Here is a 57,671-nt window from a genome sequence, read left to right as displayed (position 1 = left end):
ATTATCTGGGTCAACTCATAGAAACCGATATGAGCTGGACCTTTCCCGGTCAAATGCAGGTAGCTGCCAGCTTTTCCAATGCAGAGGTATCGCTGGAAGGGAAGCTGTCGGATCGTGGTCTCTGGGAATTTCAGGGAGCCCATTTTATCGACATCCCGACAGTTGCCATATTCACCATGCCTGATGTCCCTCTTAAGCGGCACTTTGAGACACTCCTGGCAAAAGGTTCTTTCAGGTTGACCCTGCCGGATGTTCTCTTTTCCGCACCATGGACGCTGGAGGTTGAAAATAACGTTCTGGGCAAAATCGTTGAGCCGCAGATGACAATAGAGGGAGAACAAAAGGTGATCTTGAATGGTACGCGTGCCCCCGAACACTTTAAGCTTTCGCCTCCGACGCTGAATGTGCAACTAGCCCCAGGCTCTCTTCAGGAATGGCTGCAAGTTATTCAGCAAGGGGCGAATTTTCTGCCTGCTGAGTCTATCGCGAAACGATGGCAGCTGGCCCTAAACAGAGGATTCGACTGTGATTTACCTGTTTCTGAAGAATGTTGGCAGACGCTACCACTGAAGCTTTCTTCGCTGGGAAATCGGGGCACGTTGGCTGCAGAAGCGGATGCGACTGTGAAACTATCGGAGGGCGAAAGCTTTTTGCAGCTTGAACTGGCGATTACTCAGTCCGAGAGTCGGCCTCTGGCGCGGTTTCCGAAAACGGCCAGTATAAGCGGCAAGGTTCGCCTGGATCACATCTCCGATACACAGGTATCTGGAGTAGGGCCTGTAACCTTCAACTGGGGAGCCTGGGAATTTCCGCTATCAGATGATCATCCTAATCGTTCGCCTCTGCGGTCCGATGGGACCCTGTCGCTGAAGAAATTCTCCATCAATTTGGCAGATTCCGGTGGGATGAATCTGAGCAGCGATGTGACACTGGATGCTTCTCTAACCCACAAACAGCAATCTCTTCCTTTGAAACTTGAGGCACCTCTCAATGTCCAGCCAGGGAAAGTGATATTGGGACGGGGCACATTGAATAGTCTGGGGCTGCGACAGACGATTGAGGCGAATTACGATCTGGCACAACAGAAAGGCTGGTTGTCACTCCAGGGAGATGGCACATTCAAAAATCTGGCCTGGATTCAATCCTGGGTTCCTGCATGGAAAAAAGAGCTGAAAGTCAGTCCGGGAAGCCTGAATCATGTCAGTTTTATCAATATCGATCTGCAGCGGTCTCCTATGATTCAAGGGCGAACCCAGGGGCAATTGGAGAAATGGGGAGTTGAGATGGATCCCCGCTATGTGAGAAATATCGCCGCCCGTGCCGATGTTCAGTTCACTGAAAATGATCTGCGATTCGTTTCGCCTCTGGAGCTTTCTGCCGATAATGCATTGGCTTCGGTTCCACTGATCAATCTATCGTCGAATCTCAAGGGAAGTATCCGCTGGGCAGAAGGACTGCATTGTGATCTGCAGTTGATGTCAGCAGGGCTGGAGACTTTCGGTGGGAGTCTGACGTTACTGAAAGAAGCGCCCATTGATTGCCCTCTGACGACCTTCTTGCCGATTCAGCTGAAGGATCTGGATCTGGGACAACTTGTGGCGGTTGAGAATGAAAATGTCCAGGCCACCGGTAAAATTGCCGGTTTTCTGCCTATCAACATTCATCAGGGGCAGTTCTCTATTAGTGGCGGTCAGGTGGCTGCTCAGGCGCCGGGGACTGTCAAGTTACTGGATGTTCCCCAGTGGCGTCAGATGGCTGGAGAAAACCAGGCTGTGATGTTCGCTGTGGATGCGTTGCAAAACTTTCACTATCAATCGCTGACCAGCAGTGTGGACTATGCACCAGAAGGCAAGTTAATGCTGGGAGTGGCCATGAAGGGATCTAATCCTGATTTTCGCAATGGTACGCCAGTCAACTACAACCTGAACGTTGAAAGTAATATTATTTCTCTGTTGAGGAGTCTGGAAATTCCTGATGACTTGATAAAGAGACTGGAAGAACGTTACATGCAATAGTCTGTTACGTTGAATTCCTTAGAAACAGGCTCTCTTCAGGCTGCGTCTGTATGCTCCATGTAATTTGGGCAGAAAGGCCGATTCAGCTTGTATTCATACAGATGAGCTATGGTATAAGGGCATGGAAAATTATAAGGGTCGGTCGAATCGACACCTTTTTCTAAACAGGCTAGTTTTTGAAAGCTAGTATTTGTTAAAGAGAAGTTTTAGAAAAACAGTCAGTCGTCAGAGCAAATGCTGGCAGTCTAGAAATGCAGCCGCAAGCACAGGCTGATGAACCAGGGATTAATTGAATATGCAAAAAGTATTTTCGGGCGTCGTGATTCTGCTTTTACTTTCGGCTTGCACGCCGAGGGTGGAGGTGGCAGTTCCTGATAAGCCTATCACCATAAATCTCAACGTCAAAATCGAGCATGAGGTCAAGGTGAAAGTGGAGAAAGACCTGGAAGATCTGTTTGATGAAGAAGACGCGATCTTTTAACCGGTGGGACTTTTGAAAGCTGGTATTTGAAGGCTAAGGTCGAGAATTGAAGGTGAGAGCTATGAACGGATTTGAGAAAACCATGATGAAATTTAAAGCCCTGTTACTTGTTGTGACCCTGTTATTTGCCGGGGGCGCTCTGGCATTGGAACTGGATGAGGCCAAAGCCAAAGGTTTGGTCGGTGAGCAGGCTGACGGCTATGTTGGTGCGGTGAAGCCATCTCCTGAGGTTAATGCATTAGTCGCGGATATCAACGGCAAACGTGCAAAAGCCTATGCCCGAATCGGCCAGAAGAACGGTGTGGCAGTGGACAAAGTTGGGGAGTTGGCCGCCAAGAAACTGATCAACAAAGCCGGTCCGAATGAATACGTTAAGACCCCGTCCGGTACCTGGGTGTTGAAGAAAGAAATTAAATAATCCCTGATTGATCCCATTGATAACGATGTGTCTGGAAAGTATTGACTTGTTATCAATGGGACTCGTTTATTTTCCTGTCACCTGAACAATGTCCCTGAATTCCGGGTCATTGATGCTGTAAGCGGCGCCAAAGCCTTTAACAAACCTTCCTGATCTGAAAACTAGCCGGAGCAGACTGAAGTCCGGTAAACTCCGCAGTATTCCAACAGTATTTCCAAGCCTGTTCTCCATAACTTCCAATATCTCAGCATATTCCTCTGCGTCAGCCGGGACCGATTCCACTCCGGCGTCAATCATCAGACGGGTACGTGCAAACAGATTTCGGGCCTGGGCTTCATCCTCAATCAGCATGATGCCGCACTGTTTCCGCTCGATCAGGTTGCGCGTGTGGGGCGCGAGTGCGCTGACGAAAATATAGAAGCACGAAGATTGATAGACAAATGGGGTGTAGCTGGCTTCAGGCTGGCCTGTAGCGTTGAGTGTGGCCATCTGAAGAGATTTTAGCCGGTCAATCAGAGTAAGTATTTCTTCCCTTATTTCTGGATTGCCTGGCTGGTGTGGATTCTCTGGCATGGAGGATTCCGTATTATTGGTCGAAAGTGCCGATACGTTAACCCCAGTCCCGATATCTCACAAGTCCTGTATATGACTGTTTTCGTCAGTCGTTATGACTGTTTTCACCATTGGCTAAAATATAGGTTGAGAGGACACTAGAAGTCGTATTGCCCAATATAATAAAAGCGAGGTGCACTTTATGATGTCACGGCCATTATTTGATTCGGATACGGAAGGTTTTCGCGACGCATTCAGAAAATTCCTGGAACAGGAAGCGGTTCCGCACCACAGTGAATGGGAGAAGAACGGACAGATAGACCGTGCTCTATGGACCAAAGCTGGTGAAATGGGATTTTTGTGCCCTGATATGCCTGAGCAATACGGAGGAGCAGAGACAGACTTCCGCTTTAACACTGTGGTGGCGGAGGAAATTGCAAGATACGGGCTGTCAGGGATTGGCTTCAGTCTTCATTCAGACATTGTGGCGCCCTATATCCTGCATTATGGTTCCGAGGCTCAGAAAGAGAAGTATCTGCCAAGGCTGGCCAAGGGAGAAATGGTTGGCGCCATTGCTATGACCGAACCTGGTGCTGGATCGGATTTGCAGGGGGTGAAGAGTACTGCGATCAAGCAGGGAGATCATTATATCCTGAATGGTTCGAAGACCTTCATCACCAACGGGCAACTTGCGGATCTGGTGATAGTGGTTGCCAAAACGGATCCGAAAGAAGGCGCGAAGGGAACCAGTCTGTTTCTGGTGGAAACTGCCTGGGAAGGTTTCAGCAAAGGGAAAAACCTGGAAAAGGTGGGGATGAAGGCACAGGATACTTCCGAGCTGTTTTTTCAGGATATCAAAGTACCCGCAGAGAACCTGCTGGGGGCGGAAAACAGTGGATTTGCGGCGCTTATGAACGAACTGCCTCAGGAAAGGCTTCTGGTGGGAATCTCGGCGATTGCCGGTTGCGAGGCGGCCCTGGATTGGACAATCGGGTATTGCAAGGAGCGACAGGCCTTCGGCAAACCGGTGATGGCGTTCCAGAACACCCGGTTCAAACTGGCCGAACTGAAAGCGGAAATTACCGCAGGCCGCTGCTTTCTGGATCGTTGTCTGGAGCTGCATATGGAAAAGAAACTGGATATTCCTACGGCGGCTATGCTCAAGCAGTGGACAACGGACCTGCAATGTAAAGTAATGGATGAATGTGTGCAGCTACATGGCGGTTATGGGTATATGTGGGAATATCCGATCGCTAGGGCCTGGGCGGATTCCAGGGTGCAGAGAATCTATGCGGGAACCAATGAAATCATGAAAGAGATCGTAGCTCGCTCGCTTTAAGGTGGGTTTCGATATTCCGGGGCGGGTCAGAGAACCAGCCCCAGAATCAGCAGGCTGTACTTTTCTCCATCGATCTCAGCCACATCCGGTAATTCGCCCCACTTCACAAAGCCGTATTTCTGGAACAGGCTGATACTTGGTTCGTTGTGCGCGAATATGAATGCCACCAGTCTGTTGAGACCAATCTGCAGAGCGCTGTTGATTGCATGGCGCAGCAGACAATCCCCATGGCCGGCCCCCCGACTGTCCTCATGCATGTAAATGCTGATTTCGGCAGTCCCCGAATAAGCCGGACGACCGTAAAAGTCCTCGAAGCTTAACCATCCGATAACCTTGCTTTCCTGTTCCATGACAAAAAGTGGCCGCTTTTTGCTGTGTCGGTGATACCAGTTTCTGCGACTTTCAACTGAGACGGGTTCGATATCTGCTGTGACCTTACGGGATCCCACCGTAGAGTTGTAGATATCAACGATTGTAGGCAGGTCTTGTTCGGTGGCGATGCGGATCTTTACTTCCATACTGTCCTGTCAGTGACTGATGTGTTTGGGATGAGTTTGGTTCTGGATTTTGATTGATGAGGTAAGTGTAGTCCTTAAATCTCATGCTGACATAGTGTAGCTGATTCATATTCGGCCGGCTGTTTAACGTTCTTTTACATAAATTAAAACACATGTTTGAAACGTTTGTATTAAACTTGTGTTTCAATGTTGGCAGTTCCATGAATTGCGGGATTGATGAATGAACCGCAATGTCCTGGTATCAAGCCCTGGAAGTGCAGAAAGAGCTTCTAAGTGCAAATAGATCCTGGAAGTTGAAAGAGAGGGCTACGTGAAAGAGCAACGTTGGATGATCATCATCGCAATATTACTGGCAATTCTTTTATCTTATGAGGCATTTGCCAAGGAACGATTTTCGGTGGATCAGGATACGGCAGAGGCCTTTACCGGCAGTTATCTGGTAGATGGTAATAAAATCCGTTTTCAAAGCAGTCTGATCGATTCTGACAAAGTGCTGTTCTCTGTTGATATCAACGGCAGTCTGCGTGAAGCCACACTGCATCTGGATCAATGTGGTCAGTCCTACAGCGGGCGCTACCAGAGCTGCGCAAGGAATATTGAATTCAGTCAGGCGGCTGTCATGCCTTTGTCCATGGAGCAACAGGTGCTGATGTACGATACCATGAATACCGTATCTGAATACTTTGTGACCCAGCCGAGAGAGTTGCACTCACCGGCATTGGTACTGGTGAGCGCAATGGGATACTGGTCCTTACGTTAAGCTTGCTCCGTCAGATGTCATTCAGTTCTGTGCCAGTTGTTGACTATGGCCGTTCAGCCAGTTACCTACATGAGACGCCGCATTCAGCAGAATCGATAAGTGCGTTTCGTTCTTCAGTAATTCGTTCTTCTGTAACCAGGGATCGCGGCCATTTCTTTTGATAAACATTTTGGTGCGGCCTCCCTGTACCAACTCATCCTTAGATCCGGTAAAGACCACAAAAGGTTTACGAATTTTCCGGATCTGTAGAGCTGTATTTTCTGGTGTCATGGCCTGCAGAGTCGTCTGGCTTAGTTCAGTGACCACTCCGGGATAGTTGACCTTCAAAGAGTGGGGATAATTCAGAGACAGGGCCACACAATGCTTGCAGGCGAGGCCAAATGTCGCCTTGTTGTATATCCCGGTGGTCGCGTCCCCTTCCATAAATGCGGGATCTGTTCTGCGGTTCAGATTGGCGTCATTACCAAAATTGGGAGACAGGAACACCATACCATCGACCGGTACTTTGGGATTTTCGCTAATGTAGTTAAGAACGAGTGCTGCACCAGTCGCGTGTCCACCAAGATAAATGGGTAAATCGTGGTGTTCAAAATGGAGATATTCCAGCATGGTGTCAATGTCTTCCCAGAACATATCCACGGAAGGAGAATCACCACGATCACCGGAAGATTCGCCATGCCCCCTGAGATCTGCCATATAAACAGCCATGCGGTGATTTCGGGCAAGCTCGTAGGCCAGGCTGGGGTACCCGATAGCGCTGTGAAGGCCGGCGCTGTGATAAAACAGTAGTACGCCCTGAGGATCACGAGGCTGGTAAAGACGAAATGCCAACCTGGCGCCGTCTGATGCACTGATAAACTGCACTTCTGCAAGAGGGGCTGCACTGGGTTTCAGTACTTTGTGGTCGATGGGGGAAGAGCCTGCCAAGCTGAGATTTGAGAATGCGAGCAAAGTGGTACTCATGGCAGTCAAAAGCAAAGCTCTGAACACATTACTTGATGAAGGCATATCCACGCCTCTATTTTATTTGTTATGAGGTTGTTGTCCGGAACCGCTTCAGGTCCGTTCTATCATTTTTTTGCGGCATCTGGTGTGCGCTTTTTTGGGTAGACTAGCCTAATTTGCCCTCAGAAAGATTGATCTATTCGGCATTCATGCAGAAAACTGTTGTCCGTCATGAAATTGCGCAGAGCATGTGTTCTAGAAGAGTATGTGTTGCAGAAAAAGCCGATCATCCTTGATCGACTTTAGGAGCTAGGACTGCAGGGGCAGTATCTGTGGCTGATGCCTCCGGTGCAGGGTTGTCACTAGTCTGTTGTTTCAGGGTTTCAAGTTCCTGGTTTAAGGTATCCACCTGCTGTTTTTGCTGATCGATATCCCGTTGCTTGCTGGTTAACTGATCTTTCAGGGATTTGTTTTGCTGGTCCAGTTCTGAAAGTCTGGTTTTCAGCTCATTCAGTTCAATCCGGGTAGAGGACAGATCTGAATTCAGCTCTTTAATCTGATCGTCTCTGGCTGTCAGCTGATTGTTGAGCCCATCAATATCGACCAGCTTTTCCTGGGCCAGGGTCATGCTTTTCTTAAGATCCATTATCTCATCGGACTGGGCTGAGATAATGGAGTTCAGATCCTCTCTTGCACTTTCCAGCTCACCAATGGTGGTCGTCTGGCGATTGATGGTCTCAGTCTGTTCCGAGACGGTCTGATAACTTTGTTCAAGATCGGCGGTGAGTGTGGTGACCTCTTGCGTCAGAGACTCGAGCTGGCCATTCTGCTCTTCCAGTTTTATACGAAGGCTTTCTGCCTCGGAGCTGCCATCACTAATCTGCTGCTCTAGTTTGGACTGATTTGCTGAAAGTTCTTCAATTCTGGCGGTCTGTTCTTCCAATTTTTGCTTTGATTGGTCCAGCTCACTACGTGTGTTATTGAGTGACGTCAGGGCTTTGTCCAACTGACTTTTGGTGTCGGCAAGAGACTGACTTAAAGTCGTGTTCTGTTGTTGGCTGCGTTGTAGTTCCTCACCAGTATCCGTCACACGCTGTTTACTTGTGTCCAGTTGTTCAATGAGTTGCTGGTTTTTCTGGCTGGAGTCTTCCAATGCATCTGACAGCTTCCGAGCCTGGGCTAACATGTCGACCAACTCGTTGCGGATACTTTCCTGGTGTTGATTCGTGGAGTAGTAAAAATAAGCTGCCAACCCAATGACAAAGAGCGTAGTGGCGACCAGCGTGAAATGAAACCCCTGGCCTTTCTTGCGGGCTTCAGCCTCGGCCTGTTGGACTGACTGGCGGTTTTCCAAATCACGCAAACGAGTTTCCATATCTCGTTGTTGACGCTGCAGGTCAGTTTCCTGTTTGCGTAAATCCTGCTCTTTTTCCCTAAGCTGCTGAAGTTTTTCGTCGTTGGACTTCTGTTTTTGTTTAAACTGCTCTTCCTGGCGTGTCAGATTCTGTTCCTTGCGCTTGATGGATTGCTCTCGCATATCCAAAGCACGTTGCTGGCGGTCAGCATTCCGATCGTCGAAAGGGGGCATCCGATGAACTCCTGGATCAGCTTTAGTTATTTTATCAGCTCAAGTGATATTAATAGTGTAGCCAATCTTCGGAATTCTTCCCCGGGTTCGGGCGGATGCGGTGCGATCGTTTTCCGTTATGCCGGTCAGGGCGCCAAAGTTTTCCAGGCGGCCTCACAGAAAAGCTCAATGTAATCCCTCAATGGTTTCTTTTGGCGACCGGAAAGCCAATGTTTGGCATAGTCCTGTGCAGGTCCTACCAACAACGAGTGGTAGATGGAAAATGGATAGTCCTTCAGTTCACCGGCATCCAGGTAAGGGCGGAACCAATCCTGTAGATAAGTGAAGTGAGCCTTATTGTCCTGGCGTAACTTCTGTTCCTGTTCTTCGGAAAGCGCCTCTCCCCGGGAGCCAAAAATAAATCGCGCCCAATCGGGATTCTCGCTGATCCATTCACAGTAGGTTTTGACAATCGCCTTCACGCCCTGTTCGGCAGAATGACAGTCATTCAGAGCCGTGCGCAAACGCAGGAAGTGATCTTCCATGCCTTGCATATATAAGGCAGAAGCAATGGCTTCTTTACTGCCAAAATGATGATACAGGCTACCGACACTGGCACCTGACTCGCTTCGAATCAAGTCGATGGTTGTGGCTGCTATCCCATGAGCGGTAAAGCAGCGTAAGGCCGCTTCCAGAATTTGGTCCTTTCTTTTGAGTGTTTTGGCCCGCACTGGTTTGGCGGTTTTTGGCGGGAGGCTTTCTCCGGCAGGGAGTGAGCGAATATTCGAATCAGTACTTGTTTTTGGCATAATGGAATAATATTCTAGAATTAAATTCTAATAACGTTAGAGGTTTTGCATCATGTCACAGGCAGCTGTCTATTCACAAGATTTTATTCCTCCATTGGTCCGTTTATACAACAGAATGAATCGCTGGCCTATGGGGCAGTATTTATTTGCTAAAGCTTTATGCTTCAAAGCACCGTACTTCAGCTCCATCAAACCCGCCATTGAAACTCTGAAACCCGGAAAAGTGGTATGGAAAATCAGGAACCGGCGTGGTGTTCATAACCATTTGGGGACGGTCCATGCTCTGGCGATGGGAAACCTTGCTGAACTTTGTGCCGGTACCGCGATGGAAGTGAGCTTGCCCACTCATTTGCGATGGATTCCGAAAGGGATGAATATTGAATATCTGAAAAAGGCCACGACAGACCTCACCGGCATTTGTGATCTGCGTCAGACTGATTTTCAGCCCGGCGATTGCCATGTCATTGTCGACATAAAAAATACAGACGGTGAGTCTGTTGTCAGGGCGAATATCAATATGTGGTTAAGTGAAAAAAGACTTTGAATCGCTTTAAAGGGGCAATAAATTTTGTCTGCAAAAGGAAATAATTTTATTGCCCGTGAAAATGTTTTAAATAGCGGAAGTAGAAGTGTCATATGTCGCTACAGTATTCGGGCTGTTGAAACTGATGAAGGGTGATGGCGTGTGATTACAGTGGAAGCCTCTGGAGAAATGTTGGTAAGAAACAGTGTATTTGCCGCTAACTATGGCGTTATCTTTATTGATTTAATCTATTGAAGAGTAATGCTTTTTAAGAACTCTACCGACTTTTCTTTCATGAAACGGTTATCGAATGCTCCCTTCTTATTTTAACGATTTCGACCGGTGTAGCCGGTCGATAATCTCTTTTCATCTGCTGCTAATCAACCTGCTTTGGTGATGTTATACGGGTTTTACTGCCTAAAAACATCGTCACATTTTTGGAAGAAATCGGCCAAAAGCGGTACGGGGCAAGCACTTAAGTACAAATATTCCTGCTCAATATCTAGACAATTTCACGATAAGGGTTACATTTAAATAGGGAAGATGAATCACTTCTTATGTGACTTCTATCGAAGGGGCGAACAAAATGGGGTGGAATTATGCCAACCGCTAAAAGTAAGAGAAGCAAACTTGGATTCGAGAGTATCTTCGATAAGGTGATCGCCGAAATGCGAAGTACTCAGGATAAACTCAACAAACAGGTTAATCAGTGGATCTCCAAAGCTGAAGCAGAACTTCAGGTGGAAGAGTCAATGCAGAAAATCTTCAAGCGCATGGAAGAGCTGCAGCAGAAACAACTTCAAAACATGCAGAAATGGCAACAGGACGTTGAAAAACGCTTTGGCGCAGTTTTGGATTTTCAGAAGCAAATGCTTGATGCGGTGATGCCTGGTACGAAGGCAACAGCAACGAAAGCGACCGCAACCAAGGCCACAACCGCCAGAAAACCGGCTGCAAAAAGAACCACGGCGGCGAAGACATCAACAGCTGCCAAAAAAACCACCACTGCCAGGAAAACAGCGGCCAAAACCACGGCTAAAAAGCCTGCGACCAAAACCGCAGCTGCCAAGAAAGCACCGGCAAAAACCACAGCAAGAAAAACGGCAGCAAAAACTACCGCCAAGAAACCAGCAGCCAAAAAAACGACTGCAGCCAAATCTACTGCAGCGAAGTCTACAGCGGCTAAAACCACTGCCGCCAAGAAACCTGCCGCTAAGAAACCCGCTGCCAGGAAAACTACTGCCGCCAAGTCTTCAACGGCGAAGAAGGCTTCTTCCACCGCAGCAAAACCAGCAGCGAAAACCACTGCCGCCAAGAAGCCGGCAGCCAGGAAACCCGCTGCCAAGAAAACCACAGCCAGGAAACCCGCTGCCAGAAAAACCGCCGCTAAGAAACCGGCTGAGCCGGCGGCGACAGCAACTGCGGCAGATACAGGTGCGCCGTCTGGGGCATCGACTTCCAGTTAGGCTATGGCAATCTGAAGGCTGTCGGTAAAACGCCGTCAGTCTGTGCAAAAATCTATGGCGTTAATAAAACGCGACGGCCAAGTAGGCCGCCGCGTTTTTTTTCGTTAAACTGCTGTTCTCGGTCAGCTGTGGGCGTATCGTCCAAAGTATTCCGATGTTGTTTATCTACTGATATTGGTTTCTATGCAAAATAATGATCCTTCCCCTTCTCCGGAAACTCCCCCGGTAGATCCACAGAATCAATCACCAGGTATTGCGGATTTTCCCCGACTCAATGTGGCTCTTTTTGTTGCTTTAACCATGTTGTCATTCAGCATGTATTTTGTGTATTGGATGTTTACCCGATCTCAGATACTGAACAGGCAGTTGGGTACTGCAGGGATTTCTTTGGGATTGATGAACTTGGCGGTGTCAGCGTTCTTTGTGTATGTGGGCGTGTATTTCTATTTTCAGGCCAATCCTGAACGCGGCGATCTCCTGATGGTGACTAATATATTTGCCCTCATCTGCCAGGTTCTTTTCCTCGTCTGGATCTTCAAGATCCGAAATCGTCTACATCTTGTGATGGGAGTCACCCGAGGGCATCGCTACTGGTGTAACGCGCTACTGACGTTTTTATTCAATGCATTTTATGTGCAGTACAAAATCAATCAGATGATTGATGGTGAAACCGATCAGGTTGTACGCCGATACACCCGGGAGCTTTAATGGAGGGGCAAGAATTCATCACTGATGGTGAAGGAACTGATTCCGGGCTGAGAATTCTGTATCGGGATGAGGCGCTCGTGGTGATTGATAAACCTTCCGGGTTACTGGTTCATCGCAGTGAAATTGATCGCCATGAAACCCGTTTTGCCATCCAGATGTTACGGGACCAGATAGGTTGTTATGTCTATCCGGTGCATCGATTGGATAAGCCGACCTCAGGTGTTCTCTGCTTTGCTCTGAGCAGCGAGCTGGCAAAAACCGTTTCTACTAATTGGGCGACGGCTTCCAAACGCTACATCGGTGTTGTCCGGGGGATTATTGAAGAAAGTGGGGTCTACGACAAACCGCTCAAAGAGCCCTGGGATAAGTACGGTGACAAGATGGTGAATCCTGACAAGGAAGCTCAGAGTGCCACCACGAGATACCGTCGTCTTGCGACCTGTGAATTGCCTTACACTGTGGATCGGTACCCCACATCCCGTTATTCATTGGCAGAATTTACCCTCGAAGAGGGGCGGCGTCACCAGATCAGGCGTCACTGCAAATCTTTTTCTCATCCGATTGTCGGTGACACCACTTACGGTAAAGGGCGTCATAACCAGTTGTTTGCGGAAAAATTCGGTAATCGTCGATTGTTGTTGCATGCCTGTAATCTGACGCTGACCCATCCGCTGAGTCAGGAAGTGTTATCCATCAGTGCACCGTTCAGTGGTGATTTTTATCGGGTTCTGACTCATCTGGATTGGCTGGATGTGGTTTCGAAAGTCGATTCCCGCCTCATTGATCCACAGATCACGGATCTGTGTTCTGATCTGCTCACCTAGTCTTTCGCTCAGCTCATCGTTACGACCCAACTAGAAATGATCTGGTTAGTCCCCTGGGGGTATCGCTGACCCATGAAAACAAGCTTTTGCCGACCCGGAAGTAAATAAAAACGGGGTGGTACAGGTCACGTTTTCCTACAGACGCTTTTGGCACAATATGATCCTAAAAGAATACGATCACATAAGATTGTGTGGCCCTAAGATCGTTTGGTCGTATACCGTCTGGGCCACCTGATAATAAATAACCTCAAAGGATACGCTCATGTACAGGCCGAACCGTCTGTTACCTCCCTTATTGTCAGTCCTGGTGCTGGCACTGTTCTCCTTTTTGATCCCTGCAGGTGCTTCTGCTGAAATTCCATCCCGGCACTTCTGTGTGTGGGACCCTGTTGGGGCCGGGGGACCGGTTGTTACCATGATGAATGATGCCAAGCCCAAATCACTGGCCTGGGGCGTCAATCTGGAACTTGAAGCCTACACGGATGACAAAATTGCAGCGAATGACTTCAAAGCCGGGAAATGTGACGCGGTATTGGTCACCGAAGTGACCGCCCGCCAATTCAATTCTTTTACCGGAACGCTTGGTGCGGTGGGCGCGATACCCGGCCAGAGAGAATTGAAAACAGTACTTTCCACTCTGTCAGCTCCCAAAGCTGCAAAGCTAATGCGGGAAGGGCGTTATGAAGTCGCTGGAATTATTCCGGTGGGATCAGTATTCATTTTTGTGCGTGATCGTGCCATCGATAACATTGAAAAATTTCAGGGTAAGAAGATGGCAGTTCTGGATAATGATCCGGTCGCTGTGAATATGGTGCGCAGGGTTGGCGGTTCTGTCGTGGGCGCGAGTCTGAGTAATTTTGCCGGATACTTTAACAATGGTGGTGTCGATATTATCTTTGCACCGGCAGTAGCCTATGAAACTCTGGAGTTATACAAGGGCGTAGGCGAAGAGGGAGGTATTCTGACTTATCCTTTGCTGCACACCTCCATGCAGATTCTGATTGCCTGGGAGCAATTTCCAGAAGGTTTCGGTCAGGAAATGCGGCGCTACGTTCAAAGCCGGTTTGATGAAATGGTAAATATGGTGCAAACAGCGGAAGCGGCGATTCCACAGCAATATTGGGTGAGCATTCCGGCGGAAAAACAGGATCAGTATGACGAATTCATGCGGGATTCACGCATCAGCCTTATGAACGATGGGCTATATGATGCTAGAGCACTGAAACTGATGAAAAAAGTCCGCTGCCATCATGAGCCGACTGCCGGGGAATGTGTCACTAGCCTGGAGTAGTGGGATATATCTGATCGTCTGAACTGGCCTCCTGGAAAGACGGTCTGTTCAGGCGATTTTCGAAAGCAGTCTTAGCTGCAATTGTTTCGGGCTTTCTCCGTACTGGCGTTGAAAGCGTCTGCTGAAGTGACTCAGGTTACAGTACCCTACATCAAAACAGACTCGGGTGACTGGTTCACCCCGGGCTAATCTTTCCCGCGCAATCTGCATGCGTAATTGATGTTGGAACTCTACAGGTGTGCTTCCCAGATGTTTTTTAAACTCGCTGAAGAAGCGGCTGCGGCTCATACAGGCCATCTTGCATAATTGATCAATATCCAGAGGTTGCTCGAGCTCTGAGCGTATGTGGTGTATTGCAGCACTTAAACCATTGGCATCTGGCGTGGTTGCACAGGCACTCAGCAGAAAGTCTCGGGTTTGATGGCGAAGCATGCGCACAATCAGTTCGCTGATGCCGAAATCAATCAGCAGATCCCTGTCCATTTGCTCTTCCGTAAACGTGTGAACAAGTCTTTCCAGCAGTGCCTGAGTCGCAGGAGTATGAGCAGTGTGGAAGACTGTCTCAGGACGATAACGCCATTCCTCAAAATCCCGGTGCAGAGGGGAGACTTTGTTCATATGGGAACAGACCTGATCCATTCGGTTTCTGGAGATCTCAATGGTCAGGCAGGAGGTGGGGTGTTCCATGGTTGCTTCAGGAAAGTCGATCTGGATTTCTTCTCCCGGTGCCATAACGAAGGATTCCTGAGGGAGGAATTCGGCAGTGTAATCGCCGGCGCCATGAAGAATTTTTTTCCCGGTGATCATACCGCAATAAAGCAGCTCGTCGGCAGCTAGATTGACATCCTGCGCCGGAAGGTAAGTGTCATAGACGCTGAGTTCTGAATTCGGACCAGCAAACGAAACCCGGTTTTCAACCAGTTCACGGGGTTCTCGACGGGTGCTCATCATGTTGCCACCTCCACGATACCTGTTTTTGTATTTATTTTTCAGAGAGAGTTTTTAGAAGAACTACAGGCAGATTGCGGCGATATGGACTCTCAGTCAAGTGATATGTACTGGCAGAGCAGCCATCTTTTGTCTGCAAGTATACCGTGGGAAGAACTCGGAACCGGGATCTGCCTTCGTTTAATCCTCTCTATTTGTGTTGGCGCATTCAGGGGTTCCGAAACCTAGTATTTAGATAGATAAACAGAAACTAGATAGATAAACAGAAACAACATGCCAATAACAACAATATGAGGAACTGACCATGATCTATGCTCAACCCGGACAAGACGGTGCCGTTGTGTCATTCAAATCCCGCTATGAAAACTTCATCGGCGGTGAGTGGGTCGCTCCGGTACTGGGTCGCTATTTTGAGAATGCCTCTCCCGTTAACGGAGGAACATTCTGCGAAGTTCCCCGTTCCAGTGCCGAGGATATTGATCTGGCGCTGGATGCTGCTCACAAGGCCGCTGACGCCTGGGGCTGCACCTCTGTCACTGAACGTTCCAATATCCTGCTGAAGATTGCAGACCGTATCGAACAGAATCTGGAAGCCCTGGCCGTGGCGGAAACCTGGGATAATGGCAAAGCCGTTCGGGAAACGCTGGCGGCCGATATCCCTCTGTCAGTGGATCACTTCCGCTACTTTGCCGGCTGTATCCGGGCTCAGGAAGGTAGTGTGGGAGAGCTGGATGCCAACACGGTTTCATACCATATTCATGAACCTTTGGGAGTGGTGGGGCAAATCATCCCCTGGAATTTTCCCATTCTGATGGCTGCCTGGAAACTGGCTCCGGCATTGGCGGCGGGCAACTGTGTGGTGCTGAAGCCGGCAGAACAGACTCCCGCATCCATACTGGTTCTGATGGATCTGATCAAGGACCTGATTCCTGCCGGCGTGATCAATATTGTCAACGGATTTGGCGAAGAAGCCGGTCAGGCACTGGCCACCAGTAAGCGTATCGCCAAAATTGCCTTTACCGGTTCAACGCCAGTCGGTTCACATATCCTCAAGTGTGCTGCCGACAATATTATTCCTTCCACGGTGGAGCTTGGCGGTAAATCGCCGAACCTGTACTTCAATGACATCATCAAGCAGGAAGACGAATTCGTCAGCAAATGTGTGGAAGGTTTGGTGTTGGCCTTCTTCAACCAGGGAGAAGTCTGCACCTGTCCCTCCCGGGCATTGGTCCAGGAAGATATCTACGACGACTTTATGCAGCGAGTGCTGGAGCGTACTCGTGCAATTAAACGCGGGAACCCTCTGGATACGGACACCCAGGTTGGCGCTCAGGCTTCACAGGAACAGTTTGACAAGATCCTCAGCTACATTGAGATCGGCAAGCAGGAAGGCGTTGAAGTGCTCACAGGCGGCGAAATCGAATCATTGGGAGCGGGTTTTGAGAATGGCTTCTACATTCAGCCGACCTTGTTAAAAGGCAATAACACCATGCGTGTCTTCCAGGAAGAAATATTCGGGCCGGTTGTGGGCGTGACAACCTTCAAGACGCCTGAGGAAGCGCTGGAAATTGCGAATGCCACGGAATATGGCTTGGGAGCTGGTGTCTGGACCCGGGATATCAATCTTGCCTATCGCATGGGGCGGGGTATCAAAGCAGGTCGGGTATGGACCAACTGTTACCATCATTATCCAGCTCATGCCGCATTTGGCGGCTATAAAAAATCCGGCGTCGGACGTGAAACTCACAAGGTGGCGTTGGAACACTACCAGCAAACCAAGAACCTGCTGGTAAGTTATGATACCAATCCGCTGGGCTTTTTCTAGGATCGCTTCTGGGCGATGGTTCTCGTCATTTGAGAAATAGAATCGCAGAAGCAAAGAATCCAAAATTCAAAGTCTCTACGATTAGACGGTAGCCTGTAAGTTGGGGCGCTTTGGCGCCCCTTTTTTCGTTTCTGATTTATCTTTCAGACTGGTTGTCAGTAAGAATCATTCTGACCTCTCAGCGACCTTTCAGTGTCGCCATATCGATCACGAAGCGATACTTCACATCACCTTTCTTCATCCGTTCATAGGCTTCATTAATGTGGCGGATATCCAGCATTTCCACATCGCAGCTAATGTTGTGTTCAGCGCAGAAATCCAACACTTCTTGGGTTTCGGGAATACCGCCGATCAACGAGCCGGCCAGAACTCTGCGCTTCATGACCAGCTCTCCTGCCTGTAAAGCGGGCTCTACCGGCTGCAGTAACCCAACCAGAATATGTTTGCCATCGTATTTCAGGCAGGCCAGGTAGGGATTGAGATCGTGTTGCACCGGAATGGTATCGAGCAACAGGTCGAAGGAATCTGCCGCTGCTGCCATCTGGTCGGGGTCGGTGGAGATGATGACATGATCCGCTCCCTGTTTTTTGGCTTCGGCCACTTTGCTTTCCGAACGGGTGAATATTGTTACTTCCGCTCCCAGTGCCTTGGCAAATTTGACGCCCATGTGACCCAGACCGCCCATACCGAGAATACCAACCTTGTCGCCGGCTTTAACACCATAATGTTTTAACGGTGAATAAGTTGTGATACCGGCGCATAGAATGGGCGCGGCGGTCGCGGCATTCAGTTTTTCAGGAATGGAGAGGACAAATTCCTCCTTTACCACAATGCTGTCCGAGTAGCCGCCGTAGGTGACGCTCTGGTCCACACGATCCTGTCCGTTGTAGGTCGCCACCATGCCTTCCAGGCAATACTGTTCCAGACCGGACTTACAAGCGGAGCAGGTGTGGCATGAGTCCACCATGCAGCCGACCCCGACGATATCTCCTTCCTTGAATTTTGTGACTTTGTCTCCGACGCGGGCAACGTGCCCGATAATTTCATGACCGGGAACAACCGGGTAAATGGTGAACCCCCAGTCATTCTCCGCAAAATGGATATCTGTGTGGCAGACACCGCAATAATCGATTTCTATTGCCACATCATCTGGTCTGAGCTGGCGCCGCTCCAGACTGAATGGTGCCATGCCGGAAGTGGCGGATTGGGCCGCGTAAGCTTTTGCTGTTGTCATGGTCTGTATCATCCTTTTATGAATATGAATTGGCGGGGTTGAGTAACGATAGGGGGTTACGTCAATAAACCCGGAGACAGATTTATTGTGCTTGATTCTGTGATTTGTGCCATTCACAAATCTCCGGAGTTTTTGCCAATTTCTACGAGATCAGAGAAGGAGGCTAGGGATGCTGAGCGCTGGCAGGCATAATGTGGCTATGCTGTAATGCCCCTGGTAATAAAGGATACGGAGCCTGATTATGAACTGTCCGGAAATGCTTGAACTGATTGAGCCTTTGGCACAAGTTGACGGATTCTACAAAACGTTGGTCCCATCGGTGTGCCTATTCTCTTCCCGGCAACCAAAACCCCGAACACCGATTATGTATGAGCCAAGCATCTGTATTATTGCTCAGGGCAGCAAAGTAGGGTTTCTGGGAGATCGGGTCATCCCCTATAACTCCGGTCACTATCTGGTGCAAACCTTGCCGCTTCCGTTTGAATGTGAAACCTATGCCTCCGAGGAGAATCCACTCTTTGGTATTGCCGTTACTCTCGATGCGCCGGTGCTTGCGGAATTGGTAATGGAAACTGGTGGGCAGCAGTATCCGCAAGATGAGCAAAGCTGCCCCAAGCCCATGGATTCCGTTGCGATGACGAAAAGTATGCGCGAAGCGGTGATGCGTTTGCTGAGAGCGCTGCATGATCCACAGACCGCGAAACTGATGGGTGAAGGACGGGTGCGGGAAGTGATTTATGAGGCGTTGCTGGGCGAACAGGGAAAGGCCATGCGGGCTCTGGTACACAATCAGGGGAACTATTCAAGAATTGTCCGGGTGTTGAACCAGATGCGTTCTGAGCTTGCCGATGAGATCAGTGTGGATCAACTGGCGCGTCAAGCCAACATGAGTGTGTCGACTTTTCATCAACACTTTAAACAGGTGACCCGGGCTTCCCCGTTGCAATATCTTAAACGTCTGCGTCTGATCAAAGCCCAATTGCTACTCAACCAAAACGAGCTGAATGTCACCCAGACAGCAAGCGCAGTGGGGTATAAAAGCGTCAATCAGTTCAGCCGGGATTACAAACGTTACTTTGGTATCAGCCCAACCTATGAAAAACGCGGGGAAGTCGCCTGACGAACTTTCCCCGCGAGCGGATCAATAGCTGTCACTGGCAGCAGTCAGGTCTGAAGATAGACATGACCTGTTTCCAGTAACTTTGTCCGGATGGGTAGCGGCTTAAACTAAACAGACCGTAGGCCTCTGGTTTTTGCTGGTTCGGCAGGTAAAAGGTACCAAAGAGCTTATCGAAGATAATAAGGCTTCTGCCGTAATTGCTGTTGCCTTCTTCTTGTCGGTTGGAATGGTGCCAGCGGTGAACCTGATTGGTGCTGAACAAGTGATTCAGCAAGCCATGCTGCAGAGGCAGGTCAGCATGCTGCAGTATTATAATCGGCTGGGTGATGGCCGCGTATGCCAACAGTACTTCGTGAGGGATACCTATCAGCAATAACGGGAAGATTCCCATCATCGAATTAATCAGATGATTGAATGGATGCAGGCGGAATCCGTTAACCGTATTGACCTGAGTGGGGTTGTGATGCAGCGCATGTAGCCACCAAAGTGTCGGTATAGTGTGGTGCAGGCGGTGAACCCAGTAAAACAGCAGCTCCGCAGTGAGGAGTGTGATCAGAACCTGCCAGCCGAAGTGCACATGATCCGGAAACAACGACAATAAACTGTCAGGCAGCAGTACAGCACCGGCGCCGATGACCATAAGCGGCATGGTTGCTTTCAATAATGGCTCCATAACTCCCAGAATCACTGCCAGACTGATCCAGTCCGTCACACGCTCTTTGTCTGCTACCGGTTCAGTTATTTGAGGTAATCGATATACAGCTTCCAGTATCAGAGCCAAAACGAAGGTAAGAATCCCCGAAATGAACACCATCATTTCCAGGTGACCGCCTGTCTGTCTCGCCCATAAGAATGTCGACAGACTCAGGATGACACTGAGTGGAAGTAAGGTCTTGTAAAGCAGTGCCTGCATAGGTTTCTCCTGTCGTTGGCTTTTGCCACAGGATAAACCTTGCCCCTAATGGCAGAGTCAAGAGCGGTAGGTCGGATCAGGATAGGAAGCGCATTCGGGATCATTCTGCAGGCAGGAATCAATGTCATCGGCGTACTTCAGCAGTTGTTGCCGGCGCATCTGCAGTTGCAGGATTTCCTCTTCCACCTGTTGGATTTTTGCGTCAATGATGCATTTGATTTGCTGCCAGGAAGGGATGGCCGAATTATGATTCATGACAGCGGACATTTCGGATAGTTTGAATCCCAGCGTCTGAGCCTGGCGAATCAAACGAATCATTTGTACTTCCTGATTCCCATATACCCGATAACTGCCTCTACGCTTTGTTCCGGGCAACAGGCCCAGGTTTTCATAGTGCCGGATTGCTTTGGGGGAAGCTCCCGTCAGTTGGGAAACCTTGCCGATATACATCGTTAATGCCTTACTCTCTAAATTAAATAAAGCTATTCCAAACAAATCTATTTCGAATAAATCTTCACCTGAATAAACCGGTATATTAGGAAAACGGTATTTTGGCAAACCTGTCTCCTGGCAATCAGGAATAATGAACTGTTGCGAAGGTTGAGATTTTTCCTTTTCTCCTGTTATTTTGAAGAGATACTGGAATATTTTGTAGTTGATTGCGTAAATATAAATTGGTTATGCCAATAAATAACCAAGGCAAATAACAACAATCACCAAACTGCAGGATCTGTTAATGGGATCATCCCGATTTTTTGAATCGGAAGGGAGGAAACATGAGCAACAGCTTCAACACCCGGGATACACTGACAGTGGGGAATCAGTCCTACCACTTTCATAATCTTCAGAACCTTTCTTCCCGGTTTGACCTCAACAGGCTGCCGTACTCCCTGAAAATTCTACTGGAAAACCTGCTTCGGAAAGAAGACGGGTTAAACGTCTCTGCCAAAGATATCGAAGCGCTATGTCAGTGGCAGCCGGAGGAAGAGCCTTCCTATCAGGTGGGATTTACGCCTGCCAGAGTTGTCCTGCAGGACTTTACCGGTGTGCCGGCAGTGGTTGATCTTGCCGCCATGCGAGGTGCCATGTCGCAACTAAGGGCTGACCCTTCGCTGATTAATCCCCGCAGCCAGGTAGACCTGGTGATCGATCACTCGGTGATGGTGGATTTTTATGGGCGTCCGGATTCGTTGAAGCTGAATACCGAAAAGGAATTTGAGCGCAACGGTGAGCGTTATCAATTTCTGCGCTGGGGGCAAAAGGCCTTTTCCAACTTCCGGGTCGTGCCACCGGGCACCGGTATCGTGCATCAGGTCAACCTGGAATATCTCGCCGAGGTGGTCATGACTGAAAAGCGTGACGGCGAGCAATGGCTGTTGCCGGATACCCTGGTCGGTACGGATTCCCATACCACCATGATCAATGGGCTGGGTGTTCTGGGATGGGGGGTTGGCGGTATTGAGGCGGAAGCCGCCATGCTTGGTCAGCCGATCACGATGCTGATCCCACAGGTTGTCGGGTTTAAGTTTACCGGTGAACTTCCGGAAGGTTCGACCGCGACAGATCTGGTGCTGACAGTGACCCAGATGTTGCGCGCCAAAGGGGTCGTGGGCAAATTTGTCGAATTCTACGGGGATGGTCTGGATACGCTGCCGTTAGCGGATCGGGCGACCATTGCCAACATGTCACCGGAATATGGAGCGACCTGCGGCATCTTTCCGATTGATAAGGAAACCATGCGGTATCTGGAGCTTTCGGGTCGATCCAATGAAATACTGGCTCGAGTGGAAGCCTATGCCAAAGCACAGGGATTATGGCGAGAGACCGGCAGTCCTGAAGCCGAGTATACAGACACGCTGGAGCTTGATCTGAGCACTGTGGAGCCCAGTATTGCCGGTCCCAAACGTCCTCAGGATCGGATCGCGCTGAAAGAAGCCAAGGCCGAATTCAGTCATCTGCTGGAGCAGGAGCAATGTGTTATTGCCAGCCAACGGGTCGAAGACCAGCAAAGATTTGAAGGCGAGGGCGGTCAATCGGCAGTAGATAACGTCAACCTCCATGAACAGGGTGCGGTGGCATTTGAACTGGATGGCGAGCGTCATTTGTTGCGTCACGGCGCCGTCGTGATAGCCGCGATTACCAGTTGCACCAACACTTCCAACCCTACTGTGTTGATGGCCGCCGGACTGGTCGCAAAAAAGGCGAGGGCGTTGGGGCTGACTGTAAAACCTTGGGTGAAAACCTCTCTGGCTCCGGGGTCTCAGGTCGTGCCTGCCTATCTGGAAAAAGCTGATGTGCTGGGTGACCTGGAAGCACTTGGATTCAATATTGTCGGCTTTGGTTGCACGACCTGCATCGGTAACTCTGGCCCCTTACATTCGTCGATACAGAATGCGATCCGGGCCGGTGATCTGAAAGTGTCATCGGTACTGTCTGGTAATCGTAATTTTGAAGGCCGGATTCATCAGGACGTTCCAACTAATTATCTGGCTTCACCGCCATTGGTAGTTGCCTATGCTCTGGCTGGTTCCATGTTAGTGGATCTGGTATCGGAACCGCTGGGGATTGGTTCAGATGGTAATGAAGTCTTTCTGAAGGATGTCTGGCCCACCCGAAAAGAAGTGGCGGATTGCGTGACCGGAGCAGTGTCCTCAGGCTTGTTTCAAGAGAAATACGAAGATGTTTTTGCCGGTACCGAGGACTGGAAAAAACTGCCGGTACCCGAGGATAAGATCTATTCCTGGCCGGAATCCTCTTATGTGAAGAAACCTCCCTTCTTCGATGGTATGTCCATGGATGTCGATGAGGTCCCCACAATCAAAAAAGCCCGTTGTCTGGTAATGGTCGGAGATTCCATTACCACCGACCATATTTCACCTGCCGGTGCCATCAAACCGGACAGCCCTGCGGGCCAGTATCTTCAGGAACAGGGTGTAGCCCCCGAAGACTTCAACAGCTATGGCTCACGGCGGGGGAATCATGAAGTCATGATGCGGGGAACCTTTGCCAATGTACGTTTGCATAATCGTCTGGCGCCGGGCACTGAAGGCGGCTGGACCCGGCACTTTCCAGAAGGAAAGCAAATGTCCATCTACGAAGCCTCCATGCAGTATCAGAAAGATAGCATCCCTCTGATTGTGCTGGCAGGTAAGGAATATGGCACCGGCTCATCCCGAGACTGGGCCGCAAAAGGAACCAATCTTCTTGGCGTCAAGGCGGTCATTGCGGAGAGCTTTGAACGTATACACCGCTCCAATCTTGTCGGCTTTGGCGTACTCCCTCTGCAGTTCCTCAACGGCGATACCGCCGAATCCCTTGTCCTGAAAGGTGATGAAACATTCGACATCCAAGCCCTGGAGGGCGAACCGGAAACCCTCAAAGTCACCGCTACCCGTGAAGATGGTCAGGAAACCGAATTTGACGTGCAGGTCAGAATTGATACCGCCGTCGAATGGGACTACTACCGCCATGGCGGCATTCTGCATTATGTGTTGAGGGAACTGGCAGAATAAGGGACCGAGGTGCTGGATTCCGTCGAGTTGTTTCTCGACGGAGCCTACCACCGCCGAAGCGCCCATCGGCAACCGACAATAGAGCCGACGAGAACAGCGATAAGAAACATCACAGAGAAGATGAGAAAGTTCCGCGAGAACTCATCTTCTCCCTGAAATACAGGTCCATCGGCAATGATAAGCAGGATTTTTCCCAGCAGCACTGCCAGAGCATAAATGATTGCCCCACTGGCGACTCCGCCAAGGAGAAATTCAATTAGCCCGTGGAGGAATTTTTTCATGTGTTGTGGCTAGAGAGTTTCGTTGGAGTTTTTGGAATCAGGCGTTAGTTCTTCTGGCCATTCGATCCTTGCCGCATTAAGTACATCTCTAAAAGGAATGTAGGCAATAATGTTGTCATCGGAAGACCAGCCCCTTCCCACCTGGAATCTATCAGTCGAGATCGTTCCCAAACCATTTTTGTAGAGAATGGCTACTACATAATTGCCATTTTTATCTGGTGTGCCAGCACACCATGCTACTCTGTTTTCCAATATGCCTGCGAGCTTCCCTGAAACCTTATGAGATCACTTTGTATCATTCTATAAGGGTTAGTATTTAGGGGTTATGGATTAACATAGGCCTTACAGTTAATGTTAAGCAAAGCCTATACACTTTTAGTGATTGACCAAAGTCGATTTGGTCCTTATTTTCTCCGTTAGGCAAAATGGTTGTCTCAATGCAGCACTAGTACAAAGGAGGTAATATGGCCATCTTGGATACCACTTTAACCAAATCTCAAGCCGAATCTGTTTATAGGGAGCAAATCAAGACCGCTAAATCAGTAATCTACCTAAAAGGATGGGAATAAGGATAATCCTCGCATAACTAGAATCCGACATCATGAAGATGATAGGCCCATGACCAGTGTCAATAGACGGACAAAGGCGCTTGTCAGCAAGCGAAATGAGATTATAACCTACTCGGAAGGGCGTGAGCTCTTTGTTCTTGGGAAATCTGGAGGTGTCTCGTTATTTGATGCTATGAGCCCAAAGCTTAAGATGGGGGTTAACGATTGCTGGTTTTTCTTGCCTAAATCTGCAGAAATTCCGTCCGGAATTATTATTGCGAAAGATGTTCACCCTGATCAGCACGGACACTTCCATGATGCTCTCCAACCGGAATACGATATGCCTATGGCTTCATTTAAAGAAAAGTTAGCGGAAATTGGCAGCCAAATGAGCATTGTATTATGAGCAAAAATAGAGACCTGACATATAAAGAAATATCTTATATCAGAGCAGCCCTGGAGGGCTACATTGGTCTGCTGAAGTCTGATGTCGATTCAGGAGAACTGGATGATGATGAGAGATTGGATATACAAGAAGACCTCTTATTTTACGATAATCTTTTATACACCTTTCAGAAAGCTGAAAAGCAATCTGTAGATCTTCGAGAGGTTCAGTCAATTTCCATAAAACAGCGGGATCGCTAGATTAAGGAAAAGGGTCTGACTCTGCGAGTCTGACCCGTTGTTGAATACCTACGGCTATTTGATACCAATACCAAACACAAGGACTCACCCCAAAATGAAAAAAGTGGCAGTATTTGGGAAACCAGGAGGCGGAAAATCCACCCTGAGCAGAAAGCTATCAGCCCAATCCGGCATCAAACTCTGGGCGTTAGATTTAATTGAGTACCAGAAAAATGGCGAACGAATTTCGCCAGAAGAGTATTCCAAAAAACATGCCGCACTAATTAACGCAGATAGCTGGATTATCGAAGGTCTTGGTACGTTAGAGTCGTTTTGGTCTCGCATTGATGCCGCAGATACGCTGATCTATGTTGATCTACCATATCCTGTGCACTACTGGTGGGTGACCAAAAGGCTGCTCAAGAGCATATTTGCAAAGCCTGAAGGGTGGCCTGAGGGTAGTTCAGTATTAAAAGGCACACTGGCCAGTTGGAAGTTCCTGCGACTGTCTCCCAGGTTTTGGACGCCTGAGTTGTTTGAAAAAATTCAATCCCGTGGGCAAGGGAAAAATATTTATAGAATCACCTCAGTGAGGGAATTGAATAGTTTTACCGTGTAGTTTGGTTGTTCTTTAGAGAGCCTATCAAGCTACTGGCGTTTCAGACAGCCCATACGCCTTAATGTCAAATTCACCCCTTGAACTTTGCCGCTATTCCGGGTCTGACTCTACGAGTCTGACCCGTTGGTCCCGTACGAACCTGAGCTCAGATAGGCGGTGTCAGACTCGCAGAGTCAGACACCTTGATTTGTAGCCAAGCCTAATCAAACAAATCCTCGCAGGAATCGCAGACAAAGTCGCTAACTTCGTCATCACAACGGATGCTTCCAATGGCAGAAGCCTGAATTTTCCAGTCGCAGATTTGTCCATCTAATTTGAGCACGCCTTCTATGTAGCACGGTGCAACATTGTAATGGTCGTGTATCACCTCATATTCCACTTTCTCGGATCTCGAAAAGAATTCTTCTGCTTCCTGATGGCTTAAATCGACATCGGATGGTCGGCAGGCGTCAATATCGTCTGATTGAAAATCTTCGACATAGACGTCTGTAACTTGTTGCTCTGGCGTCTGGAAGGAGGCGCAGGACATCATTAGCAAACTGATAGATATTAGGGGCAATTTATAAATTATTTCCATCTCGCTGAACTCGCCTTACTTGGATTTTTACAGGAAATCGTTGGGTGTCTTGATTTGCCAACTTCGGTAGCCTGCTAGTATCCGAGTTTCTGTGTAATTGGTCAGGTGTTATATCTGATCTCTCTGTCTCTATCCACCAATTCTGTGTCATAGCTGCCAGTGTTCTACATTCTCTCTCCCTGTCAGACTAAACTTCCCTGATACCCTCAGGCGGATCAAAGCCAAGCCATGTCATGTGGAGAAAAGCATCATGTCCCATTCGGTTCTTAACCGTCGCGAAGTCAGTTTTCAATTGTTTGAGGTACTGGATACCGACAAGCTGACGAGACGACCCCAATTCAGTGAGCACTCCCGGGAAACATTTGAGGCAACTCTGGATACTGCGGAGAAACTCGCGACGGATTTGTTTGCGCCGCATAACATGCAGGCGGACAAACATGAACCGACATTTGATGGCGAGAAAGTCAGCATGATTCCGGAGGTGAAAGCAGCCTTTGATGCTTTTGCCCAGGCGGGCTTTATTCGTGGTCGGCTGAGCTTTGAGGAAGGTGGGATGCAATTGCCGGAAACGGTGATGACCTCGGCGATGGGTTACTTTACCGCAGCCAATCCTGCTACCACCGGATACCCGTTTTTGACCATGGCGGCAGCAAATCTGATTCGTACCTTTGCCAGTGATGAGCTGAAAGAACGATTTCTGGAACCCATGTTGAACGGGCGTTTTAGCGGCACCATGGCGTTGACCGAGCCTCATGCGGGTTCATCGCTGGCGGATATACGTTCCAATGCCACGCCGAAAGAGGATGGCACCTATAGTATCAAAGGTAGCAAGCTATATATCTCCGGGGGGGAGCACGAACTTACCGATAATATCGTGCATCTGGTGCTGGCCAAGATTAAGGGAGCTCCGGCGGGAGTGAAGGGGATTTCGCTGTTTATTGTGCCGAAAAAACGAGTGGATAGTTCAGGGCAGGTTGGTGAGTTCAATGGTGTCAGTCTGGCCGGCCTGATCCATAAACTCGGTTATCGCGGTACCACATCCACTGCGCTGAGTTTTGGCGATGATGATGAGTGTATCGGCTATCTGGTAGGGGAGCCGCATCAGGGACTCCGGTATATGTTCCAGATGATGAATGAGGCTCGTCTGGGAGTGGGTTTCGGTTCGGTGGTCATCGGCTATCAGGGCTATCAATATTCACTACAGTACGCCAAAGAGCGAACTCAGGGACGCCTGCCTTCCGCGGCTGACCCAGCAGAACCACCAGTGGCCATTGTCGAGCATACAGATGTGAAGCGTATGCTGCTGGCACAGAAATCCTACGTGGAAGGCGGTTATGCACTATGTATGTATGGCGCTTCCCTGATTGATGATCAGCACACGATGGAAAACGAATCAGATCGTCAGAAGGCGTCATTATTGCTGGATCTGTTAACGCCAGTGATAAAAGCCTGGCCTTCAGAGTATTGCACCAAGGCCAATGACCTGGCGATTCAGGTGTTGGGTGGTGCCGGTTATACTCGGGAATATCCGGTGGAGCAGTATTGGCGGGATAACCGGTTGAACCCCATTCATGAAGGGACCAATGGTATTCAGGCATTGGATCTTCTGGGACGAAAAGTCTGGCTGAACAATGGTCAGGGGTTGATGCTGCTGCAGGAAGAAATCGCCAAAGACATCAAAGCCAGTGGCGAGATGACAAAAACGATGGCGACTCAGTTGGAGAACACCCTGACAGTTGTGAATCGAACTTTTATGGTTCTGGCTGATGCGATGAAAATCCGGGGGCCGGATGTCACTCTGGCCAATGCCAGCTGTTTCCTGAATCTCTTCGGACACACGATTGTTGCCTGGATGTGGTTACGCATGGCCAATGTGGCTGCTGACAAGCTTGCCCAGGCCCAAGGTTCGGATGTGGCGTTCTATCAGGGCAAGCTGCAGGCAGCCCGGTATTTTTACCATTGGGAGCTTCCTCTTACTGAGCGTGATGCGCGTCTGTTGCAGAACCTGGATGAGACTTGTCTGTCCATGCAGCCTGAATGGTTTTAACAAACAGTTTTCAGAACTGGCTGTAAAGACGCCCTCCTGTTACCTCCGCCCCTTTTTTTCGGCGAGGGAGGATTTTTCTTGAACCGGTTACGGTCAGACTTCTGACATCAGAATTGTGATAACAAAAACGAGTATGCATATGATGTCTTCTGTCCGTTCTCTGTTCTCCGCTTGCGTTCTTGGGGGGCTTCTAGCAGGTTGCGTGTCTCAGCCTCTGTCTCAACCGGGGCCCGTCACTCATTTCAGTGATGACCTCGATCTATCGCCGGTGGCGGTGGAAAACAAAGCATCTGTTTTGCCGGAAGACTGGTACCGCAAAGCGGTATTCATGGAAATTTATGTTCGTGGATTCAAGGACAGTGATGGCAATGGCGTTGGTGACTTCAACGGCATCATTGAGAAGCTCGATTATCTGCAGGAACTGGGAATCGGTGGTATCTGGCTGATGCCGATGATGAAAAGCCAGGATAACGACCACGGTTATGCGGTGGTTGATTACCGTGCAACGGAGCCGGATTACGGCACGCTCGACGACTTCAAACGCCTGCTGGATGAAGCCCATAAGCGAAATATCGGCGTTATTGTGGATTATGTGGTCAATCACAGTGCCGCCCTGAATCTGTTATTCAAAGACAGTCAGCATCCTGAAAGCGACAAACGAGACTGGTATATCTGGACGGACGAAAAGCGTTTCTGGCCGCGCTGGGATTATGAGAACACCTGGCATCAGGGCAAGCACGGATATTACTACGGCGTATTCTGGGGGCAGATGCCGGACTTCAATATGAAAAATGAGGAAGTCATGGCATTCCACAAAGACAATCTGCGTTTCTGGATGAACCTTGGTGTGGATGGCTTTCGTTTTGATGCCGTGGGATCTCTTGTAGAGAACGGCAACGGTGCCATGTTCAGCCAGCCGGAAAATGATCAGGTTCTGCAGGAACTTCAGGCAACCCTGGCTGAATTCGATAACCGGTACATGGTGTGTGAAGATCCGACGGGATCGCTCCAGGTCGGTGAAAAAGACTCCTGTGGCAGTGCTTTTTATTTTGGTATGCATAAAGAGTTAATGGCCAGTGCCACCTATGGCTGGCCGAGCCGGGATCTGATTGGCGCGGTAAAACGGGCTCCGCACAATGAGATGGCCATCATGCTGGCCAATCATGATGCCTTTACCGGTAATCGGGTGATCAAGCAGGTTGGGGGAGATGAAACCAGTTATAAAATGGCAGCGACTCTGCTGATGACCCTGCCGGGGATTCCGTTTGTCTACTATGGCGAAGAAATTGGGATGGGGCATGGCGAAAAAGCCTTTGGCGACCATGCCCTCAGGGCGCCGATGAGCTGGACAGGAGATCATGATACAGCAGGCTTCACCACCGCTCGCAGGATGTTTCGACTGCCAGCGGAAAACCGGGCGACGCATAATGTGGCTGATGAGAGCGAAGACCCGGAAAGCCTGCTGAGTTTTTATCGCAACGTGATTAACGCCCGTAACCGCATTCCCGCTTTGCAGACAGGTGAGTTCGCCAATATCCGCCAGGACGCTGCCAGTCTGCTCACATTCACTCGTAAGACCGAGAGTCAGGAAGCTTTGGTCATCGTCAATCTGGGGCGTAAAGAGGCAACCGCCCACTATGGTGGTCTGAACGAGAACTGGGAACAGGCGTTTACCTATCATGTGTCCGGGGCAGAACTTGGCTCTGGGTCGGTCACAATGCCGCCCTATTCCATTGTCATATATACCCGCGAATTTTGAAGGCTTTACGACAGCAGGTTAAGTGCTTTGCTCTTTGACCTATCGCACTGGTAGTGAAAACCGACATTGAAAATTGATTCGACCTGCGAGACCTACTCCTCGCAATTTTTCCGGTGGGCTTGTCCCACCTTTTTTTATTTTCCTCACGGCTTTTCAATTTCATTTTTTCCAGACTTTTTTAATATGTTGCTCAAACCGATATAATCGGTCGTGGCTGTGTGTACCGGAAAACCTCGCGATTGGAATTGTGGTTTGTTAGGGTGCGATGCCGAAACATCAATAATCCCAGAATGGCCGCCATGTTTAAGTCGACCCCGGACACCTGTTTGCAATCAGCTACCTCACAATCTGGAACTATCCAATCTGCAACAGACCAAGCTGAAATTACCCAATTTGAAACTTCAAAGAGTCGAGCAATGATGGACGAAGCTCGCGCAGTTCTGCGCAATTTATATGGATATAACGACTTCCGCGGCGAACAAACCGCAGCTATTGAGGCCACACTGGCAGACCGGGATGCCCTGGTGATCATGCCGACCGGTGGCGGAAAATCCCTGTGTTATCAGATTCCTTCCTTGGTAAGAGAAGGGGTCGGGATCGTGGTATCCCCGCTGATCGCCCTGATGGAAGATCAGGTGTCTGCGTTACAGCAACTCGGGGTCGAGGCGGAATTTCTGAATTCCACGCTGTCTCTTCAACAGCAATCCGCGATCAGCCAGCGCCTCCGGGATGGGGATATCAAATTGCTGTATGTGGCTCCCGAACGGCTATTGCAGCCTGCTACGCTGGCATTGCTGGAAAACCTGGATATTGCTCTGTTCGCCGTCGATGAAGCGCACTGTGTCTCCCAATGGGGGCATGATTTCAGACAGGACTATCTGGGGCTGGGGCAACTCAAGCAGAGGTTTCCCGATATTCCCCTGATTGCATTGACTGCCACCGCCGACGGACGTACCCGGGCAGAGATTGTTGAACGCTTGCAGTTGCATCAGCCGGAAGTGCTGATTGGTGGATTCGACCGCCCCAATATTCGTTATTTGGTTTCACCCAAACAGGATGCCCGGCGTCAGTTATTACGTTTTCTGCAGGGGCATGCGGGAGAGGCTGGCATCGTGTATTGCATGTCCCGGAATAAAACGGAAAGCACATCTGACTGGTTAAGCAAGCAGGGGTATCAGGCCCTGCCATATCATGCCGGTTTGCCTGCTGAACTGCGCGCTCACCACCAACAGCGATTCCTGCGGGAAGAGGGCATCATTATTGTGGCCACTATTGCCTTTGGAATGGGCATTGATAAACCGGATGTACGCTTTGTCGCGCACCTGGACCTTCCGAAAAGCGTAGAATCCTATTATCAGGAAACCGGTCGTGCGGGGCGCGATGGTGCTCCGTCTGAGGCATGGATGGTCTATGGATTGCAGGATGTGGTGCGGCTGGGGCAAATGGTGGACAGCTCTAATCTCAGCGATGAGATGAAACGTTTTGAAAGACAGAAGTTAAACCGGCTCCTGGGGTGGTGTGAGGTGACCCGCTGCCGCCGCAAGGCATTGCTGGCCTATTTTGACCAGGAAGCGCCTGATGAATGTGGCAACTGTGATGTCTGCCTCAGCCCTCCACGTACCTGGGATGGTACTGAGGCCGCCCAGAAGCTGTTATCAACGATTTATCGCACCGGGCAAAGGTTTGGTGCCAGTCACGTGATTGACGTGCTGCTGGGAAAAGAAAATGAAAAGGTCCGACAGCATGGCCATGAGACGCTTAGCACCTTTGGCATTGGGCAGGATAGAACAGCTTCTCAGTGGCAATCGGTTTTGCGACAGTTACTGGTTCAGGGGTATGTGTTTGCCGATGCCGAACGTTTCGGAGCCCTGCGCCTGACAGAAGCCAGCAGACCTTTGTTGAGGGGAGATATCACGCTTGAATTGCGTGAAGATGTGGTGGAAAAGGTGGTCCGCAAGGGCAAAAGTGCTGTTCGCCGGGATATTGAATTGTCGCCGGCAGATGAGGTTTTGTGGGAAACTCTGAGAGAGTGCCGCAAGCGTCTGGCGAGCGAGCAGAATGTACCGCCCTATGTGATATTTCATGACAGTACATTGCTGCAGATGGTCGAACTGAAGCCGACCAGCAAGAATGAGATGGCAGATATTTCAGGTGTTGGCCAGGCCAAGCTGGATCGCTTTGGTCAGGCGTTTATTGATGCCATTGAGCAATCGTTCATGTCCATGGATGCGTCCGTCTCCAACGAAGAGATGGAATAAATAAACTATCAGAACAATAACGGATACAGGGAAAGAAACACGATGAACAAGATCGATACTGTCATGGTGAAGCAGCGTTTCTGCGGCCCGCCGGGCTCGGGAAATGGTGGCTATGTCAGCGGACTGTTAGCCCGATACTGCGGCGATTCCGCAGAAGTTCGTCTGGCAGCACCGCCACCACTGGACCGGATGCTGGATGTGTGGAAAGACAATGAAGGCCGCGTACATCTAATGGAAGGCGAGCAGGTGATTGCCTCAGCCAGTCCGGCCCGACTTGAGCTCGATATTCCCGATATTTTAACTGTGGAAGAGGCCCGAGAGGCGTCAACCCACTTTACCGGTTATCGCTATCACCCGTTTCCCCAGTGCTTTGTTTGCGGTCCGGAACGTAATGCCGGAGATGGTCTTAGAATATTTCCCGGACGCGGGGCTCGCCCTGAAGTGGTGGCTGCCACCTGGATTCCGGATGCGTCCCTGATTGATGACAAGGGCGAAATTCCTTCTGAAATGCTCTGGGCTGCATTGGATTGTACCGGTGCTTTCGCCTTGAATTTCGGGCCGGATAAAGTGTTGGTTCTGGGGTCATTTACCGGTGATATTCAGCGCCATCCCCAGGTGGGGGAAGAGTGTGTGGTGATGGGCTGGAACCTGGGTGTTGACGGAAGAAAGAATTATGCCGGTACCGCTGTGTTCAATGCTCACGGTGAATTGTGCGGTGCGGCCAGGGCGGTCTGGATTGAGCTGAAGTCCTGAAGGCGCTTATGTCCTGTTAAGGCGCACGCGTTATGAAAAACACAACAGTCTGAATAGCCTCGTGGTGGGGGTCAACCGCGCCGATGATCATTAGTGATGAACTTCACGTCAGTTGCATTCACTACCCGGTTGTCTCCGGCCGGGACTTGATAAATGACTGACAGCGAGTATATTCAGTAATTAGGCCGGGATGGGGGACTGCGGACTGGCATACTCGCCCCCTAAAGGCAAAGTGGCCAATCCAGGTCCCCCAATGCCGGCCGCCTGATGTTGTGGTTTTTAAACGTGCATCCCAGTTTGTACAGGCTGAAAGTATCAGTCAGCCAGGTACAGCCAATTGTGAAAGCCGTTGTCGCAGACAATCAGGTCTTTTTTCAGATAGTCACAAAAGTTGATCCCTTCCGGTACACCATCGACCAGACGCTTCGGTGTCGACATTGTCAGTTTGTCTTTCTTGAGATACTCATACATATCTGCAAACCGCTTGCGGAAGTTGGTGTTTTGCTCCTTAGAGTCCTGATAATTATGGTAGAAGCGGGTAAAGCTCATCGTGGCGGCACCCAGACCGATCTGCAGCATTTTATCAACGTAAATCCGATAGGCTGAGGTCAGGTATTCACGCTCCGTCGTTTCCAGACCGCTATGCCAGCCCGGTAGTTGCAGCTTGTTCGCATCTGTCAGTGCGATCGGTGCCAGAGCGCTGTTGGGAAGGTTTTCTACCAATCGATAGGTCTCACCTGGGCAGTTAATCGAGCGATTGTTTAATTTGCACTGATTGGCTTCCGGGGTGCCTGCATTCTGCCGACTCTTTTGTGGTTCTGGTTTCTGGGTGAGAGCGGACTGGCGTTTTGGCGTGGTTTTCTCTTTCTGTTCCTTGTTAGCAGACGCAGGAGTGTTACTGGAAGCTTCCGGTAATGTCAGTCCCAGCTTTTGGGCGGGGCGTTTGAGTAATAGTGACTGAATTTGCGGAGTATTGCGTCTGAAGTCTTCCAGTGCTGGAAGTGATCTTCCTTCGCCTTTCTGGACAATCTGGCAATACAAGCGCTCCAGCGGAGTTCGCGCCATTGGGCTACAGGTATCGGTTGCAGCCATCGCGATGTGACAGAAGAGAATGGCGCTCACCGTCACGGCAATACGCCATCCCAAAGACAAATGACCTACCTTATACCTCAAAGGACAGGGTCTCCCTCAGCCACAGACTGATGTCGTTGATTTCTTCCATACAGACCTGGTGCTCCATGGGATATGTCAGGTACCTGGGTTGGAAACCTCGGGATTTCAGTTGTTCACAGGCCTTCTGCCCCAGCGCTTCAGGCACCACTGGGTCCAGAGTGCCATGACAGACCAGAACCGGAAAATCTGCATCTTCGCGGGTGAAGTGGATGGTATCGCTGGTGGCAAAGTAAGTGGACAACGCCATGACGCCGGCCAGAGTATGGCGACCGCCGAATGCGACTTGGTAAGCCACGGCTCCGCCCTGTGAAAAGCCCGCAATGACAATACGATGTGCGGGTACTCCTCGCTCGATTTCACGATCAATAAAGGCCTCGATGGCTTCCGCAGATTTAAGCAACTGTTCAGTATCGATTTTGCGATCAATACTCATTTCCAGAATGTCGTACCAGGCCGGCATGACATAACCGCCGTTGACCGTCACTGGCATGCTGGGCGCGTGAGGAAAAATGAAGCGTATACCCAATTCTGCCGGAAGGCGGAGTTCGGGAACGATAGGGGCGAAGTCATTACCGTCAGCTCCGAGACCATGTAACCAGATAACGGTGCTTTGAACAGGTTCTTCAGGGTTTACTTCTATGTGGGGTAATAATTTCATGGAATAGAGAATCCGACGTCGGTTTGGGGCGGGATACCCCTCTGTAAATCAAATTTTCCGATAGTCTAGCGACCTCGACGTGTAACGCAAGGCATGTCCACCAGAGTTGTGAATCCGGGGGGCGGCTGGCCCAGTACTATGCCGGTATATACTGCTGGTTGACGGATGTTGTGGCTGGCACAATACTGAAGTAAGTGCAGGTCGCGCCCGGTGTTGTGCCGGTTTCTTTACGTTAATAGATGATTCAGATGAGTAGTCACGAAAATATTCCCCGGTTGGGTTGGCTGCTGGCGCTGTTGTTGACACTCAGCAGTTCAGGTCAGGCGGCGGATCCTGCGGCGAGTCTCAGGTTTATTACAGAGAACTCACCTCCCTACAACTACGTTGACAATGATCAGTTAACCGGGAGTTCTGTTGAGATTCTGGAGGAAATGTTTCGTCGTATTGGATCCCGAAAACGCAGAAAAGATATCGAACTGCATCCCTGGGCGAGAGGATATCGCACGGTCCTCAATGAACCGAATACCGTCCTGTTCAGTACCCGCCGAAGCCCGGATCGGGAAGATCTTTTTCGCTGGGTCGGGCCTGTTGCTACTGCCCCAGTCGTTCTTATGGCGCGGAAAAAACGCAACTTCGAAGTTCAGCAGTTATCCGATCTTAATGGCCTTTCGGTTGTCGCTGTGGGAAGTGATATGGGTGAGTTAATGCTGAATACCTATAAAGTTCCCAATAATATCCGGCAAACGGTATCACACCCGGATATTGCGGCAAGAATGCTGATATTCGGCCGCATTGATTTATGGTCCTATGGTCAGAGAACCGCTCTCTGGTTGTTGAAACAGCAGGGCGCGCAGCCTCAGGATTTCGAACCCGTCTGGAGCTTTGGATCTGCCGGTGATCTTTATTTCGCTTTCCATCGGGACACCCCCGACAGCATTCTGCTGTTATTCCAGTCGGCGCTGGATACACTCAAAGCAGAACAGAGGGAAGATGGCCGCTCAGTTTACGATGCTATTCTGAGGTCCTATGTGGAATGATAATGCTTGTCTTGAGGGACTTGGTTGACGGCAATCTAAAGTCGGTTAACACTGAGAATAATGGTAAACGCAAGAGATATTGGTTAATAGTAAAAGTACTGTGATGTCGAGTTGATGTCGCTATACGGGCTCCCGCCGTAGCACCGGATCTCAAGTGCCCCGATAGACAGGCTTTGACATCTGCCAGGGCTGTTCGGGTGAGTGGGCCTCTGTGAAAACAGGGATCGTGGTAGTTGAGGACGCCAGATGCAAATCAAGGCAATCACATTGTTGATAGCTGTTACGGCTGTTCTGTGGATGGTCCGTCCGGGATATGCCGCAGATGATCCCACCAGAGGTCTTCGTTTTATGACGGAAGACTACCCTCCATTCAACTATCTGGAAAACGGTCAGTTGACCGGGATTTCTGTGGATCTACTTGAGCAGATATTTATCAAGCTTGGGTCAAGAAAGACTCGTGACGATGTGATGGTGCACCCTTGGGCGCGAGGCTACCACACGGTCATGACGGTGCCGAATACTGTGCTCTTTGTTATGACGCGCAATCCGCGGAGGGAAGGTCTCGTACAGTGGGTCGGACCGGTTGCCGCATCACCGATTGTCTTGTTGGCGCGTAAAGAGCAGAACCTGAAAATTAACTCTGTGGAAGATATTGCCGACTATTCGGTTGTGGCCATCAAGAGTGATATCGCGGATCTGGTGCTGGACGAACACAAAGTTCCGGCCAGCAGCCGTCAGATTGTTCCTTATCCGGATATCGCTGCGCGTATGCTGGCCTCCCGCCGTATTGATATGTGGTCCTATGGAAAGCTGGCAGCGCTTTGGTTATTGAAGCAGGAAGGAGCAAACCCGAGTGAGTTTGAGGTGGTATGGAACTTTGGGTCAGCGGGAGATAATTTCTACGCCTTTCATATAGATACCTCGGAGGAGGTTGTAAAAGCCTTTCAGGAGGCGCTGGATGCTCTCAAATCAGACGGGCAGAACGGCGAAGCTTCTACCTATGACAGGATTCTGGAAAAGTACATGCGTTAGTGTCCGAAATTTCCGGCAAGAGAACATCTGTTAACGGTGGATGGACCATTCTTTTTCCGCGCGTTGCAGGTCAATATCTTCCATGACTTCCACACACAAAATACGTTCGATATAGGCAGCCGGAAAACCGCCTTCTCTAGCTCCCGCAATCACATGGTGCCGGTACCAATCGTAGGGTTTGAGTGTCGGGTCTATCAGGGTTGCGATATACGTGAGGGCGGCCTCTGCCGGTTGTACATTGCTATGGAATAGTTGCACAGTCTCTCTATCGTAACCCTGGCCGACGCCTTCAATATCGTCCAGCAGCGCAACTTGGTGGTCAGGAATGTCGTAGAGGATGCCATATAGAGGGGTCAGGGTGCCTTCGGCTCTGAAGGCGTCGCACTTGGCGGAATTATCCCGCCAACCGACTTTGTGGAAGCGCAGCTCAAAACCGGGAAGCATGCGGGGCCCGACTCGGGTAATACCGGTTAATCGGCTGCTCATCCGCTTGCTGTAAAGATTGGAGCCATAGGCAAAGTAAAGCATATTGGTTACCGTTCTGTTTCCCGAGATTTTTTACGATAGGACAACAGACCTTAGTCTTCTTCTGATTCTGACAGGGTTCTGCCTGCCTGTTCAATCAGCCCTGTAGATTTTCTGATGAGGGATTTGGCTTTGTTCAGGCTATCCAGGGCGGACGCTGATTTCTTTGCAGAAGGGGAGTCCTTATCTGTATCACACTGGCGCCGCAGCTCACTGACGGCTTCCCCAAGAGACTGATGAAGGGACTCCAGTTCATCAATCGGGATAAAGAGTGGACCGGTTTCCGGCAAGGCTTTTTCCTGCTTCAGAAGATAGTTTGCCAGTTGGCGGTCTACTTTCAGAATGTGGTTTTTCAGCCAGTTGGTGAGATAGCTCATCACCAGTTCGGCTTCATCGGCAGTAACGGGAATATTTTCATTATTAAGAGAATGGATTTCGTCAATGAACTGGTAGTGCTGCTTGAGGTGCGCGTCCAGAGCTGACTTACGATATCCTCCGACTTTCATCAGTCTTTCTTCGGTTGCGAAGTGGTATTTAGTGTAATCGAGCAGTTCTCCAAACAGCGTCTGGGCATGTGGTGCTGAAAAATCTGTTTTCAGCAGGTCATCCAGTTCATTAATGATACGTACGAGCACTTTATGTTGCTCGTCTATCACCTTGATACCGACACGATAACTTTCCTTCCAGATAAAAATCGCCATGTCTTAAACTCTTAAAGTGGACGATCTGTTGAGTTTAAATCCATCACTGTCACGGAGACTTGTCTCCGGGCAATTCAGAACTTTATCCATTTGCGAAACTTTACGGGTTCGTAGCCGAATAAAGCACTTAAATGATGGAAGTAGGCGTGTTGTCCATATTCCTGCCAGCTTTCAATCACTTTGAGCTCTATTTTTTCATAGTGTGCGTAAAGGTCTGAATCCTCATTATTATTTATTGTAACATCACTGTCAGAGTTCCCTGTTTCAGTGTTATCCTCACCAGCCGTAATTATTAAGTCGGCCTGCTGTATGAGGTTTAGCCAGGTAGCGCTGACGCCCATGATGAAGTAAGGCCATGCGTTCTGGAGCAGCGGATCCCAGTGGGGATCGCTGGCAGCGTTGATCTTGTGCCGGTTTTTCCCACCTCGACACTGCGGAATAAGGCGTAGCACATGTTGTTCATCGATCAGGTGGGCCAGTACAGGGTTATCCGTAAATGCCCGGGAAATTTCTTTGTGGGTGGCCTCATCTGTGTAGTAGATAAAACTGAATTGATGTCCGGATTTGTCGCTTGCTGACCGCCGATGGAAGCGCCAGAGAGGTAGTCGGGAGATATGCTGTCGGAGTACAGGAGAAACGACTTTGTCTGCCAGGATATAATCGGTGGTAAAGTCCGCCTCTCCATCGTCGTTCATGGGCATTCGAAAGCAGGCTTGGTACCAGCGTCCGTGACCAAGTGCTCTGCTATCCGCGGAGGTATCCCCCATCAGAACTGTTGGTTGGCTCGGCGTTATAGGTTTATCCGGAGACATTGATTTGTCAGGGGCCAGAGGATCTGTCGAAGGCGAAGTAGCACATCCCACAACGATCAAGGCGGGCAATAGCAGGCTCAGTAATTTGCTAACTTTTTGTTGCATGTCGATGCTGGACGGGTAATTCAAACTTGTGTAAGGGTAAAGGGAACATAGCAGGAAAACCGATGTTGAGCCATTGTGGAAACAAATGGTCAGGAGATGCGCGGAGATGAATAAGTGGTTATGTATTTGCTTGCTGAGCCTGGCGACGCTGGCGGGTGCTGAATCTCCACAGCGTTTGTTGATCGTCTCCGATATATGGCCTCCCTATGTTACCGGAGAGAAGGGCAAACCGGGGTTCGATGTTGAGACTGCCACCCAGGTTCTTGAATCGTTGGGTTATGAAGTAACCTTTAAGCTGGTGCCCTGGAAAAGAGCCATGAAGATGGTGGAGAAGGGGCTCGCTGACGTACTACTCGATGCCAGTCCGAATGAAGAGCGTGATCGCACATTCTATATTCCCGTCGAACCTATGAGTCACAGCGTTTCAACATTGTTTTGTGTCTCTTGCGATATCGCAGCACCGATTACCAATGAACTTCTGAAAGGAAAACGGCTGATCGTCAACCGTGGATATAATTATGTGGGAACACTTGAAGAAGATCCCAATATTGAACAACTTCCGGTCGACTCCTTTGAACAGGGGTTTGCGGCGCTGAGTGCTGGCAGGGCGGATTACTACATTGTGAATCGCTATGTCGGGCTGCATGCGCTGAGCAACATGGGAATTGTGGGCATCAAACCCATGGACGACTATGTGGCTGAGCCTTCGCCAGTTTATCTGTTATTCTCCCGACAACCTCGGTTAATGTCGCTTCCGACCATTTTCAGTAAGTCTTTGGCCGCATTTAAGAAAACGCCTGAATACCACAAAATATTGGTCCGTTATGGGTTGGAAGCGGAGTAACGTTGTCGCAACAGGCAAACTGGAAAATCTTTACCTGATGATCTAATCCGGCGACTTTCTATCACTCGTTAATCTGGGAAAAACTGTGGCAGTTTGGGAGATATTCTGGCGATTCCTGCTTATGGGGTGTGCCAGCTTTGGCGGTCCGGCCGCCCATCTTGGATATTTTCAGAAAACCTTTGTCCAGAAACTCGAGTGGATTGACCAGGATTCCTACTCCCGGCTGATTGCGTTAAGTCAGTTTCTTCCTGGACCTGGGTCCAGTCAGGTCGGCTTTGGGTTGGGGTTACGACGCGCCGGTCTTCCGGGAGGCTGTGCGGCTTTTATCGGATTTACTCTACCTTCCTTTACTCTGATGTATGCCTTGGCACTTTCCCATCATGCCATGGGGGAAGCCGGGTATTTCAGTGGTATTGTGCAGGGCCTGAAACTGCTGGCGGTTGTTGTGGTGGCGGATGCCACATTAAGCATGGCTCGAAGTTTCTGCAAAACCTCTCTCTCAGCTGGTATGGCGGTAATCTCGGCGGCACTGATGCTGTGTTTTTCAGGTCTGATCGTACAGATGCTGGTGCTTATCATAGCGGCGACTGTCGGCGCTGTTTTTCTCAAATCAGTCAAGCCGTTATCTACAGAGCCTCATGATGGAAGCCTAAAAAATGGCCGCTGATGCTGTTTGTATTGCTATTCGTTGGATTGCCATTCGCAGGGGTGGCCATTCAAGCACAAGATTCTCAATGGGCGTCAGCCTCTCTGTGGATAACTGTATTTTCTGACTTCTACCATGCTGGCAGCCTGGTGTTTGGTGGTGGCCATGTAGTGCTTCCGTTATTGCAGCAGACGGTGGGGGATGCATTAACACATGACCAGTTCCTGACTGGCTATGCCGCCGCACAGGCCGTTCCAGGCCCGATGTTCTCTCTGGCCGCTTATCTGGGAGCCGAGGTGATCCCCGACATGGCGTTTGCAGGTGCTTTGATAGCGATTCTAGCGATCTTCCTTCCGGGCTTTTTGCTGGTGGTTGGGCTCTACGGTGCCTGGGAAAAGCTCGCGACCCGTCCTAAGGTTGCCGGAGCTGTGATGGGAATCAATGCGGCTGTGGTCGGACTTCTCCTGGCTGCCTTATACGCGCCGGTATTTGTCAGTGCGGTCAAAGGACCAATGGATATGGCTCTGGTGATTCTAGGGTTTTTCCTGCTCCATCGGGTGAAAGTGCCGATAGTTGCATTAGTGGCAGGTTTCGCCCTCATCGGGGTATTTCTGTAGACTTTAGGTCGTTGTGAGCATTGTGTCTCGACTTGGCTTTTCATGCTATCGGTTTCTCATACCATTAGAAGGAAGCTATTTGCCTGCGAGTTTACTTAAAAGAGAGTACAGCCTTTGGCCCGAATACTTTTACTTTCAGCCTATGATATTGACAGTCACCGATACTGGCGGGAAGGGCTTGTGCGGCATCTTGGCGAACATGAATGGACCGTTCTGACTTTGCCCGCACGGCACTTTCGCTGGCGTATTCGTGGTAATCCTGTCAGTTGGTGGTTGTCTGAATCAGAAGCTCTTTCACAGTCCTATGATCTGGTGCTGGCAACATCGATGGTGGACTGTGCGACTGTGAAAGGCTTGTTTCCCCATCTTTCGCAATGTCGTTGGGTTGCCTATTTTCATGAAAATCAGTTGGCCTATCCTGTATCCGGTGAGCAGCATGGAAGTGTGGATCCTGCGATGGTGAATTTATATAGCGCCATGGCTTGTGATCGGGTGATGTTTAATTCCGACTATAACCGGCAAAGTTTCCTGGATGGGCTGGATCAACTGGTCAAGCGGTTGCCCGATCAGGTGAACTCAAGAGTGGTGGATTTCATCCTGGCTAAAAGTGTTGTGATTCCGGTTCCTCTGGCGGAAGATCTTTTAACCTATACCAATAGCAACGAAGCTGGTCGCTCAGTGAATCGTAACGACCCATTGACGGTCGTGTGGAATCACCGGGTGGAATACGATAAAGGCCTGGAAGAACTGTATGCCATTGTGACCGAGCTTGTGAAACGTACGCAGGAGTTTCGTTTGGTACTGCTCGGACGCCGCTTTCGGCAGCAACCGGAAATCTTCGATCGGCTATGTAATGACTACAGGCGGTTTATCGTAAAAAACGGCTTTGCAGAATCCAGGCAGGAGTATCTGGACTGGCTGCAACAAAGCGATGTGGCGTTATCGACAGCCATTCATGAGTTTCAGGGGCTGTCGGTGATGGAGGCGGTCGCGCTTGGGTGCAGGCCGGTGGTGCCGGACAGGCTCAGTTATCCGGAGTTATTCCCGGGTACTTGTCGCTATTCTTCAGTGGCTTCGGCGGCTGACATGATTCTGTCGGCGAGAAAGTGTACTCAAGAGCAGATGCTGCGATACAACTGGCAACATTTATCAGACGTGTACCGTCGCGAAATATCGGCACTTTTGGATTGATCTTTCCGCTATCGTTCGCGTAGCACACCATTAGATGTCACGCACTCGGCCAGGGGGATCAGACAAGCGTAATCACTCGGTCCGCCAGACGGGTAACGTCTTCTGCCTGATGGGTGACGACCAACATGGTCTTTTGCCGGAGCCTGGCCTGCTCCCGTGCCCATCCGGTGGCCACAGACCGGGTATCATCGTCCAGCTCCGAAAACGGTTCATCCAGCAGAATAAGGGGTTCCGGTCGCATCAACGTTCGGATCAAGGCCACCCGTTGGCGTTGCCCACCGGAGAGTTCGGCTGGCAGTTTGTGCAGATGATCTGAAATTCCCAACGCCAGGGCTGCCTGATGAATATCGTTATTGTTGTCTTTACCCAGCGCTAAATGAAGATTGTCCCGCACAGACAGGTGTTCAAACAGATTGTGTTCCTGAAACAACATCGATACGGGACGTTCTCTCGGCTCCAGTGGCAACAGGTTAACATCGTTCCAAGTGATATCTCCCGCCACAGGATGAATGAAGCCTGCCAGACACTCCAGCAGAGTGGATTTCCCGACGCCGCTGACCCCTTGAATGGCAGCGATTTCTCCTGTTTGCACGAATAGATCATAACGAAACTGTTGTGGTGGCCGCTCGATAGTGACTTCTGAAACTCTAAGCATTGCGGGACCTTTGCTTTTCAAGGAGCAGGACCAGTGCCAGACTGATTCCCAATAGAACAACGGATGCCAGCGCCGCTTCAGCGATTCGATAGGTGCTGGCGTAGCCGTAGATTAACCAGGGCAGGGTAACGAAGTCCTGATTACCGAATATCGAGTATATGGCTACATCGCCCAATACCAGCACAGACACGAAGGATGCCGCCGTCATTAAGACCGGTCGGATAAATTTCCATTCGACATAGACGCGCTGCCGGAAACCGAGCTTCAGAGTCTGAATGATTGGCCAGTATTGTTGGTCGTAACTCGCCAGGGCTGGCTTCAACTGGGTGATGGCAAAAGGAATGCTCACCAGCGCATTCACAAACATTACCAGGAAAAAACCCCATTGATCGATATCCATTCGTGGCAGGCAAAATACAAAGATACCGACAGACAACACCATGGCGGGAACGACAAGGGTGTGCGAGGCCAGTCCGTCCAGCCAGAGAGCCGAGGATGATCTGGTACGCAGCGCCTTCCGGTAAGGCTGAAGCGCGGCATAAGCCAGAGTGACTGATAACAGTGTGGTCATCAAGGCCAGCAAGATAGAAGTGGACAGAGGCCTGATCAAACTGCTCCAGAATTCAGTATCCAGCCAAACGTCTCGGGTTTTCGGAATGAGCGCGGTCAGTGGTGCCAGCAGGAACATCCAGGCAGCACTGTAAACGACATTATAGAAACGGCGTTCCCGGGGGCTGGGGTGGGGCAGGAAGGTTCGGTTTTTTACTTCCTGCCCCAGCCAGGATACATGGCCGAAAGTCGTGACAATCAGATAAAGTCCTCCGGCAACGATGAGCTGTATCCAGGAAAGCAACAGAGCTTCAGGTATATTGAAGTCGTATTTCAACGCCTGATAGATCGCGACTTCAAAGGTGGTTGATTTAGGGCCGCCGCCCAGTGCCAGCACTACGGCAAAGCTGTTGAAACACAGCACCATGACAAAACCAAGGGTGATCCAGGTGGCGCTCTTGGCGGCCGGCCATTCAAGATACCGAAACTGCTGCCAGCGGTTCAGTTTCAATTGTTGAACGAGCCGCCAGCTACCAGCGGGTATGGCTGATAACCTGAGATAAATAGCGCGTATGGCAAACGGCATATTGAGGTAAATGTGGGCCAGTAGAATGCCGCTCAGACCGTAGATGTTCCAGTCTTCTCCCAGAAACGGTGTCAGTACACCGGATTGACCCAGCAGTGCGACGATGCCGGTGATCAGGATCAGGGTTGGTAATACAAAGCAGAGTACGCACAAACTGAGGAACCAGCGCTTGTGGTGGCTGTCCCGCAGGTGCAGTAGCGCCAATGCCACTGGCCAGGCGAAAAGGACCGAAAACAGGGCACTTAGAGCGGATTGCCATAGAGTAAAGCGCAGGATACTGAACAGGTAAGGATCCTGAAGCAGTTGCCACTGGAATGGTTGACCGGAAAAGCTCAGTAATCCATAGAAAGCCATGCCAGTGGCACTCAACATGACACAAAGTACTATCCAGCCCATCCAGCGGGATGGGCTGAAGGTGATTTTGTGGGGCTGGCCGCCGGAAAGACCGGCTATTGAGTTACTACTGACCGCCACTCTCTGATCCAGGATTTACGGTTATTGGCGATATGGTCTGAGGAGAATCCGATGTCCCTGGGCTGGATAAGCTGGTCAAAGGCTTCCGGCAATTCAACGCCGTCGATGACCGGGAGCATCCAGTTAGTGATGGGGATGATTTGCTGTGCTTCTTTGGATACCAGAAAGTTTAGGAACTGGTTCGCGAGTTCTCTGTTCTCAGTGTTGCGGGTGATCGCCGCCACTTCAATCTGGGCGATATGCCCCTCGCTAAACAACGCTGCCTTGTACTGGGTGTTTCCTTCAGCAACCATATGATAGGCCGGACTGGTGCTGTAACTGAGGACGTAGTCTGAGCCGCCTTCCAGGAACATGGAATAAGCTTCCCACCAGCCTTTGGTGACAGTCACGGTTTGCTGGGCAAGTTGCTTCCAGGCCTGGTCCACATTGTCGCCGTATACGGAATTCATCCACATCATTAATCCCTGGCCTGGCGTACTGGTGCGTGGGTCCTGATAGATGATGCTGGCCTCGGAATCCAGTAAGGCCTGCATAGATTCGGCTGGTTTCTTGATTTTTTCGGCGTTGTAAATGAAAGCGAAATAGCCGTAGTCAAAAGGAATGAAGGTTTTATCGGCCCAGTTCAGGGAGTCTTTGACGACGGATGTATCAACTGAATGCGTCTGTAGCAGGTTGGTGTCGCGGGCTTCTTCGATCAAGCCATTGTCAATACCAAGGATAACATCCGCTTTGGTATTATCACCCTCCAGACGCAGGCGGTTTAGGACGCTGACGCCATCTTCCGCACCGACAAATTTAAGATCACAGTGGCATTGTTCCTCGAAGAGTTTTTCCAACTGAGGTCCGGGGCCCCATTCACTGACGAAGGAGTCATAGGTATAAATCGTCAGAGTGGTCGATTTCTCGGCGTTATCTGAGTCAGCCGCCAGCAGTGGTTGGGATGAAAGTGAGATAGCGGCCGCCAGGCAAATCGGCGACAGCCAGTGTTTTGTCAACATGGACATCATGTTTGTTTCCTCATAATCTGAGGCGTGGAGATGGCGACGAGTGCAAGAATCAGATCATGAAGGGTAAGCTTAGGATTGAATTATGCAGCAGCTCGATCCGCCCCATTCCCTACGCCAGTATTAACTGGATCAGGTTCTACGGGTATTTCTCAGTCCTCTGGAGACACCCCGATGAGACGGCTCCATTGTAACTTTTTCATCACACGGACGCCATGACATGATGATCGCAGGCCCACTATGACTGACAAGGATTCTCTCCCGATTTCCATGCACCGGCAGCCCCGGGAAATAGAGAAAGAGGCGACACGAGGAAAGCAGGAGACACGGGGGAAAAATGAGGCGCAGGAAAAAGCAGAAAGTTTCCCAGTATTTCAGGGTGATTCCCGTCTGGATCAGGTCGCCGATTATCTGGGGGAGTCGGTACAGTGGAGGTTGCTGCATTCCCAGGGAGACGCCAATCCTGTTTTATGGGGAAGTTGTAGAAATGGGTCGTTGGTATTGCGATTGAATGCTGATGCAGAGAGTGCCTTTGGAGCCAACCGAAAAATGGAACAGATAGTGCTTCAGGCAATCATGGGCTACGCGTGGTCTCCGAATATCCTTCGTTACGAACTTGAAGAGGGCTGGTGTCTGATGGAACATCATGGGCTGAGTCTTGATCAGTTCTGTGATCATGAGTCGACGGAGAATGTGATGCAATATCGGCAACAGCTTCTGGCAGCGGTGAATGATATGCAACAGATTCAGGATATCCCTGAGTTCGACTACGCCAGTCTGTTCCGTTACTACCGTCAACGATTTCAGAATCAGCAGGATCACCGTCATGTGATGCAGTTGGAAGAGTTGATTGACGATTCTTACAGCCTGCCGCAAGAGCCACTATGCCTGGTTCATCATGACTTGCATCAGGGCAACTTTTGTCTGGATCAGGGGCAGTTGGTGATTCTGGACTGGGAATATGCGGGGAGAGGCAATCCATGGCTGGATATGGCGGCTCTGGTTCAGTTTCATCAGATGCCGATTGAGGATGTCGGCAGTTTATTTGTGTGTCGGAAATATTCAATGGCGTCCATCAAACATAATCTGGCGCTGGCGACCAAAGTCAACGTCAGTCTGGAGGCACTGTGGATTGCTGCAAGGAAAAAATAACCGGGTCTGGCATTGGAACGGTCTTGTGTTCATTATCACCCATTCACCATCAATAAGGATAACTAACGGATGATCAAGCTTTATCAGTTCCCCATCTCTCATTTTTGTGAGAAGGCTCGCTGGGCGCTTCAATATAAAGGCGTTCCCTATGAGGAGATTAATGTCATGCCGGGCCAGCATGTGTCGGTGATAAAGAAGATTGCTCCGAAAAGCCACGTACCGGTGCTGGTGGACGATGATAAAGTCATTCAGGATTCTGCACAGATTCTGGATTACCTGGATGAAAAATATCCTGAGAAATCTCTGACGCCAGTCAATCCAGGCCAGAAAGCTGCTGCAATTGAGTGGGAGCGTTATCTTAACGGTGAGTTCGGGATTCATGTCCGCCGGTATTGCTACCACTGGATGTTGAAAAGCCCTTCTATCACAATACCGCTGTTAGCCCATAAAGGTCCCTGGTACGGCAAAATCATGCTTCGTTTGATGTATCCAAAGCTGGAAAAACTGATGCGAAAAGGCATGAACATCAATGAAGAGACCGCTGCGGAATCCAGGCAGCACATACTCGCTGCTCTGGATAGAGTGGCCAGCCAACTTGATAAGCAGGCCTATCTGGTGGGGGAGAGCTTTTCCAGGGCGGATCTCACTGCCGCCGCGTTACTGGCGCCTTTGTGTTCTCCTGCCAAGTATCCGATTCCGGAGGCGAAGGAAGTACCGGCCCCTATTGAAGAGCTCAAACAGGAAATTCAACCCCGGGTACAGTGGTTGTACCGCTGGTATGACCAGTACCGCTGATACGCTTTTTTGATCCGAAATAGCCTGTATTTGTCAGCCCTTGATGCCGATCGATTGATTCATGCTGAGTTCAGGTCGCCGGCGTTAAATTGATCTTACTAGAAGACGAAAAGGAGCTGGCAATGAAGAAGCTGTTAACGCTCATAATTCTCAGTCTGGGGATCGCCGGACAGGGTTGGGCGAAAGAGTATTCCACCCGAAACATCGAGGATGGTGATCGCTATCGTGTAACCCAAAGTGGTTATCGTGTGGCCCAAGGCGAGTATCAGATGGCCCATTATAGTGGAGACTGGTCTGGGAAATATGATCGCCATAAGCGATATGAATCCAAGCATCACAAACACCGCCATGGTCACCACCATCATGGACATAAAAAATGGCGTTACCGATACGGTTATCCCCATTGGCGCCATAGACCACATCATGGCGATCGTCATCATTACCGGGGGAAACACCGTTATAACAGGTATGATCACCACTACCGCTCCAGGTACTATCGGTCTGATGGCGAGTGGCAGTTTGGCGTCATCTGGACTTATCCATAAGCCTTATGGCGGCCGTTATTTTTTGAGACATCCCCTGATTCGGTCACTGGTTGATTTATTCGGGCAGTGATCGCTTGTCTTATGTGCTGACCTCCTCGTGTTTGTACACCTTAATAACTCCCTGTTTATCGTGAATAAATGAGATTTGAGGCAACTTTTGAGGCTGCAATGTCTACTCAGGTAGTTTTCAGAGAACCCTTAACAGTGCAATTGAGTATTTCTGTCTATACTCAAGTTAAATTCAGTCACTGGTAATAAACTCAGACACTGGTCCGGAAATTCGGCCAGATCATAACAACAGGACTCGCATGAAAGTTTGCCCGATTTGTACCAAGCAGTATGCCGAGGGTGGGGTCTGCCCGGATGATGGCGCCACACTGGTGGTGGCGGACAGACCGGACCCACTGGTAGGGCAGGTTCTCAAAGGCATGTATCGAATCGAATCCAAGCTCGCTGAGGGTGGAATGAGCGTGGTGTATGTCGCCCGTCAGCTTTCTCTGGATCGCCTGGTTGTGGTCAAAGTCTTGAAAGCCGGTATGGACGACCGGGATTTTGTGCAGCTGTTTTTCCGTGAAGCTCGTATTGCCAGTCAGTTAAACCACCCTAATGTCATGCATGTCCATGATTTTGGCAATACTGATGAAGGTATGATGTTTCTGGTGGTGGAATATCTTCGCGGTGAGAATCTGTCTGATCTGGTGGAGCATCGACAAGGATTGCCTCTGGAGAATGTGGTCTGGTTGATGGAGCAGATCTGTAATGGCCTGCAGGCTGCGCATCAACTGAATATTGTCCATCGGGATCTTAAGCCGGGAAATATCCTGGTGGCGCGAGTCTCGGGAGATCACTCTGTCGCTAAATTGTTGGACTTCGGAATCAGTAAACCCCTGGGGGAGCAGGATCTGAAGTACACCCAACTGGGAATGGTGATGGGAACTCCCGGATATCTGGCCCCCGAACAGATAGAAGGCTCGCGCAGCATTGACCATCGAGCCGACATTTATGCTCTGGGGGCGATTTTATATTTCTGTATTACGGGGGAAAAACCATTCCGTGGCGAAAACCCTCAGGTCATCATGGCCAAGCAGCGTGTATCCGGGCCGCATCCCATGGAAAAGGAGCGACTACTGGACGCACGAAATATCGTCTTTGAACCTGTTATTCAAAAGGCCATGTCACTGGCCCCCCAGGATCGCTATAGTGATACCCAAAGCCTGCTGAAAGATATCCAGAAAATTGGCCAGAAAGCCATTGTTCAGTTTTCCAAGGAAATGGAAGTGCCGGCAGAAAACCCTGAATCTTTTCAGTTTGTGTTCTACAGCGAACTGGAGCAGGGCAGGGATGAATCTGAAGTCCGGCAACGCCTGAAAACAAGTCTGCACTTGGATGAACCGGGTATCAACAAACTGTTCAGCCATCGCAGGGTAGTCGTTAAGAAAAATATCAGTCTGGAGAAGGCCAAGAAATTCGATGCTGCATTCCGGGCAGCGGGTGCCATGGGGCAGATTGAAGAAATGGATACCGCCACCCGCATTGATCCGGCAATACGGCCCGATGAGCGTTCATTGAGCCAGCCGATCATGGTCTCTGCGACCATTGCCAAGGAAATGTCCGTTCGAACTCAACCTTCTATACCTTCGCCGTCTTACCCGGGGTATTGGGGAAGCCAACCTTCGCCTACTATGGGTAGTGGTCAAGTGACTGGGGGAGGCACCGGCAATTCCGGTGAGGCCTCCGGATACACCCAAGTGGCTGATAGTCCGCCCCAGCCAATCCAGATGAGCGATACAGACAAGCCGTCGCGGCCTAAACTGAAGCGCTGGCTGATAACTCTCGGGAGCTTGGTATTGGCAGGTGTTCTGACTGCCGCCGTACCGCAAGCTCGTTATGCTGTTCTTGACACGATCGCTGAAGTGGATGGTTGGACTCCGCCCCAGGGGGTGAATAATAATCGTATTTTACTTGGCATGAGTGCCGCCTTCAGCGGAGGTGCCAGAGAGTTGGGACGCTCCATGCAGATCGGCATTGATGCCAGGTTTCGTGAAGTCAATGAAGCGGGTGGTATTCATGGCCGTAAGCTGGAGCTGCGGGTGCTGGACGACGGGTATGAACCGGTGGCCGCACAGGCGAATATGGGGGAATTGCTCAAAGGTAGTGAAGCGGTGTTTGCGCTGGTTGGTAACGTGGGGACACCGACTGCCGAGGCGATTCTGCCGATTGCCCTGGAGAACAAAACAATTGTATTTGGAACTTTTTCCGGTGCTGAGTTATTGCGCAGAGATCCGCCGGAACGGTATGTCTTTAACTACCGGGCCAGCTATGCCCAGGAAACCTCCGCGATCATTCATTATTTTATCGAGGAGCACGGGATTGATCCGGAAAAGATCGCTGTCTTCTATCAGGATGACGGATACGGACATGATGGTTTTGAGGGAGTAGAGGAAGCGCTCATCAAGTATAAAGTTCGCGAGAATGATATTCCTCGTTATACCTATCAACGTAACAGTACTCAGATTGAGGGTGCAGCACGCGAAATCATCAATAATTTGGATCAGCTCGGTGGATTGGTGGTGGTCGGTACCTATAACGCCAGCAGCCGGATGACCAGGCGTCTTCGTGATGCCGGATACACCGGAATGGTGGCCAATGTCAGTTTTGTCGGAGCTAAGGCGCTGGCGGAACAGTTTCGTGAGATGGGAACTCAATATGGCGAAGGTGTGATTGTGACTCAGGTCGTGCCACCGGTGGATTCATTTGCCACTGGTGTCCTGCGATACCGGGAAGCGCTGCAGAAATATTATCCGAATGAGTCTCCGGATTTTGTCTCACTTGAAGGATATATCGTTGCGTCGCTTTTTGTTGATGCTCTGAGGCGGGCAGGTCGCCACTTCGATACCGAATCTATGGTCGATACTCTGGAGTCACTCAAAGATGTAGATGTTGGTATCGGAGAAAAAATTTACTTTGACAGTACTGACCATCAGGCCAGTGACAGGGTCTGGGGGACGCGTCTGAACGCCAGCGGTGAATTGGAGCCGTTCAATTTACATCTGGAATAGGCTCTTGTTTCGTTTCAAGAAGCAGTAGCGCCTGCAATCAGGCTCTACTGCTTGATCGTTGGTAATTAGGTGATTCAGGTTCCGGCCGTATCCCCAAGAAATCCTGATATCTCCTTGAGCACTTCGTTATCCTTGAGAATTCGATAATGGCCGAGTGAGTGGGTTTTCAGGAATCGGGCCTGATGCCAGTCGCGGGCGATCAGTTCGCCATGTTCAAAAGGTATATCCTGATCATTCATGTCGCTAATCACCAAGCCTTCCGTCTGCAATGATGGCGCGTGGAGAGTCAGGTCGAGTTGTTCCCAAACATCCTTGCCAAATTCCTCTTCCAGCAATTGTCGGTGAACACTCAATACTTTCTCAGGAATATCGAGCTGGTTACCAAACATATTGACCAGATAACGGAGATCTGTCGGAGGAGCGATCAGGGTCAGCTTATTCACTTTCAGCCCATTCGATACCGCCAGTACGGAGGCCACCGATCCCAGTGAGTGTCCAATGATGCCATGGAGGTGGCCAAATAGATGGGCAACCTGGCTTACCAGCTCGGACATTTCGAAAATATTGGTACGCTCGCCCTGAGCGCGGCCGTGGCCTGGCATATCAAATGTCACCACCCGGTATCCCTGCCTTACCAGAGGTTCCACCATACTGCCGAATTGCAAACCGGAGCCAGACCATCCATGTACGAAGAGTATTACCGGGCCATCCCCCCAGCTGTATACCGGGATTTCATTCACCCCAAAGCGTAGCTGGGTATGGGTATCTGCACGCTCCAGAAGGTGTTCATAACGAGACCCTGCGCCGGTACGTCTTGGGGTGAACCACAGATGATTGACAAACTTACCGGCCCTGTCGGCAGAGAAATAGCCGTAGACTCTGATAGCTTTTCTAAGTGCCCGCAAAGCAATCGGATCTTTGGTTGGTGGGGTTGATACTTTGGTCACGGGGGAAGAGCCTACCCACTGAGCTTGTGCGTTCATCATCTAATCCTCATTGGTCGATTGATGTTGTGATTACTTTACTGGTTGTAAAGTGAACTCAGTAGTGTCATATTTGACTCTCTAAGTGCTAAAAGTGACACTTCTTTTGAAGTGTCAAGAGGCCCTAAGGGATCAAAGAATTAGATGAGAAGGGGGAAATGTCATGCCGAATGTGAAAGATGAGACCCCAGAACGCGCGAGAAAAGATGGCTCCATGAAAGTTGCTCTGCTGGCTTTACCCCACTGTGCAGCTTCGTCGGTCCATGGAATTCTCGATATTCTGACGACTGCCAATTACTGTCACAGCTTGAATGTGGGCAGGGATGCGGCTCTCTTGTTCGATCTTCAGGTGGTCACTCCCACTGATCAAGCGGTGAAGGCTTACAATGGATCTCTGGTGATGCCGACCCAATTGCGAGCAGAGACAGAGCCGGATATGGTGATTATTGCCTCGGCAGTTGAAGCCGTCAGTGCGCCAACCTATTTAGACAAACAGCTTTCCCAACTGAATGATATATTTCAGTGGCTGAACCGACTGCATGATCAAGGTGCGGTGCTGGCTTCTGCCTGTACCGGTAACTTTTTGCTGGCTGAGGCGGGATTACTGGAAGGCAAAACAGTGACGACACACTGGCGAGCGGCGGAATACTTCCGGCAGCGTTACCCTGATATTCATCTGCAGATCGACAAAATTCTGATCGACAATGGTGATGTGATCTGCGCGGGTGGTGCAACCTCGTTTATCGACATGTCTTTCCATATTATCGAACGGTTTGCAGGACAATCATTGGCTTCCGCCTGTTCGAAACTGCATGTGTTTGATAGTCACCGGGAACAGCAGGCGCCGTATATGATATTTACCGGGTTTAAGTCTCATAAGGACGACCGGATCAAGCAGGCTCAGGATTGGATGGAACAGAATTATTCTGGGCAATTCAGTGTCGATGATATCGCTGACAGGGTCGGGCTGGGGGCGCGGACCTTTAAACGCCGGTTTAAGGAAGCGACGGGGGAAACCCCAATTGGTTATCTGCAGCAGGTCAGAATTGAAGCGGTGAAGAATCTGTTGGAGACCACGATAAAGTCGTTTAATGAGATTATCTGGGAAGTGGGGTACGAGGACATCAGCTCATTTCGTCGCCTGTTCAAGAGGGAAACCGGTTGTACGATGGAGCAATACCGAAAGCGTTTCAGCTATGTGGTGCCGTCGCCGCAAAGCGGCCGTCTGCCACGACCGGAAATGGCGCCTGCAATGTGAGGTTTTCAGGTGATAGGTAGATCGATGATAAGTAGATCGGTGATAGATAACGCAGAATCCCAGCCTGAGGCTGGGATTCTGCAGTGGTCTGCGCCTGAAACAGGCCCGTGTAAGTGTCAGGCTTTGGCCCACGGCCCCTGTACGGGAGCGTTATCCTCAGCCATGGATTCGAAGCCGGGAATCAGAACTGCATTCTTGTTGGCCACCGAACGAACCGGCATCAGGCCTGCTTGCAATAATCGGCCGGCAGCTCGATCCACCATAAGAATTTCTGCACAGGGCTTTATGGTCGGTTCGCCGTCATCGTCATAGGTGTGAAGGGGCAGACGGCTTACTTGTTGTATCCGTCCTAATGTAAATGAGCGTCCAAGCTCAGACCGGTGCTGTGCAATCAACAGGGTTGCCAGCCATGCACTGTTGGCCCAGCAGTAGAACTCGTGCGCTTTTTCATCTGGGAGTTCCTCAAAGGTAAAGCGTTCGGTTGGTGAGGTCCGCTTTCCGTAAGGTAATCTCAGCATGAAACGTGGGCAGGTCAGGCCCAGATTGCCGGCGGGTTCTGATTCGCGCAGTGATGTCCATAGCGACTGAAATTCTTCATTGGCCGGTAACGCCCAGTCATCAGGATCGGGCGTTTCTGCCAGACTGCTGCAACCGGCAATGCGTTCATGCGCACCAGCCAGAAATGGAACCTGCAGGTGAGCTGCCAACTGGCCACAGAGTAAAGCAGCGCCAACATCGGCCGTTTCATCCCGGAAGCAATAATCCCCCATCAACAGGGAAAATGGCGTTCCACCGGCGGTAGTTCGCCGGTCAATAACCAGTTTATACAACTGGGACTGGGTGAAGTCCTCGTGGGCCTCTGCTTCGGCTGTTACCTCTTGTTGTGACACATCTGCGATGTACAGTTTCAGGTTGCTGTCTGTTTCCAGATTACGGACCAGCAAGTACAGTCCGCGCCAACAGGCTTCCAGCTGCTGAAATGCGGAGGCGTGCAGTATCTTGCGCATCAGGTGGCTGGCAGCCTGATCAACGGCTGAAAGATATTCATCCTGGCGTGGATCTGGGCGCTTGATGACGTAAGGGGCGAAAATGTCTTTTACCAGACGTGATACGTCGATGGTTCCATCAGAGACGGTGGCGCTTGTTCTGCCACTGTGACTGTCGAGCAGGGCGTCGAGCATTGAGGCTTCTGGATCGACTGCTTCTGAAGTCGTCGCGGCAGGGGGGGCTTCAGAGACAGTTTCGGCAACCGGGGCATCTGGTAGATCAATTTCCCGGGCGGCCTCGGCAAAGGTATCAGCACTTTTTAGCCGGCGTTTAAGGCTTTTGAATTTGTCGAATAAGGGAATTCGGTCGTAGATGAAATCCGGATGCAAGTCATCAATGTCGGTGAATTTGATTGGCGCATCACTGATGGGTAGATTCAGGGTGACGTTTAAAGCGGCAAAGACCTCTTCAAAATTATCCCGGTCAATCTCATGGATCTTGCGCGCTCCGATGGCCGGCTGGTCCTCTGCCACACCTGCCTGGCCGCTGAAGTTGCCGAGAATTAACACATGAAACGGCTCTGCACCCGTGCGGGGAACCGGGGAGGGGGAAGATGGGGTGTTCTTACCATTATTGAGTGATATTCCACCGGTGGACATGGTAGGGCCGGGCATGGTGTGCTTCTCCTTTGCTAATACTGGCAATTACGAATAATCTTCAAGGTCTAGGTTAGCAGATCTGTCTGATGATCGACGACAGATCTTTTCCAGGACTATCGGTTGCTTAGTTGTATTTAAACTGAACGACGATTTCCTGTAACCGGTCGACCATGGTATTTAGCTGCTCACTGCTGGCCAGGTTCTGATCCGCCGCCGATAGTAACGACTGAGATAGTTCGCTGATACTGACAATACTGCGGTCAATATTCTCTGCGGCGACGGCCTGTTCTCGTGTGGCTTCACTCACATATTGATTGGCCTCTTTCATCGAGGTAACCGCTTCCAGCGTCCGCTGAATGGAATCACTGGCCTGGGTCACTTGCTCCACAGTACTTTGTGCCCGTTCGCAGCTGTCGTCCATCTTGTTCACGGCATCCCGGACATTATTCTGCAGTTGCGTGATCATCGCCTGGATCTCGTCGGTGGAATCGCCGGTTCTCTGGGCGAGGGTGCGAACTTCGTCGGCGACGACAGCAAAGCCGCGTCCCTGGTCTCCCGCACGGGCCGCCTCGATTGCCGCATTCAGTGCCAGCAGGTTGGTTTGCTCGGCAATGCCTCTGATGACATCCAGCACGGCACCAATGGACTGACTGTCTTTCTCAAGGCTACCCACACTTTGAGCGGAATCATTGATTGCCGACGACAGTTCATTAATCCGTCGGGTGGTTTCATCAATATTCTGCTGGCCTGATTCGCTGGCATTTCGTGCCTGACCGGCCACCTCGGTGGCATGATCGGTATTTTCATTGATACCTTTGACAGTGGCAGCCATTTCGTTCGACGCCGTAGCGACCATGTCGGTTTCCTGGCTGAGACGGTCAGCGCTCTCCCGGGTATGTTGACTGACCTGCGCGCTGGCCTGGGAAGACTTCTGCAGCTCCAGGCTGGTCTGATTGATATTACTGACGATATCGGAAAACTTCTCCAGCATGGCATTGAAGGCTCGACTGATATCCCCAATTTCATTCTGTCTGAGATAAGAAACCCGACGGGTAAGGTCATTATTTTGCTCAATGGAATGAATGACTTCATTAAGACGGATAATCGGACGGGTAATCGATCGGGACAGCAGAACTCCCACCAGAATGGTTACAAAGACTGAAATCGCCATGATAATCAGTACCTGCTGTGCCAGTTCCTGGCCATGGGCTTCTACTTCCAGTCCTGTGCTGCGTACTTTGTCTGCCGCATCCGCCACCGCCTGACCAGCTTCTCCTACTTGCTGATTCGCCTCCGCAGCGGCATTTGTGGCGACTTCCAGGATGACTTCAAAACTGGAATTCATGGTCATACTGGCACCCTGTGCGGAATTGATTTTTGAACTGATGGCTCTTTGTGGCGCTTCCTCCCGAGTCAGTTCCATCGCTCCGTTGATATCTCGTTTGAAGTCGCTGAGATAAGCTGAAACAAGATCTGCCATGTCGGCCATATCTTCATTGATCGCCGCGATCTGATCCAGATAGCCGTTGAGTTCGGTTTCGGCCTCTTTGCTCTGGCTCACGGCCTGGTCATCTGCCGTGGTTGCCGATATCAGGCTCCAATAGAGAAACTCCGAATAGACCGAGTAGGCTGATTGGGTGAGGGCCACCAGTTTACTGTTTTCCTGCTGTTGTTTTACCAGGGCGGTCTGTTTCTCGATCGCCTGGATCTGACTTTCCACCAGACTTTTCTGACCGGCAATAGATTCCACCATTTTATTGACGTCTGATAACAGATAGGTCATGGCACCGACCAGAATCAACACAAACACCAGACTCATCAGCAGTGACCGGTGGAAAATAGTAAATCGGTAGTTAAGCTCTCGACCAAGAATTCGCATGTGCTACACCTAAATGACGTTATCGGCATCTGGACAGAAAGGAATGCCAGGCCCTGGATTGAACAAAAACATCAGGGCTGACTGAAACAGGGTGCGAAAGGCTTGTGACAGATGGTGAACAGGCCTTGAGAACCATTACCATACGGGATTCATCACCCTGGCTCCTATAAGTTGTTTAAGACGAACTTTCTGAAATTTTATTTGCCTGTCCTAATGGGAAATAGCGGTCTCACGGTCAAATAATATCTCAGAAAGTTTAGGGAGGCTCTGAATAACTCCCCAAATCAGTCATAATACGGCCAACTTCACTCATCAGGAATACTATCCATGGATCAGATGACTTTCTCCGAAGCTGAATACCAGAATAAGAAGCGTAAGACCCGCCGGGAAATCTTTCTGGAGCGAATGGATAAGCTGATCCCATGGAAACGCATGGAAAAGAAGATCGCCCGCTATTACCCCAAGGGCGAGAACGGCCGCCCTCCGTATCCGTTATCCACCATGCTTCGTG

The 57,671-nt window shown here is 50.2% G+C and carries 54 protein-coding genes and 1 riboswitch (1 of these 55 running past the window's edge); of the genes, 32 read left to right on the top strand and 22 right to left on the bottom strand.

What is annotated here, in order from left to right; translation table 11 throughout:
* From F566_RS0121440 to F566_RS0121430, 3 genes are all read left to right on the top strand, one after another.
* On the top strand, positions 1-2,015 hold the 3' portion of the coding sequence (locus F566_RS0121440; protein ID WP_026180203.1) for an intermembrane phospholipid transport YdbH family protein. Its footprint begins 646 nt before the window's first position; the window shows 2,015 of its 2,661 coding nt (coding positions 647-2,661); its start codon lies off the left edge, out of view; its stop codon occupies positions 2,013-2,015.
* 295 nt (positions 2,016-2,310) lie between these two features.
* Positions 2,311-2,496 (top strand): YnbE family lipoprotein, encoded by a 186-nt coding sequence (locus F566_RS0121435; RefSeq protein ID WP_020409085.1) that lies wholly within the window; start codon positions 2,311-2,313, stop codon positions 2,494-2,496.
* A gap of 61 nt (positions 2,497-2,557) precedes the next feature.
* The gene (locus F566_RS0121430; RefSeq protein WP_020409084.1) at positions 2,558-2,914 is read left to right on the top strand and encodes a YdbL family probable chaperone protein; all 357 of its coding nucleotides are present in this window, start codon (positions 2,558-2,560) and stop codon (positions 2,912-2,914) included.
* 66 nt (positions 2,915-2,980) lie between these two features.
* Here F566_RS0121430 and F566_RS33715 read toward each other — a convergent pair whose 3' ends face one another.
* Positions 2,981-3,487, bottom strand: a complete 507-nt coding sequence (locus tag F566_RS33715) for a HugZ family pyridoxamine 5'-phosphate oxidase (RefSeq protein WP_020409083.1) — start codon at positions 3,485-3,487, stop codon at positions 2,981-2,983.
* Between the two features lie 181 nt (positions 3,488-3,668).
* Between F566_RS33715 and F566_RS0121420 the strand changes: the two genes are divergently transcribed.
* Complete coding sequence (locus F566_RS0121420; RefSeq protein ID WP_020409082.1) at positions 3,669-4,805, top strand: acyl-CoA dehydrogenase family protein; 1,137 nt, start codon at positions 3,669-3,671, stop codon at positions 4,803-4,805.
* A gap of 26 nt (positions 4,806-4,831) precedes the next feature.
* On the opposite strand, the gene F566_RS0121415 is transcribed toward F566_RS0121420, so the two are convergent.
* Complete coding sequence (locus tag F566_RS0121415; protein WP_020409081.1) at positions 4,832-5,323, bottom strand: GNAT family N-acetyltransferase; 492 nt, start codon at positions 5,321-5,323, stop codon at positions 4,832-4,834.
* A gap of 310 nt (positions 5,324-5,633) precedes the next feature.
* On the opposite strand from F566_RS0121415, the gene F566_RS0121410 reads away from it, so the two are divergent.
* On the top strand, positions 5,634-6,083 hold the full coding sequence (locus F566_RS0121410) for a hypothetical protein (RefSeq protein WP_020409080.1): 450 nt from the start codon (positions 5,634-5,636) through the stop codon (positions 6,081-6,083).
* 21 nt (positions 6,084-6,104) lie between these two features.
* Here the strand turns inward: F566_RS0121410 and F566_RS0121405 are convergent, their stop codons facing one another.
* The 3 genes from F566_RS0121405 to F566_RS0121395 form a co-directional block, all read right to left on the bottom strand.
* Positions 6,105-7,091, bottom strand: coding sequence for an alpha/beta hydrolase (locus tag F566_RS0121405; protein WP_020409079.1), 987 nt, complete (start codon positions 7,089-7,091; stop codon positions 6,105-6,107).
* Positions 7,092-7,314: 223 nt separating this feature from the next.
* A complete protein-coding gene (locus tag F566_RS33710; RefSeq protein WP_020409078.1) occupies positions 7,315-8,616 on the bottom strand; it encodes a coiled-coil domain-containing protein in 1,302 nt (433 codons plus the stop codon).
* 125 nt (positions 8,617-8,741) lie between these two features.
* A complete protein-coding gene (locus F566_RS0121395) occupies positions 8,742-9,404 on the bottom strand; it encodes a TetR/AcrR family transcriptional regulator (RefSeq protein ID WP_020409077.1) in 663 nt (220 codons plus the stop codon).
* A gap of 52 nt (positions 9,405-9,456) precedes the next feature.
* On the opposite strand from F566_RS0121395, the gene F566_RS0121390 reads away from it, so the two are divergent.
* The 5 genes from F566_RS0121390 (at position 9,457) to F566_RS0121370 (ending at position 14,216) form a co-directional block, all read left to right on the top strand.
* Positions 9,457-9,948, top strand: coding sequence for a hotdog fold domain-containing protein (locus tag F566_RS0121390; protein WP_020409076.1), 492 nt, complete (start codon positions 9,457-9,459; stop codon positions 9,946-9,948).
* Between the two features lie 578 nt (positions 9,949-10,526).
* Positions 10,527-11,393, top strand: coding sequence for a hypothetical protein (locus tag F566_RS37000; protein ID WP_020409075.1), 867 nt, complete (start codon positions 10,527-10,529; stop codon positions 11,391-11,393).
* Between the two features lie 183 nt (positions 11,394-11,576).
* Complete coding sequence (locus tag F566_RS0121380) at positions 11,577-12,101, top strand: DUF4234 domain-containing protein (protein ID WP_020409074.1); 525 nt, start codon at positions 11,577-11,579, stop codon at positions 12,099-12,101.
* Positions 12,101-12,925: a pseudouridine synthase gene (locus tag F566_RS0121375; protein WP_020409073.1), complete on the top strand. Its 825-nt coding sequence runs from the start codon at positions 12,101-12,103 to the stop codon at positions 12,923-12,925. Before F566_RS0121380 ends, F566_RS0121375 begins: the two co-directional genes overlap by 1 nt.
* Before the next feature lie 262 nt (positions 12,926-13,187).
* On the top strand, positions 13,188-14,216 hold the full coding sequence (locus F566_RS0121370) for a putative solute-binding protein (protein WP_020409072.1): 1,029 nt from the start codon (positions 13,188-13,190) through the stop codon (positions 14,214-14,216).
* A 48-nt stretch (positions 14,217-14,264) separates the two neighbouring features.
* Here the strand turns inward: F566_RS0121370 and F566_RS0121365 are convergent, their stop codons facing one another.
* Positions 14,265-15,167, bottom strand: a complete 903-nt coding sequence (locus F566_RS0121365) for a helix-turn-helix domain-containing protein (RefSeq protein WP_020409071.1) — start codon at positions 15,165-15,167, stop codon at positions 14,265-14,267.
* Positions 15,168-15,468: 301 nt separating this feature from the next.
* On the opposite strand from F566_RS0121365, the gene exaC reads away from it, so the two are divergent.
* The gene (gene exaC / locus F566_RS0121360; protein WP_020409070.1) at positions 15,469-16,989 is read left to right on the top strand and encodes an acetaldehyde dehydrogenase ExaC; all 1,521 of its coding nucleotides are present in this window, start codon (positions 15,469-15,471) and stop codon (positions 16,987-16,989) included.
* A gap of 178 nt (positions 16,990-17,167) precedes the next feature.
* Here exaC and F566_RS0121355 read toward each other — a convergent pair whose 3' ends face one another.
* On the bottom strand, positions 17,168-18,223 hold the full coding sequence (locus F566_RS0121355) for an NAD(P)-dependent alcohol dehydrogenase (protein ID WP_020409069.1): 1,056 nt from the start codon (positions 18,221-18,223) through the stop codon (positions 17,168-17,170).
* Between the two features lie 241 nt (positions 18,224-18,464).
* Here F566_RS0121355 and F566_RS0121350 point away from each other — a divergent pair, with 241 nt between their 5' ends.
* The gene (locus F566_RS0121350) at positions 18,465-19,343 is read left to right on the top strand and encodes an AraC family transcriptional regulator (RefSeq protein WP_020409068.1); all 879 of its coding nucleotides are present in this window, start codon (positions 18,465-18,467) and stop codon (positions 19,341-19,343) included.
* A 31-nt stretch (positions 19,344-19,374) separates the two neighbouring features.
* Here F566_RS0121350 and F566_RS35720 read toward each other — a convergent pair whose 3' ends face one another.
* Together F566_RS35720 and F566_RS33695 are read right to left on the bottom strand one after the other, a co-directional pair.
* The gene (locus F566_RS35720; protein WP_020409067.1) at positions 19,375-20,256 is read right to left on the bottom strand and encodes a sterol desaturase family protein; all 882 of its coding nucleotides are present in this window, start codon (positions 20,254-20,256) and stop codon (positions 19,375-19,377) included.
* Positions 20,257-20,313: 57 nt separating this feature from the next.
* Positions 20,314-20,706, bottom strand: a complete 393-nt coding sequence (locus F566_RS33695; protein WP_020409066.1) for a MerR family transcriptional regulator — start codon at positions 20,704-20,706, stop codon at positions 20,314-20,316.
* Between the two features lie 326 nt (positions 20,707-21,032).
* On the opposite strand from F566_RS33695, the gene acnA reads away from it, so the two are divergent.
* Entirely contained in the window at positions 21,033-23,768 is a 2,736-nt protein-coding gene (acnA, locus tag F566_RS0121335) for an aconitate hydratase AcnA (RefSeq protein WP_020409065.1), read from the top strand.
* 44 nt (positions 23,769-23,812) lie between these two features.
* Here acnA and F566_RS0121330 read toward each other — a convergent pair whose 3' ends face one another.
* Positions 23,813-24,049 carry a hypothetical protein gene (locus tag F566_RS0121330; protein WP_020409064.1) on the bottom strand — a complete coding sequence of 79 codons (237 nt, stop codon included), beginning with the start codon at positions 24,047-24,049 and terminating at the stop codon, positions 23,813-23,815.
* 618 nt (positions 24,050-24,667) lie between these two features.
* Between F566_RS0121330 and F566_RS0121320 the strand changes: the two genes are divergently transcribed.
* The 3 genes from F566_RS0121320 to F566_RS0121310 all read left to right on the top strand — a co-directional run bounded on the left by F566_RS0121320 (position 24,668) and on the right by F566_RS0121310 (position 25,840).
* Positions 24,668-25,003, top strand: a complete 336-nt coding sequence (locus F566_RS0121320; protein ID WP_020409062.1) for a hypothetical protein — start codon at positions 24,668-24,670, stop codon at positions 25,001-25,003.
* Positions 25,000-25,242: a hypothetical protein gene (locus F566_RS0121315; protein ID WP_020409061.1), complete on the top strand. Its 243-nt coding sequence runs from the start codon at positions 25,000-25,002 to the stop codon at positions 25,240-25,242. The genes F566_RS0121320 and F566_RS0121315 overlap by 4 nt, the downstream gene beginning before the upstream one ends.
* Positions 25,243-25,336: 94 nt before the next feature.
* On the top strand, positions 25,337-25,840 hold the full coding sequence (locus F566_RS0121310; protein WP_020409060.1) for a P-loop NTPase family protein: 504 nt from the start codon (positions 25,337-25,339) through the stop codon (positions 25,838-25,840).
* 199 nt (positions 25,841-26,039) lie between these two features.
* Here the strand turns inward: F566_RS0121310 and F566_RS0121305 are convergent, their stop codons facing one another.
* The gene (locus F566_RS0121305; RefSeq protein ID WP_020409059.1) at positions 26,040-26,417 is read right to left on the bottom strand and encodes a hypothetical protein; all 378 of its coding nucleotides are present in this window, start codon (positions 26,415-26,417) and stop codon (positions 26,040-26,042) included.
* Positions 26,418-26,667: 250 nt separating this feature from the next.
* Between F566_RS0121305 and F566_RS0121300 the strand changes: the two genes are divergently transcribed.
* From F566_RS0121300 to F566_RS0121285, 4 genes are all read left to right on the top strand, one after another.
* A complete protein-coding gene (locus tag F566_RS0121300; protein WP_020409058.1) occupies positions 26,668-28,464 on the top strand; it encodes an acyl-CoA dehydrogenase in 1,797 nt (598 codons plus the stop codon).
* 202 nt (positions 28,465-28,666) lie between these two features.
* Positions 28,667-30,223 carry an alpha-amylase family glycosyl hydrolase gene (locus F566_RS0121295; RefSeq protein WP_020409057.1) on the top strand — a complete coding sequence of 519 codons (1,557 nt, stop codon included), beginning with the start codon at positions 28,667-28,669 and terminating at the stop codon, positions 30,221-30,223.
* 416 nt (positions 30,224-30,639) lie between these two features.
* A complete protein-coding gene (recQ, locus tag F566_RS0121290; RefSeq protein ID WP_033416696.1) occupies positions 30,640-32,481 on the top strand; it encodes a DNA helicase RecQ in 1,842 nt (613 codons plus the stop codon).
* A 42-nt stretch (positions 32,482-32,523) separates the two neighbouring features.
* Entirely contained in the window at positions 32,524-33,234 is a 711-nt protein-coding gene (locus tag F566_RS0121285; RefSeq protein ID WP_020409055.1) for a hypothetical protein, read from the top strand.
* Between the two features lie 315 nt (positions 33,235-33,549).
* Here F566_RS0121285 and F566_RS33690 read toward each other — a convergent pair whose 3' ends face one another.
* Positions 33,550-34,407: a hypothetical protein gene (locus F566_RS33690; RefSeq protein ID WP_157496969.1), complete on the bottom strand. Its 858-nt coding sequence runs from the start codon at positions 34,405-34,407 to the stop codon at positions 33,550-33,552.
* Positions 34,397-35,065 (bottom strand): alpha/beta hydrolase, encoded by a 669-nt coding sequence (locus tag F566_RS0121275; RefSeq protein WP_020409053.1) that lies wholly within the window; start codon positions 35,063-35,065, stop codon positions 34,397-34,399. The genes F566_RS33690 and F566_RS0121275 overlap by 11 nt, the downstream gene beginning before the upstream one ends.
* 248 nt (positions 35,066-35,313) lie before the next feature.
* On the opposite strand from F566_RS0121275, the gene F566_RS0121270 reads away from it, so the two are divergent.
* Together F566_RS0121270 and F566_RS0121265 are read left to right on the top strand one after the other, a co-directional pair.
* Positions 35,314-36,102, top strand: coding sequence for a substrate-binding periplasmic protein (locus tag F566_RS0121270; protein ID WP_157496967.1), 789 nt, complete (start codon positions 35,314-35,316; stop codon positions 36,100-36,102).
* Between the two features lie 246 nt (positions 36,103-36,348).
* Complete coding sequence (locus F566_RS0121265) at positions 36,349-37,134, top strand: substrate-binding periplasmic protein (protein WP_020409051.1); 786 nt, start codon at positions 36,349-36,351, stop codon at positions 37,132-37,134.
* A gap of 30 nt (positions 37,135-37,164) precedes the next feature.
* Here the strand turns inward: F566_RS0121265 and F566_RS0121260 are convergent, their stop codons facing one another.
* The 3 genes from F566_RS0121260 to F566_RS0121250 all read right to left on the bottom strand — a co-directional run bounded on the left by F566_RS0121260 (position 37,165) and on the right by F566_RS0121250 (position 39,277).
* The gene (locus tag F566_RS0121260) at positions 37,165-37,662 is read right to left on the bottom strand and encodes a gamma-glutamylcyclotransferase family protein (protein ID WP_020409050.1); all 498 of its coding nucleotides are present in this window, start codon (positions 37,660-37,662) and stop codon (positions 37,165-37,167) included.
* A gap of 50 nt (positions 37,663-37,712) precedes the next feature.
* Positions 37,713-38,360: a bacteriohemerythrin gene (locus tag F566_RS35715; protein ID WP_020409049.1), complete on the bottom strand. Its 648-nt coding sequence runs from the start codon at positions 38,358-38,360 to the stop codon at positions 37,713-37,715.
* Between the two features lie 74 nt (positions 38,361-38,434).
* Complete coding sequence (locus F566_RS0121250) at positions 38,435-39,277, bottom strand: hypothetical protein (protein ID WP_157496965.1); 843 nt, start codon at positions 39,275-39,277, stop codon at positions 38,435-38,437.
* Positions 39,278-39,383: 106 nt separating this feature from the next.
* Here F566_RS0121250 and F566_RS35710 point away from each other — a divergent pair, with 106 nt between their 5' ends.
* The 4 genes from F566_RS35710 (at position 39,384) to F566_RS0121235 (ending at position 42,575) form a co-directional block, all read left to right on the top strand.
* Complete coding sequence (locus F566_RS35710) at positions 39,384-40,121, top strand: substrate-binding periplasmic protein (protein WP_020409047.1); 738 nt, start codon at positions 39,384-39,386, stop codon at positions 40,119-40,121.
* Positions 40,122-40,206: 85 nt separating this feature from the next.
* A complete protein-coding gene (locus tag F566_RS38385; protein WP_425402014.1) occupies positions 40,207-40,788 on the top strand; it encodes a chromate transporter in 582 nt (193 codons plus the stop codon).
* Positions 40,788-41,384 carry a chromate transporter gene (locus tag F566_RS38380; protein ID WP_425402013.1) on the top strand — a complete coding sequence of 199 codons (597 nt, stop codon included), beginning with the start codon at positions 40,788-40,790 and terminating at the stop codon, positions 41,382-41,384. The genes F566_RS38385 and F566_RS38380 overlap by 1 nt, the downstream gene beginning before the upstream one ends.
* 114 nt (positions 41,385-41,498) lie before the next feature.
* Complete coding sequence (locus tag F566_RS0121235) at positions 41,499-42,575, top strand: tRNA-queuosine alpha-mannosyltransferase domain-containing protein (RefSeq protein ID WP_020409046.1); 1,077 nt, start codon at positions 41,499-41,501, stop codon at positions 42,573-42,575.
* 58 nt (positions 42,576-42,633) lie between these two features.
* Here the strand turns inward: F566_RS0121235 and F566_RS33670 are convergent, their stop codons facing one another.
* The 3 genes from F566_RS33670 to thiB are packed head-to-tail and all read right to left on the bottom strand — an operon-like array spanning position 42,634 to position 45,846.
* The gene (locus F566_RS33670) at positions 42,634-43,230 is read right to left on the bottom strand and encodes an ATP-binding cassette domain-containing protein (RefSeq protein ID WP_020409045.1); all 597 of its coding nucleotides are present in this window, start codon (positions 43,228-43,230) and stop codon (positions 42,634-42,636) included.
* A complete protein-coding gene (locus F566_RS0121225; protein WP_245555284.1) occupies positions 43,223-44,839 on the bottom strand; it encodes an ABC transporter permease subunit in 1,617 nt (538 codons plus the stop codon). The genes F566_RS33670 and F566_RS0121225 overlap by 8 nt, the downstream gene beginning before the upstream one ends.
* Positions 44,815-45,846, bottom strand: coding sequence for a thiamine ABC transporter substrate binding subunit (gene thiB, locus F566_RS0121220; RefSeq protein ID WP_020409043.1), 1,032 nt, complete (start codon positions 45,844-45,846; stop codon positions 44,815-44,817). Before thiB ends, F566_RS0121225 begins: the two co-directional genes overlap by 25 nt.
* Positions 45,847-45,935: 89 nt before the next feature.
* A riboswitch (TPP riboswitch) is annotated at positions 45,936-46,027 on the bottom strand.
* A 56-nt stretch (positions 46,028-46,083) separates the two neighbouring features.
* Here thiB and F566_RS0121215 point away from each other — a divergent pair.
* From F566_RS0121215 to F566_RS0121200, 4 genes are all read left to right on the top strand, one after another.
* The gene (locus tag F566_RS0121215; RefSeq protein ID WP_033416695.1) at positions 46,084-46,995 is read left to right on the top strand and encodes a phosphotransferase; all 912 of its coding nucleotides are present in this window, start codon (positions 46,084-46,086) and stop codon (positions 46,993-46,995) included.
* A 69-nt stretch (positions 46,996-47,064) separates the two neighbouring features.
* Entirely contained in the window at positions 47,065-47,790 is a 726-nt protein-coding gene (locus F566_RS0121210) for a glutathione S-transferase family protein (RefSeq protein WP_020409041.1), read from the top strand.
* A 122-nt stretch (positions 47,791-47,912) separates the two neighbouring features.
* Positions 47,913-48,335, top strand: a complete 423-nt coding sequence (locus F566_RS36995) for a hypothetical protein (RefSeq protein WP_157496963.1) — start codon at positions 47,913-47,915, stop codon at positions 48,333-48,335.
* 308 nt (positions 48,336-48,643) lie between these two features.
* The gene (locus F566_RS0121200) at positions 48,644-51,394 is read left to right on the top strand and encodes an ABC transporter substrate-binding protein (protein ID WP_020409039.1); all 2,751 of its coding nucleotides are present in this window, start codon (positions 48,644-48,646) and stop codon (positions 51,392-51,394) included.
* Between the two features lie 74 nt (positions 51,395-51,468).
* Here F566_RS0121200 and F566_RS0121195 read toward each other — a convergent pair whose 3' ends face one another.
* The gene (locus F566_RS0121195) at positions 51,469-52,380 is read right to left on the bottom strand and encodes an alpha/beta fold hydrolase (RefSeq protein WP_157496961.1); all 912 of its coding nucleotides are present in this window, start codon (positions 52,378-52,380) and stop codon (positions 51,469-51,471) included.
* A gap of 160 nt (positions 52,381-52,540) precedes the next feature.
* On the opposite strand from F566_RS0121195, the gene F566_RS0121190 reads away from it, so the two are divergent.
* Positions 52,541-53,635 (top strand): GlxA family transcriptional regulator, encoded by a 1,095-nt coding sequence (locus F566_RS0121190; RefSeq protein WP_020409037.1) that lies wholly within the window; start codon positions 52,541-52,543, stop codon positions 53,633-53,635.
* A gap of 116 nt (positions 53,636-53,751) precedes the next feature.
* On the opposite strand, the gene F566_RS0121185 is transcribed toward F566_RS0121190, so the two are convergent.
* Entirely contained in the window at positions 53,752-55,296 is a 1,545-nt protein-coding gene (locus F566_RS0121185) for a type VI secretion system contractile sheath domain-containing protein (RefSeq protein ID WP_020409036.1), read from the bottom strand.
* 109 nt (positions 55,297-55,405) lie between these two features.
* Positions 55,406-57,160 (bottom strand): methyl-accepting chemotaxis protein, encoded by a 1,755-nt coding sequence (locus F566_RS0121180; RefSeq protein ID WP_020409035.1) that lies wholly within the window; start codon positions 57,158-57,160, stop codon positions 55,406-55,408.
* Between the two features lie 327 nt (positions 57,161-57,487).
* On the opposite strand from F566_RS0121180, the gene F566_RS0121175 reads away from it, so the two are divergent.
* Positions 57,488-57,671 (top strand): transposase (locus F566_RS0121175; protein ID WP_020406292.1); only part of this gene is annotated, 184 nt, incomplete at its 3' end.

This window comes from Hahella ganghwensis DSM 17046 (genome assembly GCF_000376785.1).
GTDB lineage: Bacteria > Pseudomonadota > Gammaproteobacteria > Pseudomonadales > Oleiphilaceae > Hahella > Hahella ganghwensis.
The sequence above is the reverse complement of the archived record's forward strand: the minus strand, read 5'-3'. Positions and strand labels throughout refer to the sequence as shown.

Excerpts from the sequence above, each read along its gene's own strand:
- F566_RS0121435 (WP_020409085.1), top strand. The coding sequence starts at position 2,311 with ATGCAAAAAGTATTTTCGGGCGTCGTGATTCTGCTTTTACTTTCGGCT.
- F566_RS0121430 (WP_020409084.1), top strand. The coding sequence starts at position 2,558 with ATGAACGGATTTGAGAAAACCATGATGAAATTTAAAGCCCTGTTACTT.
- F566_RS33715 (WP_020409083.1), bottom strand. The coding sequence starts at position 3,487 with ATGCCAGAGAATCCACACCAGCCAGGCAATCCAGAAATAAGGGAAGAA.
- F566_RS0121420 (WP_020409082.1), top strand. The coding sequence starts at position 3,669 with ATGATGTCACGGCCATTATTTGATTCGGATACGGAAGGTTTTCGCGAC.
- F566_RS0121415 (WP_020409081.1), bottom strand. The coding sequence starts at position 5,323 with ATGGAAGTAAAGATCCGCATCGCCACCGAACAAGACCTGCCTACAATC.
- F566_RS0121405 (WP_020409079.1), bottom strand. The coding sequence starts at position 7,091 with ATGCCTTCATCAAGTAATGTGTTCAGAGCTTTGCTTTTGACTGCCATG.
- F566_RS33710 (WP_020409078.1), bottom strand. The coding sequence starts at position 8,616 with ATGCCCCCTTTCGACGATCGGAATGCTGACCGCCAGCAACGTGCTTTG.
- F566_RS0121395 (WP_020409077.1), bottom strand. The coding sequence starts at position 9,404 with ATGCCAAAAACAAGTACTGATTCGAATATTCGCTCACTCCCTGCCGGA.
- F566_RS0121390 (WP_020409076.1), top strand. The coding sequence starts at position 9,457 with ATGTCACAGGCAGCTGTCTATTCACAAGATTTTATTCCTCCATTGGTC.
- F566_RS37000 (WP_020409075.1), top strand. The coding sequence starts at position 10,527 with ATGCCAACCGCTAAAAGTAAGAGAAGCAAACTTGGATTCGAGAGTATC.
- F566_RS0121380 (WP_020409074.1), top strand. The coding sequence starts at position 11,577 with ATGCAAAATAATGATCCTTCCCCTTCTCCGGAAACTCCCCCGGTAGAT.
- F566_RS0121375 (WP_020409073.1), top strand. The coding sequence starts at position 12,101 with ATGGAGGGGCAAGAATTCATCACTGATGGTGAAGGAACTGATTCCGGG.
- F566_RS0121370 (WP_020409072.1), top strand. The coding sequence starts at position 13,188 with ATGTACAGGCCGAACCGTCTGTTACCTCCCTTATTGTCAGTCCTGGTG.
- F566_RS0121365 (WP_020409071.1), bottom strand. The coding sequence starts at position 15,167 with ATGATGAGCACCCGTCGAGAACCCCGTGAACTGGTTGAAAACCGGGTT.
- exaC (WP_020409070.1), top strand. The coding sequence starts at position 15,469 with ATGATCTATGCTCAACCCGGACAAGACGGTGCCGTTGTGTCATTCAAA.
- F566_RS0121355 (WP_020409069.1), bottom strand. The coding sequence starts at position 18,223 with ATGACAACAGCAAAAGCTTACGCGGCCCAATCCGCCACTTCCGGCATG.
- F566_RS0121350 (WP_020409068.1), top strand. The coding sequence starts at position 18,465 with ATGAACTGTCCGGAAATGCTTGAACTGATTGAGCCTTTGGCACAAGTT.
- F566_RS35720 (WP_020409067.1), bottom strand. The coding sequence starts at position 20,256 with ATGCAGGCACTGCTTTACAAGACCTTACTTCCACTCAGTGTCATCCTG.
- F566_RS33695 (WP_020409066.1), bottom strand. The coding sequence starts at position 20,706 with ATGTATATCGGCAAGGTTTCCCAACTGACGGGAGCTTCCCCCAAAGCA.
- acnA (WP_020409065.1), top strand. The coding sequence starts at position 21,033 with ATGAGCAACAGCTTCAACACCCGGGATACACTGACAGTGGGGAATCAG.
- F566_RS0121330 (WP_020409064.1), bottom strand. The coding sequence starts at position 24,049 with ATGAAAAAATTCCTCCACGGGCTAATTGAATTTCTCCTTGGCGGAGTC.
- F566_RS0121320 (WP_020409062.1), top strand. The coding sequence starts at position 24,668 with ATGACCAGTGTCAATAGACGGACAAAGGCGCTTGTCAGCAAGCGAAAT.
- F566_RS0121315 (WP_020409061.1), top strand. The coding sequence starts at position 25,000 with ATGAGCAAAAATAGAGACCTGACATATAAAGAAATATCTTATATCAGA.
- F566_RS0121310 (WP_020409060.1), top strand. The coding sequence starts at position 25,337 with ATGAAAAAAGTGGCAGTATTTGGGAAACCAGGAGGCGGAAAATCCACC.
- F566_RS0121305 (WP_020409059.1), bottom strand. The coding sequence starts at position 26,417 with ATGGAAATAATTTATAAATTGCCCCTAATATCTATCAGTTTGCTAATG.
- F566_RS0121300 (WP_020409058.1), top strand. The coding sequence starts at position 26,668 with ATGTCCCATTCGGTTCTTAACCGTCGCGAAGTCAGTTTTCAATTGTTT.
- recQ (WP_033416696.1), top strand. The coding sequence starts at position 30,640 with ATGATGGACGAAGCTCGCGCAGTTCTGCGCAATTTATATGGATATAAC.
- F566_RS0121285 (WP_020409055.1), top strand. The coding sequence starts at position 32,524 with ATGAACAAGATCGATACTGTCATGGTGAAGCAGCGTTTCTGCGGCCCG.
- F566_RS0121275 (WP_020409053.1), bottom strand. The coding sequence starts at position 35,065 with ATGAAATTATTACCCCACATAGAAGTAAACCCTGAAGAACCTGTTCAA.
- F566_RS0121270 (WP_157496967.1), top strand. The coding sequence starts at position 35,314 with ATGAGTAGTCACGAAAATATTCCCCGGTTGGGTTGGCTGCTGGCGCTG.
- F566_RS0121265 (WP_020409051.1), top strand. The coding sequence starts at position 36,349 with ATGCAAATCAAGGCAATCACATTGTTGATAGCTGTTACGGCTGTTCTG.
- F566_RS0121260 (WP_020409050.1), bottom strand. The coding sequence starts at position 37,662 with ATGCTTTACTTTGCCTATGGCTCCAATCTTTACAGCAAGCGGATGAGC.
- F566_RS35715 (WP_020409049.1), bottom strand. The coding sequence starts at position 38,360 with ATGGCGATTTTTATCTGGAAGGAAAGTTATCGTGTCGGTATCAAGGTG.
- F566_RS0121250 (WP_157496965.1), bottom strand. The coding sequence starts at position 39,277 with ATGCAACAAAAAGTTAGCAAATTACTGAGCCTGCTATTGCCCGCCTTG.
- F566_RS35710 (WP_020409047.1), top strand. The coding sequence starts at position 39,384 with ATGAATAAGTGGTTATGTATTTGCTTGCTGAGCCTGGCGACGCTGGCG.
- F566_RS38380 (WP_425402013.1), top strand. The coding sequence starts at position 40,788 with ATGCTGTTTGTATTGCTATTCGTTGGATTGCCATTCGCAGGGGTGGCC.
- F566_RS33670 (WP_020409045.1), bottom strand. The coding sequence starts at position 43,230 with ATGCTTAGAGTTTCAGAAGTCACTATCGAGCGGCCACCACAACAGTTT.
- thiB (WP_020409043.1), bottom strand. The coding sequence starts at position 45,846 with ATGATGTCCATGTTGACAAAACACTGGCTGTCGCCGATTTGCCTGGCG.
- F566_RS0121215 (WP_033416695.1), top strand. The coding sequence starts at position 46,084 with ATGACTGACAAGGATTCTCTCCCGATTTCCATGCACCGGCAGCCCCGG.
- F566_RS0121210 (WP_020409041.1), top strand. The coding sequence starts at position 47,065 with ATGATCAAGCTTTATCAGTTCCCCATCTCTCATTTTTGTGAGAAGGCT.
- F566_RS36995 (WP_157496963.1), top strand. The coding sequence starts at position 47,913 with ATGAAGAAGCTGTTAACGCTCATAATTCTCAGTCTGGGGATCGCCGGA.
- F566_RS0121200 (WP_020409039.1), top strand. The coding sequence starts at position 48,644 with ATGAAAGTTTGCCCGATTTGTACCAAGCAGTATGCCGAGGGTGGGGTC.
- F566_RS0121195 (WP_157496961.1), bottom strand. The coding sequence starts at position 52,380 with ATGATGAACGCACAAGCTCAGTGGGTAGGCTCTTCCCCCGTGACCAAA.
- F566_RS0121190 (WP_020409037.1), top strand. The coding sequence starts at position 52,541 with ATGCCGAATGTGAAAGATGAGACCCCAGAACGCGCGAGAAAAGATGGC.
- F566_RS0121185 (WP_020409036.1), bottom strand. The coding sequence starts at position 55,296 with ATGCCCGGCCCTACCATGTCCACCGGTGGAATATCACTCAATAATGGT.
- F566_RS0121180 (WP_020409035.1), bottom strand. The coding sequence starts at position 57,160 with ATGCGAATTCTTGGTCGAGAGCTTAACTACCGATTTACTATTTTCCAC.